This window comes from Paraburkholderia sp. EB58 (assembly GCF_050436665.1).
Taxonomy (GTDB): Bacteria; Pseudomonadota; Gammaproteobacteria; order Burkholderiales; family Burkholderiaceae; genus Paraburkholderia.
In genome coordinates this window covers 224861-281909 of sequence record NZ_JBNDMQ010000009.1, presented here as the reverse complement: position 1 = coordinate 281909, position 57049 = coordinate 224861, and the positions used below count along the sequence as shown (strand labels likewise).

The window sequence follows — 57049 nt, the reverse complement described above, 5'->3', positions numbered from 1 at the left end:
AGACCCGGCGAGGTAATGCCCGGGCGGATCGCAACGAGGAATTTGAGGCGCCGGGTTGCCGCAATCAGACTCGAGGCGACCACCCATGCGTCTTCGCAGGAGCGGCCGGTCGGCAGCAGCACGCCCTCATAGCCGAGCGTATCGGCGGCGACGGCGATCTGCTGGAAATAGTCGTAATCGGCTGCGCGTGCGCCTTGGGACGTACCGAGGTACCGGCTGTCGCCGTGAGTCGGGATGAACCAGAACACATTCATTTGCTGCTCCTGCTTGTTCGAGACTGGATTAATGAAGGGCGAGATGGCCGGCGCGCGCACAACGACGGCTCGGCGGCACAAGGCCCGCAACGCGGCCTCAGTCAAATGGCACGGCCACGCGGCAAAACAGATCGGAAAAACGCTGATTCAAGACGCCCTGCCTCGCGAAACGGCGAGTGAGCAGGCGGCGGAACGCTGCGCTGCCCCTTGCCTTGGGCTGGCAACCGGCAGCCGGCCTGCCGGCGACCCAGGCAGCGCGACTAACAGCAGAGCCGACAGCGCTCTAGCACCGTAGCGGAGAGGGCGAAGATCGGCTTCAGACAGGACATCGCGACGGCTTCCCTTGACGAAACGCACGCCTTCCCGGCGCGCGGTAAGTGGACGACGGCGGCTATGCCGTCTACATGGAGAAACAGTCTATGGATCGGACCCAGGCTTTTGAACGATTTTTTTTAGCTTAGGTTTTCCACTTTCGTGATTAGCCCGACGCTTAAGCATACAGACGGCCCCTGAAACCCGGCGCGGCGTCTATATAATGACGCGTCTTTCGATAATCCGGCCCGGGCCGCACTGTAGCCGCCACCCGGACCCTTGGCGCTGCACCGCATGCAAAAAATTATCCTGCCGTTCGTGTCCGGCTTTCTCGCTTCACTGTTTTTCCACGAATCGACACTCGGGCTGCTGCACGCCGCGGGGCTCATCGACGCGGCAGGCTTCTCGACCGCGCCATTCCTGCCGCTGGGACTGCCGGAATTCATCGCGAATGCAGTCTGGAGCGCGGTGTGGGCCGTGTTGATGGCATGGCTATTGCGCGTGGCGCCCGAGCGCCGCGCGCCGTGGATTGAGGCGTTTGTGTTCGGCGGCATCGCGCTGACGGCGGCAAGCGTGTTCGTGGTCGATCCGCTGCGCGGCATCTGGCCGAGCGGCAACATGCTGCCGCGCCTCGCCGAGGGTTTTGCGGCAAACGCCATGTGGGGCTGGGGCGCGCTCGTATTCATGCGCGCCTTTATGGCGTTTGACGATGAGGAATGAGGGACGGTTGCGCCTGGTTCCTACGCTGGGTCCCTCGATCTAATCTCTGTGTATAGTCCCTGCGTTTAGTGCTCTAACCCTGCAGATCGGCTAGCGGGTGCTCCCCCGCCGGCCACGGGCTCTCGAACATCTGTGCGACGTCGGCGGCGCGGACGTCTTCAATCCGGGCGAAGCGCCAGCGCGGCGCGTTGTCCTTGTCGATGATGCGCGCGCGGATGCCTTCCACCACATCGCCGTGCGCAAAGCTCGTGCGAGTCAGGTCCAGATCGCGGCGGAGAACCTCCGCCATCGCCCCCTCCGCACGCGTCACCACCTCCAGCGACACCGCCATCGACAGCGGCGAACGTTCACGCATCACACCGACGACCTGCTCAGCCCATTCGGCCTCCTCGCAGCCGCTTTCCGCGTCGAGCGAAGCCAGAATCTGCGTCACGTCCGGCAGCGCAAAATGCCGGTCGATAAACGCCCGCGTGTCCGCCAGCGGCGAGGTATCGGGCGTCGGCACCACCTTGTGCGCGGCCGTCTCGCGCTCGACGCACGCAACCACATCCGCGCCGCGCTCAAATACCTCGCTACGCAATGTGTCGACGAGCGCGGGCAATGCCGCGTCATCGATGTAGGCGTCTGCCAGCCCGGCGTACAGTGCGTCGGCCGCGGCGATCGTCTCGCCAGTCACGGCCAGATAGCGGCCGAGCGCGCCCGGCGTGCGGGCCAGAAACCAGCCGGCGCCGACATCAGGAAAGAGTCCAATGCGCGTCTCCGGCATGGCCATGCGGGTCGAGTTGGTTACCACCCGCAAGCCGCCCGTGCGATGCGCGCCTTGCGAAATACCCATGCCGCCGCCCATTACTACGCCATTCATCAAGGCAATGTAGGGCTTCGGATAAGTGAAAATGGCGTGATTGAGGCGGTATTCCTCGATAAAGAACGTGTCGCGGGCCGCCTCGTCACCGCGCTGAAACGTCTCATACAGGAAGCGGATATCGCCGCCCGCGCAGAACGCGCGCGGATGCTGGCTGCGCACGACCACCGCCAGCACACCCGGATCCTCGCGCCAGGCATCGAGCGCGGCATGCATCGCGCGGATCATGCCCGTCGAGAGCGCGTTCAGCGCTTTCGGGCGCTCCAGTTCGATAAAGCCGATGCGGTTGGCAATGTAGGTCGAGACTTCGTCGCTCGAGGCGAGTGTTTCAGCAGTGGACATGGCGTAGCAGATGAAGAGGCGTGTTCGAGTGGAAGGCTGAACGTTATCACGCGTCCACAACTTTCGGCTTCCCAGCCGGACCGCGCGCGCGCGCGGATCTGGCTGCTGCTACTGGCTCGGCCGCAGCCATGGCGGCTTGCTCCCGCGTACCAAACCAGGCGTCCAGTGCGGCGTCGAGGACGGTGTCGAGCGGCACAGTCGGAAAGACCGGACAGGTCAGATTGAGCGCCACGATGCCGTGCATGGTGGCCCACAACGCCTGGGATAAAACCGCGCCATCCGCTGACGCCGGCAGGCGCCCCGCCGCTCTCAGCTCGTCGAGCGCGTCCACCATCAGACGCATCGACGCGTCGCCGGAATCGTGGCCCGCTGCGGGGTTGATCACGCGGGTGTCGGCCTGAGTGTTGGCCTGGTTGTCGGCCGGCCTGTCCGTCAGGTGACCCGCCTGGCGATCCGCCTTATGTTCTGCCGGGCTATTCGCCTGATGATTCGCCTCGCTGCCTGACGCCTTCTCCGCTTCGCTGGCGCCGCCAAGCGCCGCTCCCAGATAGGTCGGATCTTCCATGAAGATCAGCCGGTAGGTCTGCGGATGGGCGACGCCGAAGGCCACGTACGCACGGGCCAGCGCCTTGAGCCGCTCGGCCGGATCCGCGATCTGTGCGAGCGGCTCGAAGCTGGCAAGAAGTTGCGCATAACCCTGCGCGCACAGCGCCCGCGCAATCTCGTCGCGGCTCGCAAAGTACAGGTATAGCGTTGCCGGTGAGTATTCGATGGCGTCGGCAATCTTGCGCATCGATAGCGCCGCGAACCCTTCGCGTATCACGATGCGCTGCGCCGCCTCGAGGATGCGGTCGCGCAGCGCCTGCTTCTCGCGAGTCTTTCGTTCATTGATTCCCATGCCACGCATTTTCCGGTTGACAAACTGAAAAGTCAAATTAAACTGAACACTGTTCACTGAACGATGTTCATAAAAAGTTATGCTGTCATTTTGATGACGTACTGGTCAATCGCGCAGTCAAATCACCTGTTCAAGGAGTGGGCATGGAAAACGCAGGAAAAGTCGGCCTGTTCGGCGCCGCCGGGGCGATCGGGCAAAGCATTGCTACCGCGCTCGGCGCCGCCGGCCGGGACTATCGGGTCATCGGACGCTCACGTGGCTCGCTGGAAGCGGCTTTCGGCCAGGATCCGCATGCTGAGATCGCCACGTGGGATCCGGACGAGCCGGCGTCGATCGCCGCTGCGGCCCAAGGCTTGCAAACGGCCATTTATCTGGTCGGCGTGCCCTACCACCAGTTCGAAATGCACCCGCCGCTAATGGAAAAGACCCTGGTCGGCCTAAGCGCAGCAGGCGTCCAACGCCTGATCCTGATCGGCACGGTCTATCCGTACGGACGCGCGCGCAGCCAGCCGGTGACGGAAGATCATCCGCGTGAACCGCATACGTTTAAAGGCCAGATGCGGCTCGCCCAGGAGAATCTGGTGCTCGAAGCGCACGGCCGTCACGGACTCTCGACGCTCGTACTGAGGCTGCCTGACTTCTACGGCCCTGGCGTCGAACGAAGCTTTCTGAATGGTGTGTTTGAAAGCGCGGTGCGCGGCACGCGTGCGCAGATGATCGGCCCTATCGATGTGCCGCATGAGTTCGTGTTCGTACCGGATGTGGGCCCCGTCGTCGAGACGCTCACGCGCACCCCCGAGGCCTACGGCCGCTGGTGGCACCTAGCAGGCGCCGGCACGATCACCCAGCGCGAGGTCGCCGCCAAAGCTTATGCGCTGGCCGGACGCGAACCCAAGCTGATGGTCGTCGGCAAGCCAATGCTGCGTGTGCTCGGCCTGTTCAATCCGCTGCTGCGGGAAATGGTGGAGATGAGTTACCTGATGAGCGAGCCAGTCGTGCTCGACGACAGCGCGTTGCAGGCGTTGATTGGGCCGATCAAAAAGACCTCGTACGACGAGGGTATCCGCCTTGCGTTTGCGGCCGCGCAAGACACGCTGAAGGTCGCGGCCTGAGGTGGCGCAGCACGGCATGCGCCGACATTAGCCGCACATCGCCCCTTGTTGACCAACCGGCTACATCACAAGCCGGCCACGTTGCCTGGCGGAAAATGTCCGCTCTTCAGCAGCACCGGGGTGCCGTTGCTGATCTGCAGATGCTCGCGTGCCACCTCTTCGATACGTCCACGCCCCGCGTCGAAGGCACGCATCCAGCCTTCGCGGTCTTCGGAGCACGCGCCGAAATGATCTTCGAGCGCTTCGACCGAGATCGCGCACGGCACGGTCTCGCCGTCCACCAGCGCGCGGAACACGACAGTCAGATTGGAATCGCGGTAAGCGGGCGCATCCGCGGGAAACCGAATTTCCATGGTCGCCTCATCAGAAGAATCCGTCGGGAAGTCAGACGCCGGAGCAACAGACCCAGCGAAATCGGACATCGCGCTTATGGTACTCGCCGGACTGCACCGCGGTCCACCCTCGGACACGCTTGACGAGGAGCCAAGGTGCAATCGGACCACCGCGCGGCCAGGTCGCGGCCACCAGGCAGCCACCGCGCAGCCACCGTGCGGTAGCTGATCGGCCGTGGCCCGAAAACACAATAAAGCGCTTCCTTCAATCACGTTCGACCAACCGGTCGATGTAAGCCCTCGCGGCCTGTTCGACATGTTCGAGGGCCTGCGTTTCGGTGGCGAAGCGATGTTCGTCCCCGAGGTCAAGCAAGCTTTCGAAGCAGTGCGGATCGTCCGGACCGCGTTGCGACAGGCTCACCGAACCGACATAAATTCCGTCGGGCTCGCCTGCCTGCGGCGCCGTTTCATGCGTGGCGACAAGGCGCGCGGCAGCACTGATGTAATACCCGCGGTACGGACCGCTCACACGTTCTGCCATATACGTTCTCCTCTTTGGATTACACGAACCGCCTCCGGCACGGGGCCGCCGGTCAAGCGCACCAATGCCAATCGCGTGCGCCCAACAGATATAAGTCACGTTTGGAGGCGATAAGTTCTCGGTGAAAAAAAAGCATTGCGCCGCACTTGCGCGGCGCGATGTTGTCGAACGAGGTGGCCGGCACGATCCGTGCGTAGGCCTTTCTCGGTCCAGGAATCCGCAATATGGGAAAATACTTTTTAGAGCAAGCTGAAATCCCCGAGCCCGATGCGGCCAACACATGGTTCGCTTACGCCGGCGCGCACGGCATCGAGATTCCGAAGGCCATCAGCATCTGGGAAGATGCTGCCACTGAGACCGGTGCCGGGAGCCGCCGCATCGTCAGGAGCGCGGGCATCACAATCGACCCGTGCCTCGACTGAACCACGCCTTACCGCCTTCAGTTGCCGCTCGCGCTGCTGCCGCGAAGCGGTCGCAACAACATCATTTTCGCAATCCGTCTAAAGAGGACACACCATGAAGCAACTTACGCGGCGCTTTCGCCCGTCCGCCCGACGCCGTACCGCCATGGCAGCTCACGGCTTGAACCGTGGTGCGTTGGCGCGCATCGGCGCCCTGCCCGTTGCGGTGCTGGTCGCTTTGGCCCTAAGCGCGTGTGCATCGTCGAATACGACTTCGCTGATCAATCTGCCAAACGGCCAGACCGGCTTTGCAGTGAACTGCAGCGGCGCAGACGCCGGCTCGAGCTGGGCATCGTGCTACGTGCAAGCGGGGCAAGCTTGTGGCGCCACAGGCTACGACGTCATTTCCAAAGACAACGATGAAGGCGGCGCTGCCGGCGGCAGCGTCACCAACGTCGTCTCAGCCAACGTGAAAAACCGTTCGATGATCATCCGCTGCAAATAGAGCGCAACGGATCAGTGTGCCTGCATCTTCGAGAACAGGTTGAGCACGACGACACCTGAGATGATCAACCCTAGCCCGATGATGGCCGGCAAATCGGGCACCTGCCGGTACAGCACGACAGCGACCAGACTGATCAGGACGATGCCGGCTCCCGACCAGATCGCATAGACGATACCGACCGGAATGCTCCTGAGCGTCAAGGAAAGACAGTAGAACGCCACGCCATAGCCGAGCACCACGACGACGGCGGGCAACCAGCGCGAGAAGCCCTCCGACGCGCGCAGCGCGGAGGTGGCAATCACTTCGGCAACGATGGCGATGCCAAGGAGCGCATACGGCGGCACACGCATGGGCTCAGGCCTTTGCAAGCGCGAGCTTGCTGTAGTCCTGACCGAGGTGCGCACATAGCGCTTCTACAACCAGCTCGTGGTCGGCTCGTTGCGGTAAGCCGGACACCGTCACCGAACCGATCACACCGGCGCCTGTAACCGTCAACGGAAACGCGCCGCCATGCGATGCGTATTCGCTGAGCGGCAAGCCGTGCTTTTCGGCAAGCGTGCTGCCCGCCTGCTGCATGCGTAGACCGAGCGCATACGAACTGCGCCGGAAATGCGCCACCGTGTTGCCCTTGCGGCGCGCCCAGTCGACGTTGTCCGGCGTCGCGCCCGCGAGCAAGCTGAAGAACAATGGCTGGCCGAAGGTGCGGATGTCGATGGCGAGCGCGAGTCCGCGCGCCTTGGCTATCTCGTGCAGATAGGCGCCGAGCTGCCACGCACGGTCGGCATCGAAATGAGGGAACACGAGGGCGTTTTCCTGAGCAACAATCGACTGCAGATCGTGAGCGATGTCCATGGGCGGAAGAAGAACGAGAGCGAGAGAGGGATACGCCACCGCTACTAACCGGATACCAGTGCATATCCTCGGAAAGAAACGGAGTTACGACGCAGATGGAAAGCGGATTCTAGCGCAGCGCCTCTGATGACTCGTTCCGATATCCGCGCAACATCAGTGGCAATACGACATCGAGACGCTTCGCCTTCCTTACTGCAAACACTGCGGGGAGCGCATATCAGCACCGCCCTCACGCTGATGTTGAAGTCTGTTCTTAAAAAGGTATTGCGCGGGCATGCCGTTTGTCCTATAATCTTTTCTTCGACGGACGCGGGGTGGAGCAGTCTGGCAGCTCGTCGGGCTCATAACCCGAAGGTCGTAGGTTCAAATCCTACCCCCGCAACCAAGTACTTCGTCGCATCGAATAGCTGACGTCGAAAACATCAAGGGCTTGCCTAACCGGCAGGCCTTTTTTGTTTGCACCTCCTGTTTCTGCGTTCCTCGTCCTCTTCGTTCCTTCTACCCCACAGCTTTTTTTCGCGGTCTCGCTAAAAATTCTCCAGCATCGAATACAGCGCGATGACCCCGGCCGCACTCAGAACCAAACGGTTACCCGATAGCAGTGCGTGCAGCAACGGGTCCGAGAACAGCGATACGGCCAGTACGCACAGCGGGAAAAGACTGAGACCGCTGAAGAAATCCGCCGCAGTGATCGTGCAGAAAAACGCCCGCATTGGATGCACTCGCCTTGCCGAGCGCCGCACCGGCATACGCAGGCGTTTAACACAGCGGCCCCACGCCCATGCAACCGCCATCAAGTAGAAAAAGTCATCAACCCAACTTGCATCAATCTGTAGTCCGAAGAGATGCATGCCAACTTGAAGCGACTCAAACGCGAGTAAATTCTGTAAGCGTTGCCGCGCCTGCGCCGATCACAATGCCTATGGTCTGCATGTCAACCGACCGGTCGATCCAGCCGAAGAACATGCTGGCCGTGACCCCGCCGATCACCCCGCAACCGTAGATAAACCGAAGCCGATCGAAGTATTTTTTCTTAAACATAATGCCCTTCTCCTACCGCATTGCAAATGCCCTCACCGGGCCGCCAAATAGAGTAGCAATCCTAACGCAATCGCCAACCGCTTGCTAAGCGATTCTTCCGAAATGGCCGTCCGGCCAGGGCCGCCGACACCGCTCCCCACCCCAGCTTCATTGCCTCGCAATGGCCGCCATCTTCAAAGCTCGCCCTGGTGATAAACTCCTATCACCAATCTTCGTCCCCTTCCTATGAAATTCTGTTCTGTCTGCGGTCACCCGGTCAGCCTGAGCATTCCACCGGGCGACAATCGCGAGCGCTTCGTCTGCGCCAGTTGCGGTACCGTGCACTATCAGAATCCGCGCAACGTGGTCGGCACCGTTCCGGTCTGGGACGACAAGGTGCTGCTATGCCGCCGCGCCATCGAACCGCGCTACGGCTACTGGACGCTGCCCGCAGGTTTCATGGAAATGGGCGAGACCACGGCCGAAGGCGCCTCCCGCGAAACCCTCGAGGAAGCCGGCGCGCGCGTCGAGGTGCAGAGCCTGTTCTCGCTGCTCAACGTGCCGCATGTGCATCAGGTGCATCTGTTCTACCTCGCGCGGCTACTCGATCTCGATGTCGACGCCGGTGAGGAAAGCCTGGAAGTGCGGCTCTTCGAGGAGCACGAGATTCCGTGGGACGACATCGCATTTCCGACCGTCGGCCAGACCCTGCGCTTCTTCTTTGCTGACCGTAAGTCCGGCAGCTACGGGCTGCATACCGGCGACATCTTTCGCTCGCTGCGCGAAGGCTGAGCGGCACACGCATGGTTCCCTGGCTCGGACCCGACGATCCGTTCCCCGCTGTGGAGCGCGCGCTCGGCGCGTCGAGCGGCGCGCCGGGCCTGCTCGCCGCCAGCGCCGACCTGCTGCCGTCGCGTCTCATCGAGGCCTACCGGCGCGGCATCTTCCCCTGGTATTCCGACGGCCAGCCGGTGCTCTGGTGGAGCCCCGATCCGCGCATGATCCTGCGTCCGGCTGAATTCAAGGTCTCGCCCTCGCTGCGCAAGACGCTCAAGCGCGTGCTGCGCGACGACGCGTGGGAAATCCGCGTCGATCACGATTTCGCCGCCGTGATGCGTGCCTGCGCGCTCGCGCCGCGCCATGGGCAGCGCGGCACCTGGATTACCGCCGACGTCGTGGAAGCCTATTCGTCGTTGCATCGCGCGGGCGAAGCGCACAGCATCGAGACCTGGTTCGAAGGCGAGCGCGTGGGCGGCCTGTATGGCGTGTCGTTCGGCCGGATGTTCTTTGGCGAATCGATGTTCGCCGAGGTGACCGATGCGTCGAAAATGGCGCTCTCCGCGCTTGTCGGACACTTGCGACGTCACAAAATAGAAATGATAGACTGCCAGCAGAACACGTCGCATCTGGCGTCGCTGGGCGGTCGCGAGATAGCGCGCAAGGCGTTCATCGCGCATGTCCGCGCGTCTGTCGATGCCGCGCCCATCCCCTGGCGCTTCGACAAGACGGTCCTGCTCGATGTCGTCGCGCCCGCGGCGTAACGAGCAAAGCCGGGCCCGCTGATACTACGGCGGGTGTGAAATACCAGAGACGCTTCGAGAGCTGCCAACGTGACGCACCCCAACGAGCTGCCGCTTTCACCCCTTTCCGCGCTGCAATTCTATGCAACGGCGCCGTACCCCTGCAGCTATCTGGAGGGGCGTGTGGCACGCTCGCAGGTTGCCACGCCAAGCCACCTGATCAACTCTGATGTTTACACCGACCTTGTCAAGGCTGGCTTCCGGCGCTCGGGCGTGTTCACCTACCGCCCCTATTGCGACGGCTGCCGCGCGTGCGTGCCGGTGCGCGTACCGGTAGACCGGTTCGAGCCAAGCCGCACGCAGCGCAAGGTGTGGAAAAAGCACGGCGGCCTCATCGCCACGGTCGCCCCGCTGCACTACGACGAAGAACACTATGCGCTCTACATGCGCTATCAGTCGGCGCGGCACGCGGGCGGCGGCATGGATCGCGACAGCCGCGACCAGTACGAACAGTTCTTGCTGCAAAGCCGGATCAACTCTCGGCTCGTCGAATTCCGTGAGCCGCTGGCCGGCTATCCGGATGCGCCAGGCATCCTGCGCATGATCAGCATGATCGACATCCTCGGCGACGGGCTGTCGTCGGTCTATACCTTCTTCGAGCCGGATCTGCCCCACAGCAGCTTCGGCACCTACAACATCTACTGGCAGATCGAACAGGCGCGTAGCCTGCGCCTGCCCTACGTTTATCTGGGCTACTGGATCCGCGAGAGCCAGAAGATGGCGTACAAGGCCAACTTCCGTCCGCTCGAGGGCCTCGTCGACAGCAGCTGGAAGACACTCGATCCGCACAGCCTCGAGCTGGCGCCGGTCGACGCCGCGATCCAGGGCCGGCGCGGCCCGGTACGGTTGTGACATCGAAGGCGCCGACACGCTCCGGCCTACGCCCCCTGTCGTCTCGTTAAAGCCGGTAAAATGCTGGGTTCCCATTTTTAGCCGCCCGGCTCTGCCCCGTGTTCAGTTCCCTCTACCCGCTCGTACGCGCCCAACTCTTTCGCATGGACGCGGAAGACGCTCATCACCTGACCTTGCGCCTGCTCGGCGCGGCCGGCCGCACCGGCATCGCAGGCGCGCTTGCGCCGCATGTGCCGGACGCGCCGCGCACCGTGATGGGGCTCACCTTCCGCAACCCGGTGGGGCTCGCTGCCGGGCTGGACAAGGATGGCGCATGCATCGACGGACTGGCGGCCCTCGGCTTCGGCTTTATCGAAGTGGGCACCGTCACGCCGCGGCCGCAGCCGGGCAATCCGCGGCCGCGCATGTTCCGGCTGCCGGAGGCGAACGCCGTGATCAACCGGATGGGCTTTAACAACGCCGGGGTCGACCAGTTCGTGAGGAACGTGCAGGCCGCGCGCTATCGCGGCACGCTCGGCCTGAACATCGGCAAGAACGCCGACACGCCGATCGAGCGCGCCGCGGAAGACTATCTGTATTGTCTCGAACGCGTGTATCCGTTTGCGAGCTATGTGACGGTCAACATCTCCTCGCCGAACACGAAGAACCTGCGCCAGTTGCAAGGCGCGGGCGAACTCGATGCCCTGCTCGCCGCGCTTAAGGACAAACAGCAGCGCCTCGCCGACCTGCATGGCAAGCTGGTGCCGCTCGCCCTGAAGATCGCCCCGGACCTCGACGACGAGCAGATCAAGTCGATCGCCGATACGCTGCTGCGCCACCGCTTCGAAGGCGTGATCGCCACCAATACGACGCTCTCGCGCGCCGCCGTCACGGGCCTGCCGCACGCTGATGAAACCGGCGGCCTGTCGGGCAAGCCGGTGTTCGATGCGTCCAACGAAGTGATCCGCAAGCTGCGCGCCGAAGTCGGCGACACGGTGCCGATCATCGGCGTCGGCGGCATCTTCTCCGGCGAGGACGCGCGCGCCAAGCTCGCTGCGGGCGCGGCCCTGGTGCAGCTCTACACGGGCTTCATCTACCGCGGCCCCGCGCTGGTGGCAGAATGCGCGCAGGCGCTCGCCTGAACTGAGGCATGCAGGCCGCGAGGCGAAGCAGGGTCCGACCAGGTTATATAGGCATAAACAAACAGTATTTAAGTATTAATAGTCTGCTTTGTTATGCTTTCAGCTGTTCAAACGCCCCAAACGGGCAACAAGCACGAATAAAGGAACACGATGAAGTTTGGCTTGCTGAAAAACATTCTGGTGGCCGGCCTGATTGGCGCCTCGTTCACCGCCGTCGCGGCCCACGCGGACGACCTGCTCGATCAGGTCAAGCAACGCGGCACGCTGCGCATCGGCCTCGAAGGCACGTTCCCGCCGTTCGACTCAAAGGCGCCGTCGGGTGAGCTGGTCGGCTTCGACGTGGACATCGCCAAGGCGGTCGCCGCCAAGCTCGGCGTGAAGCCCGAGTTCGTCACGACGGAATGGAGCGGCATCATCGCGGGCCTGCAGGCCGGCAAGTTCGATGTGATCGTCAACCAGGTCGGTATCACCGACGCCCGCAAGCAGGTGCTCGACTTCTCGCCCGGCTACACCTTCTCGGCTGCGCAACTGATCCAGCGTAAAGACGATACGCGCCAGTTCAAATCGCTGGATGATCTGAAGGGCAAGAAGCTCGGCGTCGGTCTGGGCACAAACTATATGGACATGGCGAAGTCGGTGCCGGGCATCGACGTCAAGACCTATCCGGGCGCGCCTGAGTATCTGGCCGATCTGGCGGCCGGGCGTCTAGATGCGGCACTCAACGACCGCCTCATGCTCGCCTACCTGCTGAAGACCTCGCCGCTGCCGCTGCGCACCGGCTCGCTGGTTGGTACCGCCACGCCGTCGGGCATTCCGTTCAAGAAGGGCAATCCGAAGTTCGCCAAGGCGATCGACGACGCGATGAGCCAGCTCGAAGCGGATGGCACCTTTGCGAAGATCTCCGACAAATGGTTCGGCATCGACGTGACCAAGCCCATCGCGAACTGATCGCGCCAACTGCAAGACGCAACGCGGAACACAAGGCGGCATCCTGGCGATGCCGCCTTTTTCTTTGTCAGGACGCCAACGCGCGCGGCCTTTGCGAGCGTGCGTATACGTCCCGCGCCACGACCCGTTTATGATGTGCGCTTTGCTGCATACAACACTCACCGCCCATGTCCACCACTTCCCTGCTCGTCCAATCGCTTCCGGTGCTCGCTCAGGGCGCCGTCCTGACGGTCAAGTTCGCGGTCCTGTCGATGATTTTCGGGCTGCTGGCCGCCAGCGTGCTCGCCGTGATGGGAATCAGCCACAACCGGGCGTTGAACTGGATCGCGCGGGTCTATGTGAGCCTGATGCGCGGCACGCCGCTGCTGGTGCAGATCTTCGTGATCTATTACGGCCTGCCGAGCCTCGGTATCTCGCTCGATCCGACGCCCGCAGGCGTGATCGCGCTGTCAGCCAATGTAGCCGCCTATCTGTCCGAGAGCATGCGCGGCGCGATCCTCGGCATTCCGAGCGGCCAGTGGCTGGCTGCGTATAGCCTCGGCCTGTCGCGGCGCCAGACCCTGCGCTATGTGATTGCACCACAGGCGCTGCGCATCGCCGTGCCGAGCCTGTCGAACAGTCTGATCAGCCTGATCAAGGACACTTCGCTGGTCTCGGTGATCACAGTGACCGAGCTCTTGAGAAGCGCGCAGGAAGTCATCGCGTCGACCTATCAGCCGCTGCCGCTTTACCTCGCGGCCGCCGCGATTTACTGGGTCCTCTGCCAGGCGCTCGAGTGGGTGCAGCGCTGGTACGAGCAGCGCCTCGCGCTGCCCACGCGGCACTGAACCGGTCGGGCTGCCGCGGCCGCTGAAGCCACCTAAGCTGCCCGCGTCACCGGGTCACTGGTGCCCGGGCCGCCTGCTCAGCGCGAAGCGAGCGGCGCGTCGAGCCGCGCGCCGAAGCGGCTGAAGCGCGGCTCATAGTAATGGTCGGGGTCGAGCGAGAACGCCACGCGGCGTGTGCGGCCCATCAACTCCCCGCGCGGGAAAAAGCCGAAGTAGCGCGAATCCGCGCTGTTGTCGCGATTGTCGCCAAGCATCAGGTATTGACCCGGCGGCACGATCACCGGCCCGAACGAATTGCGCGGGCTCGGCGACTCGGGTGAGAGCCGCACCGTATGCGTCACGCCGTCGAAACGCTCGGTCAGATAGTCGCCCGGCGATGACACGTCGCCCGGCAGCGGACCGAACTTCAGCGGCTGATAGGCGGCACGCACCCCGTTCACATACAGCACGTTGTCGCGCATCGCCACGCTGTCGCCCGGCAGGCCGATCAGCCGCTTGACGATCAGTTCGTGCGCCGCCGACGAATCGATCGTTACAATGTCGCCGCGCTGCGGGTCGTGCAAATGCGCGATCGCGATATGCGTGAGCGGCACGCGCAGATCGTAGGCCATCTTGTCGACAAGGATGCGGTCGCCTTCGCGGATGGTCGGCAGCATCGAGCCGCTCGGCACCACGTTCCAGTCGGCAATCGCGCTGCGAAACAGGACCATCAGGACGAGAAAGGCGACGAGACTCTTGTTGTCGCGCCACAATTTTCCAAGCATGCGCATCGAGGACAGCTCCTGCGGAAGGTAATCGAAAGCTTTTGGCGGCACCCGGGCACCGCGCCGACGCAAATCGTACCACTGCGAGCTGCGGTCAACGTGGCGGCGGGTTGAGGCGTATCTCTACCGCTACGGCGCTCAGCGCGTCGTGTCTGCGCCAACGCGGCGCCGTCCCGCCGCCCGCTCACTCCCCCGCGAACCGAAGTCCGAGCGCGGCGCGCGCCGCATCGGCCATCGCAATCATCTGCAACGATTTGGCATGCGGCATCAACGGACTCTCCAGCTGGCCCGCGCGGATCAGCTCGCAGAAATGCGCGGTCTCATAGTTGAGGCCGCCGCCTTCGAACGGCACATCCAGTTCGACGACGCGGCCGTCGCCATAGCGGATCGTCGCGCGCGCCGGGTTCCACCAGTTCTCGTGAATCGTCACGTGGCCACCGGGCGCAAGCAGTAGTGCGTCGCCCTTGCCGTACAGATCGAGCCCGCAGAACAGTTGCGCGATGCCGCGCTCATGCTGGCTATTGAGGCTCGCGAAAGTGTCGACGCCGGTTGGCCCGAGCCGCCCCAGCGTCTGCACTTCGAGCGGTGCGCCGAGCCAGTCGACGGCCAGAAACATCTCGTAGATGCCGATATCGAGCAGCGCCCCGCCGGCATGCTCGAAGGAGAACGAAGGATGATCGGGCGGCACGTTCGCGGCCGAACAACCGGCCCGCACGAGACCGATGTCGCCGATCGGGTCGGCGGCCAGATGGGCGCGCAGCGCCCTGTAGAGCGGGTAGAACGGCGGCTTCATCGCCTCCATGAAGAGCCGTTGTGCTTTACGCGCCGCCGCGAGCACGCGTTCGAGTTGCGGCGCGTTGATGGTCGCCGGTTTTTCGCACAGCACATGCAGGCCCGCTTCGAGCGCGGCGACGGCGTAGTCGACGTGGCTGTCCTGCAGGGTGGCGATGTAGAGGGCGTCAATGCCGCTTGCAAGCAATGCCTCGAAGCGGGCGCAGACGGTGCCGCCGTATTCCTCGGCAAAAACTGCGGCGGGTTCGGGACGGCGCGACCAGAGCGCCGTGAGTTGTGCCGCCGGCACATGTGCGAGACCTTGCGCGAAGCGGCGGGCAATGCGGCCCGTGCCGACGATGCCCCAGCGAATTACGGCAGTGTCGCCGACGGGGACGTCGAAGAGCGGCTTCGTTGCAGGCGCAACGTTCATGGGGCCCGTTGCGGGGGCGGCTTCCAGCGCGTCCCCTGCGGGGACGGCCTCCAGAGCATTCTTCATTGGGCGTTCGAGTTCCGGTGCAGTTGAGACCAGACATCATTGTCGCTCAGGTCGACCCACCCGTCGTATGCCCTGCCGCTACGATGCCTGCCCCACCCGCCCAGCCGCCGACCCCGCACACGAAGGCGCGGCGCCAGCCCCATCACCCATGAACGGGCGGTTCGACCGAAAACATGTTGCCCATCTCCTCCGCGGTGTAGTCGATCAACGCCAGCGAAGCCGCTTCCGCAGCCTTCGGATCGCGGCGCTCGATAGCATCCACCACGCGTCCGTGGTTCGCCACCACGGCCTCCCAGGCACCCGCCTTGTTCATCACGAGCGGATTGACCGCCGCCAGCGCGCCGCGGATGATCGCCGCCATCTGCTGGAAGAACTGATTGCCGCTCGCCACCACGACGCGCGTATGCAGCAGCTCGTCGGCGGCCTGATAGCCGGGTTCGTCCGGCCGGATAGTGCGGAAGGCGTCGTAGGCATCGCGAATCCCTGCGATGTCCGCCGCACTGCCCCGCGCCGCCGCCTGAGCACACGCGCGCGGCTCGATCAGAACGCGGAATTCGATCACGTCGCGCAAGAACAGCGGATCGGGCTTCGCACGAAAGCGCCAGTTCACGACATCCTCATCGATCATCCGCCAGTCGCGCATCGGCCTGATGCGCGTGCCTATCTTCGGCCGCACATCGAGCATATCGCGCGCGAGCAGCATCGACAGCGCTTCGCGCATCACCGTTCGACTGACGTCGAAATCCTTGGACAGCACATCCTGCGGTGGCAGCACAGCGCCATATTTTTCTTCGACGATGCCCGTGACGAGCCCGTCCATGACCTTGCTGACCAACGAACGATCCTTGTTTCCCTGTTCCATGACACTCTCCCCGAAGCGGGTGATCCCCCCCGCGTAGCCTGTTAGTCAAGCGGCCCTCGTGTGTCGTTTTGTGTTGTTTTTTGTTGTATTAATCGATACGTTGCTAGCTTCAACCCAGATGCGCCAGTTGGGAAACGTCCTGACAGGGTTATCCCTCTGAAGAATTGTTTCGTTCATGTAACGCGCGGCCCGGTCACGAGCCGCAAGCTTGCGCCATAAGCATGCGTGAGCCTCGCAAATTGCATCGTGCGACGACACACGTACTCGAGTTGATTGGACGATCGGCCACCCGTCGTGATCACGACGATACCGCTAGCAGAGAGGCCGGGCACGTGCTGTACGCGCTCGTGGAAGTTCGACGGGGCGGCTGGGTCCTGAGCCGCCCCCTGAGTTCGTCTCATTGGCCGGAAGCGTCCTTAGACTCATTGCCCGTAGCGGTAACACGGCCGTATCGATCATCGAAGCGCACGATGTCGTCCTCGCCGAGGTAGCCACCCGATTGCACCTCGATGAGTTCAAGCGGCGTCTTACCGGGATTCTCGAGCCGGTGCGTCACACCGAGAGGAATGTAGGTCGACTGGTTTTCGGACAGTAAGAACACTTCATCGCCACGTGTGACGCGCGCTGTGCCGCGCACAACCACCCAGTGTTCGGCGCGATGGTGATGCATCTGCAGCGACAGACGGCCCCCCGGTTTCACGACGATGCGTTTGACCTGGAAGCGCTCGCCATGATCAAGCGAGTCGTAGAAGCCCCAGGGCCGCTGCACCTTGCGGTGCTCCTGTGCTTCCGCCCCGTGCTCGGCCTTGAGCCTGCCGACTATGGCCTTCACATCCTGCACCCGGTCTTTCGCCGCAACGAGCACCGCATCGGCCGTTTCGACAATCACCACACCCGTCAGGCCGACACACGCCACGAGGCGCCCTTCCGAATGGACAAAGCTGTCCGACGCGCCTTCGAACAGCACACGTCCTCGTGCGACGTTGCCATCGGCGTTCTTCTCCGAGACCTGCCACACCGCATCCCATGCCCCCACGTCGGACCAGCCCGCGACGAGCGGCACGACGACACCCGTGAGGCGGGCATCCGAGCCAATGCGTTCCATTACTGCGTAGTCGATCGAGTCGGACGGACAAGCGGCAAACGCGGCACGATCCAGATGGACGGTACCATCAGCGTCCAGCCGTGCTTTCTTAAATGCGTTCTCGCATGCGGTGGCAATCTCCGGGTGGCAATGTGCAATCGCCGCCTGCCAAACCGATGCGCGCACGACGAAAATGCCACTGTTCCACCAGTATTCGCCTGAGACGACGTAGTGCTCGGCCAGTTCCTGATCCGGCTTTTCGACGAAGCGATCGATAGAACGCGCACCGTTCGCTCCGAGCGCCGCGCCGGTGCGGATATAACCGTAACCAGTTTCGGCACGTTCGGGCGGGACGCCGAGCGTGACAATCGCGCCGTGCGCCGCATGAATTGCGGCCTCCCCCAGTGCTGCGGCAAAGGCGGCGTGATCGACGATCAAATGATCGGCGGGCATGACAATCAGCACCGGGTCGACCCCTTGTGCGGTGCCCGTCTGTGCCGCCAGTGCGGCCAGTGCGGCCACAGTCAGCGCCGGGGCCGTGTTGCGCGGCACCGGCTCGAGCATCATTCGAGTAGTCGTGGCGCTTCGTTCGAGGCAGTCCAATGTCAGCAGCCGCAGATCCTCGCAGCACACGACAAGCGGTTCTGCCTTTGTCACCGCAAGCGCTGGCGATGTGCCTGGCACGAAGGCGCTATCGATCCGCCGCAACGTCCCTTCGAGCAGTGACTTATCGTCGATCAGACCAATCAGCTGTTTCGGACAATGCTCACGCGAAAGTGGCCAGAGCCGCGTGCCGGAACCGCCCGCGAGGATCACGGGCTGCACGGTCACTTCCAAGGCCGCCGCCGTTGCATGCGCAGCCATTTCATTTGCGTGCGTCTCATAGCCTTCGACCGCACACGGCTCGGCGATTCGATTCATCTTGCCCCCTGTTGTCACGTTAGCGACGCCCCGACACACTGCGGCCAGAAGCGAGGCTAACGTTAAGCTCATTTAACCAAACGTGATCGTGCTTATCTGTACGACGTCGCACACATTACAAGGCAGCAAGCCGCACCGCCGACCACGACACCGGATACATCGCGTGCGTCACAACAGCTCGTACGTGTTCACGAAGGCGAGACCGGCGCGTTCGCGGCGAAAACCGCCAAAGCGCGGAACGCCGACGCGCGAATTCCACGTCAAACCGATAAACGGAATGCCATATTCGAGAAACGGTCCTTCCGTCTGACGGAAACCAAACTGCGCGTAGAAGCCACGCAGCTCGACCGGCGCCGTCGCCCGTACGCGACGCCCTGGCCAGCGCTCCGCAATCGCCTGCAGCACGCGTTCTATCAACAGCTCCGCTGTGCCATCGCCACGCCGCGCAGGGCTCGTTAGCACCCTGTCAATCAACACGTCCGGATCTTCCGCATCGCCCGGCTGGATACGCGCGTAAGCGATCACCGGCATCGGGCGCTGCATGTCTTCGACCGCAAAGACATGCAGCGCGGTCTCGTCGTGTCCATCTGCGTCGAGATATACGTGCGACTGTTCGACCACGAACACCGCACTGCGTGCACGCAGGATCAAATACATCTCCCGCGCAGTGAGCTGTTCGAACTCCAGAGTTTTCCAATTCATCACGGCTCTCTCCTGCGGTTCACATTCAAGACATGCGTATCAGTACTACGACACGTTACGTCTCCAAACCGCGTATTACCGTGCGGAATCACACCGTCCTGTCGCGACGTAATTCGCCAAACGCGATCGACCGTCCTCGATGCGGTCGAATCTACTGATCGTATGAAGACAGAGGCGTGCCTAATACCGTGTTTTACCCATCGTCGTTGGAACGCAGGACATCGCGCCGATGGACCTTACCAAAGACGATACATATTCGGAACGTGAAGATGATGGGTGTTCGCGCAATGCAAACACGTCAGGTTTCTTCGTGGGTCACCCGCCAACACGAACGCCAACGCGTTACAACGCAGACAGCGTCTCGCGGATGTCGCGCTTTCCCTTGTGGGTCGAGCCCCGGCGCTCGCAGTCTCATCGTGCCAACGAGCCGAGGCGCGGATTCACATGGGCAATCCGATGACCACTTCTGAATCACTGCGGTCGATCTGCCCCCTTCCTTCTAAACGCCAGCCCAGCAAGTGTTTCGGGCGTGCACAGGTAGATCAGCGATATCCCGCCCCGCAGCGTCAAGTCAATCAAATCATAGGCTTACATCAGAAAAAAAATTTGGACCACGTGCGTACTACGCGGATCCCGATGTACAGATTTGAAACAAAAACCCTCGTTTTGCAGCGCATCGAGCCAACGTATCTTCACTGAGCCGCATCAGTGTTCGCTTGAGCGCGTCTGGCACATTTGTCGCTTAACTGGCAGTGCAGCGAAACGACCGCGAACTATCAAAAGCCTGCGGCCAGCGAGGTCATACGAAGCAGCAACTGCTCAGCAATAGCTGCGACAAGATATGCAGTGACCCAATCTAAAACAGAAGGTCGCGTCACGCGACCTCTACGAGGACCAATCATGTTGACCATTCAATCAGATTTGCACGGAAATCATTTGCTGGGCGCTCTGCCCTCGCATGAATGGCAGGCTCTGGCTCCCCACCTCGAACTCGTTCATCTGCGCAACGAACAATTACTGTGCGACTCGGGGCAGCGCATCCACCACGTCTACTTTCCAACTTCCGCGATCATCTCCATGCTCTCGACGATGGAAGACGGCAGTTCGGTCGAGATCGCTGCAATCGGGCGCGAGGGCATGACGGGAGTGCCGATCCTGACCGGCGGTGAAACGATGCCCAATCGCGTACAGGTACAAAGCGCGGGTTTCGCGTACCGGATGAGCGCGCAGCAACTGAAACAGCAACTCGTGCGCTCCGACTTACTGCGTCGCCTGATGCTCCTTTACATGCACGCACTGCTCACCCAGGTCGCGCAGACCGCCGCGTGTAACCGGCACCACGCCCTCAGCAAGCAATTGTGCCGCTGGCTGCTCATCGCAGTCGACCGCGTCGCGTCCGACGAACTGACTGTTACGCAGCAATTGATCGCCGACATGCTTGGTGTACGCCGCGAGGGCATTACCGAAGCGGCGGGCAAACTGCATAGCGAAGGCCTGATTCATCATAGTCGCGGCCACATCAAGGTGCTCGACCGCAAGGGTCTCGAAGCGCGCGCTTGCGAGTGCTACGGCCTCGTCAAACGTGAGTTCGATCGGCTTCTGCCACTTTTTCTGCAGTCCGAAACGGTAGATTAAGAAGATCGAAAACGCGGAATAGACAACATGTTCAGAAATACTGCGCGTTGCATAGATGCAATATGCGTGATCGCGGGCGCACTGATCGCTCATGAGATTCGTTTCTCGGCGCCCTTCGAGCTTGGGGGCACCGAGCGAATCCTTATCGCCTTCAATTGCGTGCTTATGCTGCTGCTCTTTCCCGCATTTGGCGTGTATGACACCTGGCGCGGCAAGTCGCTGCCGATGATGCTTGCACGGGTCGCGACAGCATGGATCGTCGTCGCGGCAACCGGGCCCGTGCTGGTCTTCACCCTGCACAGGATGGATGCGGTATCGCGGTTATGGTTCGGCTATTCGACGCTGATCTCCGGGATGTTAATCGTCACATCCAAGCTCGCCATACATCTGCTTGTGCGTACGGCACGGCGACGCGGCCTGAATCACAAGACCGTCGCGATCGTCGGTGCGCCTGGCTTCTCGCGCACACTCCTCGCCCATATGGAACACGCATCGCACGCGGGCTACAAACCAGTTTGCGTATTCGACACCACGGCTGAAACAACCAGCCCGTTCAGCCCGCGGCTGGGCTCTCTACCGGTGCTAACCGATATCGACACGTTCGCCGCCAAGGTTCGAACTGAGCACATCAACGAAGTATGGCTTGCGTTGTCACTGTCGGAAGAACACACGATTTATCAATTCACACGCGCCTTCCGGCACGACTTCGTTAACCTACGCCTCATCCCCGATGTACGCAGCCTCGCGCTATTCAATAGTTCATTTACCGACGTGCTCGGCCTGCCGACGCTCAATCTGACAGCAACGCCGACCTCTCCGTTACAAATGTGGCCGAAGCTGATCTTCGACCGGCTGTTCGCAATGACCGCACTCACACTGCTCGCGCCGCTGTTCGCCGTGCTCGGCATCGCAATCAAGCTGACTTCGCCGGGACCGGTATTTTTCACGCAGGAACGCAAGGGTATCGACGGCCGCACGTTCCGTATCTACAAGTTTCGCTCGATGAAACTGCATCGCGAAGCAGCCGGACACCTGACACAGGCGAAGCGCGGAGATTCACGCGTGACGAAACTGGGCGCGTTCATGCGCCGCACGAGCCTCGACGAACTGCCACAGTTCTTCAATGTGCTTCTCGGACACATGTCAGTCGTGGGGCCTCGCCCGCACGCGCTCGAGCACGACGACTTCTACAAGGACCTCGTGTACGGCTATATGTATCGATATCGGATCAAGCCGGGGATCACAGGCTGGGCGCAAGTGAATGGTTATCGCGGCGCCACCACGAAAGTCGAGAAGATGGAAGCGCGCGTGAAATTCGACCTCTTCTATATTCATAACTGGTCGTTCTGGTTCGACATCAGAATCGTGTTCATCACGATCTTCAAGGGCATTCTCGGGCCCAACGCATATTGATTGAAATCGGGAGTCGATCGTGCAAGCGTCGTCTGCACCGATTGCACAACCACTTCTCAAATTCGAGAACTTCCTCTAAAAGCCTTTAGTGGACCGGACCCTCAATATCCGCTAATACAGCGAACTTCCAACTCACGACGTCGGATGTATCGTTTCGCGCTGCCCTCTTTAGTAAACGTAAACCGCCGGTTGTCCAAGCCAGGTGGGCGCGTGCCAGAAAATTCCATCTGGTTTGCCGGCGTGCGCGCCGGTCTTCGGTTGCCGCTCGAGCACGCAAAAAAGAACTCACGAGGGACGCTGCTGCAACAGACTGTTGCTTCCAGTAGGGTTAATCCGCGACCCCAAAGCCGGTAGAGTTCCCCCCGCGTCAGGCACAGGGCTCTCTGTTGCGCGTGACGCTGGTTCGCAAGAGCAAGCGTAAGGACTAGGAGCATAGGGTTTTTACGCGATCTTCATATAGTATTTCTTTTTGTGTGCTATAGTTCTTACCTTGAATTACGTTGCACTCCGTTGACAGAGGCGGGCTTAGCCTGCGGGCAGTGGTTGTTTAGCTGAACCTGTCGCCTATCGGATGCGCAAGTGGACCCAGTTGCTGAATCAAGGCGTCACGGAATATTCCGGCGGCGTCTTGGGGACATGCCGTGATCGCGAGAACACTCTGAATAGTCAGTGATTCCTCGCGCATGCGTATCGGACCATATATCAGCACGCTACTTGGATGTTGACGCACGCCTCTGGCGGTGCAACGTGTTCAGTGCGGTTGCCTCAACTGGCGTATCTGCCAGCTTTTCAGGTGTGACAAAGCGTCGTGTCTCCTTAAGAAATTCGGGGGCAGGGATCAATTCGTCCATTTGATTCGTGGTTTTCGCTAAGCCAAGTCTGTTCCGGTTACTCGCGATCCGCAAAATTTTTCTAGCGTACTTGTCGTGGCGACGCCTGCTTACAAACAGTAAGCACTACTACATATTGGTGCGTCGCTGTGCCTCAATCACCTTCATCTAGCTGGAGCTAAGTTTTGAAAATTCGACTTACGGCGTTCACAATGCTGCTTGTATCAGCAAGCGTTATCCTGACTGCATGCGGCGGCGGATCGTCATCGAACCCGGCGGACGCTGTCGCGGACCGTCAACATCCTGGCCACGGGCAACAACCGACAGGTCCGTCATCCTCCGGTTCGTCGAGCGGTTCATCGTCGAGCGGTTCAGCGTCGAGCGGCTCGTCGCCCTCTACACCAACGACCTCTACCGTCCCGTTCTACGGTGTCAATGGGCACTACACGCAAGGGGGCATCTACTCGACGAACATCGCGCAACAGGTTGCCGACATGAAGGCAATGGGCGTCCAGTCGATCCGTCAGGACTGCTACAGCACCTCCGACACGGCGAAAATGGCCAGTCTGGTGAGCTCGTTCGCGCCGATCAAAATCCAGCCGATTTTCAACGTCTATCCGGCTGCAAATGCCACTGAGACCTCGGCGTACAACCAGTTTTACGCTTACGGCCAGACGGTGGCCGGACAGCTCGCCGGCAAGGTTGCCGTCATCGAGTTGATGAACGAACCGGAGAACCAGTTCTTCAACAGCCCACCGAGCGGCAATGGTCAGTCTGTCACCAACTGGTCGGCGTCCAATGCCCAGTGGCCCGCGTTCCGCGGCGCAGTGCGTGGTTTCTATGCAGGGTTCCGTTCTGTAGATACGACCAAGCAAACCCTCATCGCTAGCCCAAGTGTCGGTTGGCTGCACTACGGATTGCTCGAAGGCCTGTGGACAGGCGAAGCGCCGAATGGTTCGACTGGGAATGCTACGGCGACGTGGGATATCACGAACTATCACTGGTACTACGACATGGGCGACATCGAGAACGCAGGGGGCGTAAATACCCTTTCGGTCCTCCAGTCCACGTTCAAGCTTCCGATCCTGCTGAGCGAAGTCGGCGTGCAAACCAGTGTTTCGGGTTCGGTATACGACTCATACGTTTCCTCGGCCCTCGCCGAATTCGCTAGCAGCGCCAAGACCTACAACGTCGTCGGCATTGACTGGTACGAGCTTTACAACTTCGACAACAACGGTGGCTTCTACATGGGCCTGTATAACTCGCCTGGCGTAGTCAACGCCGGCCGCGAGGCTGCGATGGCTACCGCCATTGCATCGAATCCTTCGCCATGACAGCCCAGTTTCAGGGAATCATGAATCTTCCCTGATGGCACTGGCGTAGGAAATGCGGGTGCGAGATAGTAATGGCAGTCATAGCTATCTCGCATCTCGCGGCATGAACCGTTGCACGACGAAGCCCGTTTCGACGGGCTTTCGTCAGTGGTGCGCGGGGCATGTGCAACATGCGTGGCCTTCGTTTTGCGACTGGTCGTCCCCATTAAGCTGCATGCCGTCGCGAATGCCATGCACGACACGCATGCGTGTCTGGATTGCTACAGCAGCTCGTAGGTATTCACCAGGGCGAGACCGGTGCGTTCGTGCCGCACACTCTCCCGAGGACGCCTCGTCACAACGATGAAGGCTGTACCATGATCCAGAAATGGTCCCTCGGATTTGCGGAAGCCAAACCGCTCATAGAAGGCTCGCAAGCCAACGGGTGCTGTCACGCGAACGGCGCATGCCGGCCAGCGCTCAGCAATAGCCTGCAGAACACGTTCCATTAACATCTCTGCGGTGCCATCGCCGCGCCGCTCGGGGCTCGTCAGCACGCGGTCGATCAGTACCTCCGGATCTTCCGAGTCGCCCAATTGGATGCGCGCGTACGCCATGACCGGCATTGGTAGCGACATGTCCTCAACAGCGAAGACATGTAGCGCGGTTTCGTCATGACCGTCTGCGTCGAGATAGACACACGAGCGCTCGACCACAAACACCGCGCTCCGCGCACGCAGGATCAGATAAATTTCCCGAGCGCTCATTTGCTCGAATCCCAGCGCTTTCCAGTTCGTCACTTCGCCCCCTACGGTTTACATTTCGACTTCGATTTCTGTATACAGGGCAAGATTAAATGCTCAGGCATGCCGCTTCAGTTCGGCATCGCACCTAGTGCACCGCACAACACCCGGTTGGAAGTGACCCGACGCGAAGGCCTGGCGCGCCGTTCGTCCCAACGCCTTGACTACGTTCGCGTCTGCAACGCCCTGACGCTTTCCGAATCGCTTTCCGAATCGTCCTCCTGTTCGACCTTGGAAGTGGACGTCCCATGGTTCAAAAGATCGCTCAACAGCCAACGCTCTACATCGGTCATACAGACCTGCCGGGATTGACGCGCAAACAGCGCATGATCGAGCTTGGGCAAAATCGAGATGCGGATGGACGGATAACGGCGCAACGCTGAAAAATCCGCCCCGAACCGCGCTTTCGCCTCAGCGAGCCCGATATCAAACTCGCTATAAACCATTCGCACATGTGCGTGTTTCATGCGAAGCTCGCGCAACAGCATACGCAGCTCGCTGTCCGCAAAAGCCATGCCAGTCAATTGTTCAGCATACCGAATTGCGTTGAGCCAGGTATGACGAGCCAGCCGCCGAGAGAGCCTTTTGGCGATGTACAGAGGATAAGCTTGCCGGCGAAAAACCTTCAGCCACTTCTGGGCGCTGAGCAGCGAGCGTCGATATTCTTTCCAGAGTCCCAAATCCGGCGTTACATGTCCGTGGGATGTGGGATACACGATGAATCTGGGCAGATTGACAGCGTAAGCGCCAACGACCGCAGGATGACTCGCACTGATACGCAGTGAAACATAGGCCCCGCTGCATACGCCGAGCGCGGCGACACGTTGGTGCCCCTGCGATGCAAGCCAGTCAGCCCCTGCTTCCCCGTCGTTGCACGCCTGCTTCGAATACATCGTTTCCTCAGTGATAACATCGGCCGGCGTCATCGCATCGCCTAGCCCTCCCAGATCCATCCGCAGTGACGCGATGCCAAGCACCGCGAGTCTTCGTGCGAGCAGAACGGAGAAGCGTCCGTCGCCGATATGATGACCACCTCCCGTATTGAGGATCAACACCGCCGGTGCGCCTCGAAGCGGTTGGTCGGGATCGCAATAGACGCCGAAATACCGCTCAAACACAACCGCGCGCTCGGTAGCCTGCGAGCGAGGCAGATGCAATGTGACATCACGCCCCCGGCGCTTCATCGGATCGGAAAACTTGCCTGGCAAAGCGGCGCTGTCCTGGAGCCATTCCGCCACGCGAGCGAACGCATCTGTCGGAATGCAACTCATGTGCGGCTCATTCACAAAGCGATCGAATTCGTCGAACTGCCCCTTAATGACGGACACGCCGTGTGAAGCGTAGAGTTCCGCAAGCGCGCCTGAGCGGGTGCGATCGCTGGAATCGAGCAAAAGTACGCGTCGCGCGGGTGAAAGGTTGTCGCTCCGCAGATCAACAGCGTCCAACTGTGCGAGGTCGTCCCCATGCAGCCCAAAGCCGTACACTTCCAGACACGATTCGGTGTCGCTGACTGACTCCGAATGCATGCCCAACAGCGTGCCACACCATTTCCGCCGGCAGGCACGCAACTCTCGCAGGTAACTCCGACCGGTAATTACAGGCGCAAGCAACACAAGACCGTCAATATTGCCAATGCGCGCAGCAGCAAGCGCCGCAAGCGTGGCTCCAAGACGCAATCCGACTAGCGAAACCTGCTCGACCCCCGTGTATTCGCGCAGCCACTCAACGCCCGCAGCAATACTTCCGAGCCACGCATCGAATCTCTTCGGATCTTCCTCCAGACCCGCCGAATCGCCGGTGCCGGGATAATCAAAACGCAGTGTCGGCATTCCGGCAGCTGCGACGCTTTCCGCCAGCTTGCGCCAGCCGCGGTGCGTACAGTAGGCGTCGTATCCGAACGGATTGCATAGGACAACACCGTGGCGGCCCCGCGCCTCATGCAGCCATCCGAAACATTCGTTGAAAACAACCGGTTCCATAAAATCTCCCCTTCACTCTCAACGCGTTTCGCGGTTGACGCGGTGCGATATCGCCCTGCGAGATTCGCCCGCACCGCCCTTTTGTGAGGAAACACGGTTAGTGTCGACCTACTCTAACTAGCCCGGCAATGCCGCATCTGTGCGAACGCATACATAGTGCCTCCCGCAGTACTCTATTGGCGAGAAATACTTCATGCATGCATCGTCGTCCGAGGCTCCTGTCCACTCCGGATGGCCAGCATTGTCGGGAAAAAGAAAGACGAGCGACGAAGTGCATTTTTAAATGCTTCCCATGAAATTTCCCGTTGCACAGCGCGACCAGCATCTACGTGCGGACGACCTCCTTGAACGCATATCACTTCCGCGGCGTGAGTGTGCTACGTCACACAGAACAGACGCGTTTTATCGCGCAAGCTCATACGCGATGTCGTCGGTAAACCGAAGGGGGTGATTATGCAACTGAGATATCGAACGCAAAGTGTCTGATTTCCTGCGAGCCGCAAGTAATCATGCATTTACGCCATCGAGATTATTAAAGGAGCTGGAGATGAATGTAGTGACCGAGAGTGCGAATCTCGAGCCGACCGCGAACGTCATGGGCGTCGAGCACGCGAGCGCGAATGACTCCGCGAACGTCCAGACATTTTTAGAGCAGCTGTTTGAGCAGGGTTTGCTGATTCCGAGCGACGTCGACGGTTTATATGGACGCGGTGCGAAATTCGAACGGCTGGTGGATGCCATCAGCGATTTGATAGGTGCATGGGGCATCGAGCACGGTGCAGAAGTGATGCGCTTTCCGCCTGCGATGAGCCGCACGTTGCTTGAACAGAGCGGCTACCTGCAAAATTTCCCGCAGCTCGCGGGTACGGTCTTCAGCTTTTGCGGCGAAGACATCGACCACCGCCGTCTGCTCAAATGTCTCGACAATGGCACGGACTGGACGGAGGATCAGAAACCTACGCGGATCATGATGACGCCGGTTGCGTGCTATCCGGTTTACTCCGTGATGGCCAAGCGCGGAAAAGTACCGGAACGCGGGTACCTGATCGATATCCTCTCGTACGTGTTCCGACAGGAGCCATCAATCCAGCCCGAGCGGATGCAGCTCTTCAGACAGCGCGAGTTCGTGAGGATGGGTACCCCGGAGCAGGCTCAGGCATTTCGCGAAGAGTGGATCCTGCATGCGCGATGGATGTTCGAGGCGTTGCAGTTACCGATGACAATCGCACTCGCAAACGATCCGTTTTTCGGTCGAGGGGGAACCATCGCGGCCGACAGCCAGCGTGCGCTTCAATTGAAATTCGAGGCCCTGGTGTCCGTAATTAATCCCGATAGACCGACCGCGTGCGGCAGCTTCAACTATCACGTGGACAAGTTCGGCAAGATATGGACCATCCGAACAGAATCCGGTGACGTTGCCCATACGGCGTGCTGCGGGTTCGGACTCGAACGCATTGCTCTGTCGCTCTTCAAGCATCACGGATTCGACATCGATGCGTGGCCAACGGAAGTGCGTACGACGCTATGGCCATAAACGTTCTCCGATAACAACGAGCGGCCCATAATGAAACCGGTGCCAGCCCATCCAGATCATATGCGTGCAGGGTGAATCGCGTGAGTGATTCACCCGTGGGGCTCCCGCCCCTGTTCCTTTCACGTGACGCGTCTGTCCGGCTACCGTATACACTACCCCTTACCTTCCCTTGCGTGCGAAAGAGAACGGACAAGACGTCCCAGAATCCGATTCAATATCTGCAACTGCAGCCCTCTTTCTCGCCTGCATGGCGGCACAGGAGTATGCCAACCTCAACTAGCCGGCTTCTTCATAGTTAAGCACCAGAGGACCCTAAACCGTGAAATTCATCTTGCGCCGCATTCTGTCCGAATCCGCATGCCTCGATGTCCCGATTGATCAGTTGTCCGACAGCGACGATCTATACGCCGCCGGTCTACAGTCCCTCACGACTTTACGTCTGATGATCGCCATTGAAGACGAGTTTGGTATTCAAATTCCTGATCAAAAACTGACGCGACACCTCTTCTCCTCAATCGACTCGCTCGCTGAGGCGGTCGGTGAAGCGCTATAAAGGCCTGAGCCGTTCCTCCGTCGCTTGAACAGCGAGGTTCGACCACCAGGCCGGGCGTCTGACTTGTGGCAGAACTGAATCACTTCCGGCGGTCCGTCAAAGCGCGCATGACACTGTTCGCCCATGCTCCCGACCCTGTGTTGCAAGCGCGGCTCGCGCAACGAATCAATAAAGACAATAGATTGCGAGCTCAATTGAAACGCTTGCGCACCATGTCACCGGTATCAGGCATCGTGCAGATCTGAAACAAAAGCGCGAGTTCCCACGAATACACCTCGCTCATCAATCTGCATTGCCGCGCCAGGCCCCGTTATGCGCGCCCTGGCATACTCCTCGCTTATACCGAAGCAGCGCAAGCCGCCTCGTCGTACCGAACCCGACGCGCAGGTGACGCGCAGACAGGCACTCCCGCCGGTGACAATGCCGACATCAGTGCCCTGGAGCAGGCGCCCGGATCATAAAACGGACGTCGTAGTTTTAGATCGGAAAACTAAACATGTTCACAACACAGTCCGACCTACGGGGAAACGATCTTCTGGGCGCGCTTCCTGCACGGGAGTGGCAAAGGCTCGCGCCGCATCTGGAACTCGTTGGTCTGCGCGCCGACCAGTTGCTCTGTGACTCGGGTCAGCCCATACATCACGTCTACTTCCCCACCACTGCCATCGTCTCAGTGCTCTTGACGATGGAGGATGGAGGATCAGTCGAAGTAGCGGCGATCGGCTACGAAGGAATGACCGGAGTACCGATCGTCACGGGTGGGGAAACGATGCCCAACCGGGTACAGGTGCAGTCGCCCGGCTTCGCCTATCGGATCAGCGCCCAATGCCTCCGACAGCAGATTGCCCAGTCCAGCTTCCTCCGACAGCTGACGTTGCTGTATGCGCATGCACTGCTCACCCAGATAGCGCAGACGGCCGCCTGCAACCGCTACCATTCGTTACCGCGGCAGCTGTGCCGCTGGTTGCTGATCGAAATGGATCGGGTCGGGTCGGACGAACTCGTCGTCACGCAGCAGATGATCGCGGACATGCTGGGTGTGCGCCGCGAAGGCGTCACGGAGGCCGCCGGAAAATTGCATGACGAAGGTGTGATCCGCCATAGCCGTGGCCATATCAAGGTGCTCGACCGCAGAGGTCTGGAGTCGCGTGCATGTGAGTGCTATGGGGCCGTCAAGCGCGAGTTCGACCGCTTGCTGCCGAGCCTTCGACAGTCGCAGGCGGTGGAGAATTAATGAGAAGAGCTGCTTCGTTCGCACTGCGACGCACCGGCTACCGCTGCGTCACTCGTCCGGGACAGAAACCGGCATGATACGGGGTTTAGCCTCGGAAGGCGGTTTGATCGACCGATAAAAAGCCACCACGAATGCAAGCGTATTGCACGACTCCGTCAAAATCAGTGCAATGATAGTGCCTTCCGCTCCGAAGTGGGCTGTCAATGGCACCAGATACAAGATGTGAAGCAATGTGGAAGCAAGGTATATGTTTTTGATCGCCCGTGTTCGCCCTTGTACGAGCAGGCCCAGATCGCTGAATGCAAATCCGATCGCCGTGATAGGCAACAACACCGCAGCGAGCCTCAGCAGATAAATCGCGTCATGAAACTTCGTGCCGAGCCACACGTCAATTCCCCAGCCCGCCAACACCTGTATCGCAAGGCAGATCGCCAGAGCGATGCCAACCACCGCCAAGGTCGCCGTGCGCATCAGATGCCTGGCGGCTACCCGGTCCTTTACATACGCCTGGCTGATGCGCGGATAGAACGCCTGTCCCATCAATACGAACACAGCAGAGGCGGCCGTTCTGATTTTGTCGGCGATAGCAAATTGCGCCACGACGTTCGGCCCATGTATATGATTCAATACGACCGTGTTCAACGTTGAATAGCAGCCGAGGAGAGCCAGCGAAAGAAAAACCGGGAAACCATCTGTAAGTGTCCGCACAACCGCACTGAGCGGGACCGCGATCAGATGTACGAGCCTGTCGCGGTGAACAATCCAGCCCATGATGAGGGCAAGCGATATTTGACCGACGCTGATTCCGAGCGCTGCGAGCGCCGCATCGCCTTCTCCCCTGACGGTAATTACCACGAACGCTAAACTCACAAGCCGTGAGATGAGCACGGGCATAACCATCGATCGCATTCGCTCAAGTCCCTGAAACAGCCACACCGGTGTCATTGCGTTGCCCACCACCCCTATAAACGCAGCCGCCATGATCGTCCAGTTTTTCGCGAGTGCGGGTATCGATGTCACGATGATGACTGCCGTCACGAGCGAAATGAACACCAGCGCGAGGCGCGCACCTGTCGTGCTCGAATAGACTCCCCGAAGGGCCTGCGGGTCGTCGCGATGTATGGATATGAGGCGCGTCGCGGTAACGTTGTAGCCGTAGTCGCTCAGAAGAAGAAAATATTGCGTCACGGCCTGGCAAAATACCAGCACGCCAAACTCCGTGACGCCAAGCACGCGCGCCAGATACGGCAGGAACAATAAGGGAACGATGTAGCTCCCCCCCTGAATCAGCAGCAGATAGAAAAACGTCTTGTGGATTTTCGTCGTCATAGTGCTCTGCCCGCCAGCTCACGCCGACGCTTGATCGCGCGATCGTACGGCACCCGGACCCGCGTCGCATAACCGGGGCGCGGGTGCAAGTCACCATTGGATGTCTGTCTATTGCGGGCCATTGTGTCGGAATGTACTGCGTCGAACAGGCTAACGCGTACTTCTAAAATAGCGGATACCACACTCTCCGAAGTATAGAGAGTGCTTCCGTGGAGAAAAAGCGACGTGACGTGTGCCTGCTGACCGCGATGGGAGCGTCAAGGCAAGAGGCTGGGCAGTGGGTCTTTGGTCTGCCCGATCTCGAGTTCATACGCGCACGGCTCATCCTGTGATCAAATTCCCGAAGCGTCTGAAGGAGCAGCAAATGCTCGTGGCTGCATGCGCACAACCACGTTGTCGTTTGCGGATGAGAGTCCGCATACTCGCTCCACGAGTTCGAGGAACTCCCGCCTGAAACGCTCAGGTGAATATTGCAGGGCGTTCGCGCGGCAGACCTCAGGATCAAACGGCTCGCTTGCCTCAAAGCGGTGCACTGCGTCGACGATATCCGCTACAGTCTGCCGCTTAAAGAAGATTCCCGTCCGTTTCGCCGGATCCGGGGAGTCGATCACCGTCTCGAGAGCGCCGCCCTTGCCGAACGCGATAACGGGCGTTCCGCAGGCCTGTGCCTCAACCGGCGTAATTCCGAAGTCCTCTTCTGCGGCGAAGACGAGTGCTTTCGCTCTTTGCATATGGTCAGTCAGCACCTCAATTGGCTGATAGCCCAAAAGGGCGACGTTCGGCGTAAGCTTCGATTTCACCTTCGCGAAATCGGGGCCGTCGCCGATTACGACGAGCCTGCGGTCCGGCATCGAGGCGAACGCCTCGACGATCAAGGCCATCTTTTTATAGGGCACAAGGCGCGACGCTGCAAGGTAGAAATCGTCACGTTGTGTTCCTATCGTGAAGTGGGTCACGTCCACCGGCGGGAATACCACCTTTGAGGGATACCCATATACCTTCCGGATTCGACGCGCTATGTAAGCCGAATTGGCAACGAACAGGTCCACACCATTCGATGTGCGCTGATCCCACATACGTACGTAGTGCAGTAGCGCCCGCGCAGCCCAGCTCTTCGCGCCGGACTGCAGACCCGCTTCCTTCAGATACTGATGCTGCAGATCCCACGCGTAGCGAATCGGCGAGTGCAGATAGCTCACATGATACTGATCCGGACCCGTGATGACGCCCTTTGCCACCGCATGACTCGACGAGATCACAAGGTCATAGCCTGACAGGTCGAACTGTTCGACGGCAATAGGCATAAGCGGTAGATACGACCGATACGCGGTCTTCGCTCGCGGCATTCGCTGAATGAATGATGTCGTGGCATGCTTGCCCAGCAACGCTGGGCGATCCTCTTCCGGAAGAAAGTCAACGATACTGAACAGATCCGCCTCCGGCCATATCCGAAGGATCTGCGCAAGCACACGCTCTGCGCCTGCATAAGTGGTCAACCAGTCATGAACCACTGCTACGCGACCGAACCGTCCAACGGCGGCCGGACTGGTCACTGGAACGGATGTTATGCGCGTGCTAGCCATGGCGAAATCTCGTGGAGTAACGTGATGGCGCTGTTACGCCAGGATGAGCGGCCAGCCTGTTCAAGACCGAGCAGACACATGCGATTGCGAAGTTCGTCACTTCCCATGACCTCAGTGATGGTGGCGGCGAGTTCAGACGCGCTTTTCGGGGAGACATAGCGTGCTGCGTCCCCGCATGCCTCCCGGATCGACGGAAGGTTCGAGGCAATCACCGGGCAGCCCAGTGTCATAGCCTCGACAGGCGGCAGGCCGTACCCCTCGTAAAGCGACGGGCAAACGAAGCAAGCCGCTTGCCTGAACAGACTTTTCAGATCCGTATCCGAGACATACCCCAAATGCTTCACGCCGTTCGGCAACTTCAACCCAACCGTCTGAAAGACCGACATACTTCCGCCGACGATGACGAATTCGAAATCTGCGGATCCGATCAACTCGATCGCTTCCAGAAGAAGGGCAAAGTTCTTGTGTCGACTCGCGCTGCCCACCGCGAGTACGTACGGTTTGGCGCCGATTTGATGCCGGCGGTGGACATCGCTGATCAGTTCGTCCCGCAGCATGTGTTCGCCACTTTCCGGAATGACGCCGATCTTCGATGGAGGAATCCGGTACGCCTGTTCAATCTCCCGGCGCGAGAATTCCGACACTGTCAGCACCCGCCGCGCAACGCGCCCGATACACGGAGCCATGATCGAGTACCACGCCCTGAAGGCGCGTTTGTAGGCCTCTGGAACCCGGACTGGAGCCGCATCATGCAACACCGTCACCTGCTCGCGAACGAAGAGCGGACCCGTGTTGCAAAGGTTGAGCAGCAAGGTCCCACGCGCAGCAAATGGCAGCACGAACTGTTCCCACAACTGCCCTCCGCCCGGTAGACTCCGCACCGTTATGCGAGAGAAAGCGTCGCGTTCGAGTTTCACGCCCCCCGGCACGAGCAGCTCCACCTGCAAGCCCGCTGCGGCAGCGTCATCCGACTCGAGCAACTGATCGATACTGCGCACCAGTTCATAAGCGAAGCGATCCACGCCCGTGGGGCGGCGCGCCAGGAACCTGCCGTTAATTGAAATTCTCGAAGACTGCCGTTGCGTTAAGGCAATCTCCGCGGGCGCGGTCATTAAGTGTTTCATCGATTCCCCACCTGCAAAACGACTTTCGTTAAGAGAGGCTACGTTTCACGAGTTCCCAGACAGCTTTTAACTTTTCCGCGCGCCCCTCGCCGCCGGATTGACGATGTAACGCACTGCCAGGTCGCTTATCGAAGAAAGCGGAACGACGCAAAGCGCAGTCAGAAACCCAACGATCATTTTTTTAGAAGGACTCCAAAATGGATTGGCAAAAACAACGTGGAAATACCGCCCTGAATCGCGCGTGAACCACCCCCACCTGCGAGCAAAAGGCGCCCGATAGACAGAGTGCCCAAACCGCGCCTTTTCAAGCGCGAAATCGTTGCATCCCACAGGCAGTGCGATGCCAAGATTGGCTTGCACCAGTTCCCGAAGAATCGCCCAGCGCTCTTCTGTTTTCTCCACCGCCACGAGCGTGCTTTCCGAATTCCCGAAGCTCAGCTCAGCGTCGAGCTGATCACGCCCGCTGGCGACGATCGGCTCTTGTGAGTGAACCCGGTACGCACCGAGCGACTCTCCCAAGGCGATGATCTTTCCAGTCAACGCGACGCCGTAAATCGCATAAAAGTCTGCCCCGTGTCGATTGGTGCTACGTATCGGCACAGGGAAAATGCGGCGCAACGCTGAAACCCGGTAGGCGTTTCCCGAACCTGGCGGCGATGGATAGAGCCACCCGGCTCGTACCTGGGCCCCACAGTCACCCGCCACCACTGTCTGCGGTATGGATACGCCGGTTGGTACGCCATCTCCCGATACGACATCGAGTTTGAATTGCACCTTCACACACGATTCATTGCGAAATTCGGACATGACCTTATCCATTGCATCGGGGTACAGAAAATCGTCCGCATCGAGGAACATCACATAGGGACTATCGACCTGCTCGAGTGCAACGCCATACGCGCTTACCTGCCCTCCGTTCTGCTTCAGGATCGCCCCGATGCGGGCACCGTATGCCTGGATAATCTGTCGCGAATCATCAGTCGAGCCGTCGTCGACTACCAGCACCCGGCACGGCTGGAACCTCTGGGCCAATGCCGAGTCGATTGCGACGGACAAAAACCGTCCATGGTTGTAGTTACAGATCACCACCGTCATGGCAGACACGTTCATCTCCTGCTATCGCGCGCGAAGACAGTCAGATTTCGGATCTGTCCCATTTCGCGACTCGCATGCGCGCGCCGTCTTTCGGCCGTCCTTCGACCGCGCACTCGAAGCAATTCAGGAAAGCTCACGCGTGCGCGGAGGTCTGTCATGTCTGAGCCGTACCCTCACCCGTTCCCGGAGTCCAGGGCGCCGAGTAGTAGCCGGCATACGGATAGCCATATCTGCCTGGACCCGGCGTGAAGTCGTTGAGGACCACACCGCGAATCGGCACGTCGGCAAGCGCCATCCTGCGCGCGCTTTCGCGGATCTCCTGCATTGTCGACACCCCATGTCGTGCAACCAGGAACACCACATCCGCGACTTTCCCCAAAGCAATGGCATCTGCCACTAGCAACACAGGCGGTCCATCCATCACCACCATGTCGTAGCGTTCGCTCAGCGACTTGATCAGAAAATCGAACCCGGAGCGCAGGAATATCTCGCTGGGAATCGCCAACTGCGTGCCTGCAGTGAGCAGATCGACACCAGGCGTGACCTCACGGTGGATCACGTCCTCGACGCGGTGTGAGCCGAGGATCGCGTCCGCCAGACCAGGTCCGCGGGACACTCTGAAATGATTGTGCAGAACACCTTTACGCAGATCTGCGTCGATCAGCAAGATGCGCTTTTCGGACACTCTTGAAAGGATCGCCAGGTTCGCCGACAAGAACGACTTTCCTACGCCCGCAGTAGGTCCGGTAAGCAACACGACGCTGCCCGGCGCATCAGACAACGCGAATTGCAGCGTTGTCCTGAACGTACGTAGACTTTCGACCGATGCTTCGTTGCGCGGAGTCGATGGGGCGAGTACAAGCTGAGCCCCTTCCGATGTCTTGCGCAATTTCTCGAAGCTGAGCTGACTGCGCAGCACCGTCGCAAAGACCGGAAGCCCCGTATCCCACTCGATGTCCACCGGCTCCTCGACTCCGGCCATGAGCCGTCGCCGCAAGAATGCCAGCAGAATACCGATGAGCACGCCCGATATCCCCGCTCCCGCTATCACGAGACCACGCAGAGGCTTGATGGGATATTCCGCCGGCGCGGCCTGATCGAGAATCCGCACGTTAGGTACCCGCGCCGCCCGAACGAGCGTCAATTGCTGGCGTGCATTCAGCAGACTGGTGTAGAGGCCGGAGTCGACCTGTACATCGCGTTGCAGTTGAATGACGTTTTGCTCGATCAGCGGCAACTCACGCGTTCTTGCGGTAATCGCGGCGAGCGCACCTTGCGCTTCGGCAATTTCGCCATCCACCGCCTTGATCGCCGGATGCCCTTCGACAAATCGGGTCAACAGATCGTCACGCCTCTCCTTCAACTCCACAATCCTCGTTTGATCAGCGACAGTCTGCTGCAACAAGGTGGTGCCCTCTTCGGTCGTGTTGACCGCACCATGCTTGGCGCGAAACGCGTTATACCGGCTCTCGGCGTCCTCGAGCTGCGCCTTGCGCTGCGGAAGTTGCTCGTCGAGGAACTTGATCGACTTGTCGGCGGCCTCCGATTTCCGCTTCGCATTTTGCTCGACGTAGGCGGTGCCAATCTCGTTGAGGATGCGACTGACCAGCAATGGGTTCAGGCCGTCTAGCGTCGCCGCGATAACGCCTGAGTCCTTGCCCTGCTCGATGATGCTAACCAGTTTTTGCAGCGATTCGGTGGTCGCCACCTTGGGCCGGCGCGTCAGCGTAAAGCTGGCGCCAGGTTCCCCGACCGCACGCGCGACCATCAACTGCAGCGGCCCATCAGGCGTGTCGCTGCGCAGCAGCGTCCCCACCTTGCCCTCCAGCTCAACCGCCGCGGTGGTCGAAGAGCCGGAATGCTTCAGCGTATACGTACCGTCAGTGCCCAGCGTCAGCTGGAACTCCTTGTCTTCAAGTACACCCGGCACATCGAAAAGCGGAACATCGATGCGCTCGTTGCCGTACACGTACCCGCCGGGAAGCGGGCTCGACGGCGAAGTTGAATGGGCTCCCATAAACCAGCCAACGATGGGGATATAGCGCGGCGTCGCCTTGATATAGAGCTTGAGGTTTTCGACCGCGTTCGACATGACCATCCGCGAGCGCAACACCTCGATTTCAGTCGACGCACTCGCACTCGGAGGATTCCCCGCTGATGCAGCCGGTGTCTGAGGTGAGCCGATCGAATCCTTGAATGCATCCTGATTCGGCTCAACCTGTATCAGCAGCCCGGAGCGATAAACCGGCTGCGTGAAAGTCGCATACGCAATCCCAATCAGGAGAAAAAACGCCGTCGATCCGAGGATAATCCAACGTCCTCTATAAAGCGTACTAAGCAATTGCGACGGCTGCGCCACTTCCTGGGCTGCGGCAGCAGCGCGCGGCATTGCGAAGTGACCCATCGGACGAGGCTGGCCGAGCGGCTCGATAGCGCCTATCGATGCGGCGGGTATCTCGGCGGGCAAGTGTCTATCGTTCATATCAAGTCTTCCCTTTAACAGGCGGCCAGGCAAAGGTGAATCCGATCACGAGTGCCATTACGGTATGAAAGTTGAGAGCGCACCGGGCGGCCCGGTCGGCAGCAGCAAGCTGAAGACCCGGCTCCACCGAACGAGCGATGACGCGTCCACGAAAACTACGTCGTTGGGCTTTAACTCGAAGTTGTCCGCGAGCGCCATTGCGGCCGGCGTACTTGCATCGAGGTGATAGACAGTCGGCTTGGGCTGGCCTTTGCCGCGCACGACATAGACCTGCTTGGCGTCGCCGGAATTCTGATTGATGCCGCCGGCGTCGCCGAGCGCTTCGTTAAGCGTCAGCCTGCCGTTGTTGAGCGAGATCGTGGAGGCGTGGACGACTTCGCCGAGGACGAACACCTTGCTGTCAGACGCCGCAAAGACGCGAACCATATCGCCGTCGCGCAAAAGGATCTGCGACGGATTTATGCCCTTCGCAATCAGGTCTGGGATGTTGACCTTCACGGTCAGATCGCCACGTGTCACGCCGATCGTCGAACGGTCTGCGGTGGTCGTGAACCCCCCTGCACGGTTGATTGCTTCCGGCAAAGTCATAGGCGAGTCGTTGAGCATTTGCAGGCCCGGCGTGCGCACCTCTCCGTCGACGTACACCCGCTTGCTGCGATAAACCTGTATCCGCAACGTAACCTGAGGATCTCGCAAGTACTTCCCAAGCTTTGTCGCCAGCGCCTCGCGAGCTTCGGATTCCGTCAGTCCTTGTACCGGTAGCATTCCTACATATGCGAACTGGATCTTTCCGTTATTGTCGACGGTGTACCCAGAAGACACCGACCCGGCTCCGATCGCGTCGGCGCTATTCGCTCCTGCGACTGCGGGCATAGTCAGTTCGGGATGGTCCCAGACGACAATACTCAATACATCGCCTGGCCCGAGCACATAGGGGTGTGGTGTGCCAAACAGATTTTTGACCTCGGGCGAGATAGTCGTGGGAAGGGCAGCCTGCTGCTTCGCGACAAGATCATCGGTGATCTCCACCGTGTTGCCTGCCGGTACAGTCTGCGATCCGGAGGCATTGGCTCCGCCCCCTCCTGCAGTGGTCCGATCCGAGGCACCGGTATTGCCGGTACTGTCTCGAAAGCTCATCCCCGGGGCCATCGAGCAAGCGGCCAGCGAACATATCGCGAGGACGCTCACCACTTGCCGGACAGACACCAGGGCGGCGCCGGTGGATGACAATGAAGTACGCGGGCGATCAACGCTGCTCAGCCAGGTACGCAAACTCCTCCACATACTGGCGAGACCTGCTAGGTAATTTGACATTTACTGCCCCCCAATCTGCTTGATTTCGAGTCGTCCCTTCACTCGTTCGGCTTGCCTGCTGTCGGTCCTCGAACAGGCAACGTCCCACCAGCGACTCAAGCTCGATAACGAGCCGCCCACTCAGGGTCACGGAAATCGCATTGACGAAATCCGCAGTGACCTTTCGTGGATTGATTTGATACCGATTGAAATCACGCGTCTGTGTCCGAAGACACACTGCCCACCATCGGCAATCGGTGAGTTGTTTGTGAGGCAAGGGGCTCACACGCAGTGTGTGCGTTGCCGCACACAACGTCCGCTTAGTGCAGACGAATCGCTGCGCCTGTCAGTTGCAACGCTGAGGGGTGTTCCAACGCACATACGCCAGGCCGAAAGAGTCGAATCATTGGCTGCATCGCCCGAAGCATCTGGTGTGGGCGTACGCCTTTTGAACCACGGGAATCGCACCGCCCAACCTGGGTCCATCATGCCGCCCCGTTCCAGCCATACGATGAAGACATTTCACTCCATAGCCGACAAGTACTATTTCGTCTGGGCATTTGCCATGCCCGTCACCTCGTATTCGCTTTTTCCATCGATTCAGGGGACGACCGTCGGCTATATGATGTGTTTTCTCTCTTTGCCGGTCGTCCTGCTGTACGGCGGCACCGACCGCAGGCGATATATCAACTTCATGCTCGCCGCGCTTCTGATCTGGGTTTTCATGCTGTTCACCACCCAGCTCTCCGATGCGGCGACCTCATTCGAACCTGACCTGACGAAAGTAACGTTGGTCGACTACCTCGACGTGCGTACCTTTGTGATGCGCAGCAGCCTGTTCACACAATCTCTCTATCTGGCTGCCGTTGTTCTTTACGTCGGCTACGTCTATATCTTTTACAAGCCCACGTGGGACCGATGGCTGCTCGCCGCCGCAACGCTATTCGCGCTGTACGGTATATACGAGGTGGTCTACTTCCTTTTAACCGGACAGGCTGGTGACTTTGTCTCGAACCGGCGCTTCGGCCAAAACCTGGGCGCGGATATCTCTGACACATTCAGCGGCAGCGCCTTCCAGACGATCGATATCAAGGGCATCACGGTGCAGCGGCTCAAAAGTCTTACCGGAGAGCCGTCCATGTATGCGCTCTCGATGTTCCCGTTCTGGGTGTATTTCAACGCTCGGGCAAAGAGTCGGCTGCCGGTCTGGATCATTGGCGCGTCGCTCATCATGAGTACATCTTCAACCGCGCTCATCGGCTATCTGTGTTACCTCGCGATCCGCGTGCGCAAGCTGGGCTTTGATCCAATCAAGGCGACTATCACGGTGCTGGTGCTTTTGGTAATCGCATTCCTCGCGCGCGACTATATCGCCGACATGTATCGCTTCATGGTGTCCGACAAGGTCGATAGCAATTCGGCAATGGAGCGCTCAGACAACTTTACGGCGGCGATCAACATGTGGCTGGACGGAACCGTTCCCAACCAGTTGTTCGGCGTAGGGTTCGGCTATATTCGCTCTACCGATCTGTTCTCGACCCTGCTCGTGAACACGGGCGTGGTAGGCACGGCTTTCGTCGCATTCGTCGTACTGTATCCCGCGTTCAGACTGGACTGGGAGCCGCAAGGCATGGCTTTGCGCCAATGTTGCGTCGCGACTGGCGTCATGATGATGGTGTCGGTGCCGGAGTTCGCCTATCTGGCGCCCTGGACCTTCATCGCCATGGCGTACGCGCGGCTGTATCACCAGAATCTTGCGGCTCGGCTCGGCTCGGTGGCCAATTTGACGAGCGCTAACGTCCAGGCGGATTTGCGCAGATCGTCGGCGCGCTCTCGACGTTAGCGGTCGAGGCTACTTTGCGTTTCCACGTTGGCGCTGAACGAGCACATGTTACGAACGTACATGAGCAACCAGCGGGAAGCGGACGAGCGCTACGATGAGATGGAACGGATCATGGATCAAGCCGCCCAGGGCGGCTTGAATTTTATGGATTCCAACGATCTACAACGAAATCGCCTGGGCCGCTTAACCACTCCACGGATCCGGGTGTGCCCGGATGAACTCCCTGACCTGGTCATAACGCCCCTTGCGGGTTGTACCGTTATTAGTGATCACGCCGTAGTTGCCGTCCCCGCCGTTGTCCTGGTCGTCATATAGTTCGTAGAGCTCAACGCTCTGAATATCGTACTTTTGGGCGTTTTCCACGAAGCCACCCAGTGCATTCTTCCCCACCAGAAAGGTACCCGCGTCATCTTCGGTATTATCGGGCCGCACACCGAATTCAGTGATCCAGATCGGCTTGCCGTATGTGCTCTTCAGGTGTTGCAACACGTCGACTCCGAGGCAAACTCCACCTGGGGCCCTTACGCCGACACAGGTGATATCGCGCATGTCCGAATACCAATGCCACGCAGTGATATTCCACTGTGGAATGGGGTGACCACCGCTGCCGTCCGGCTGCGTGCCCGTGTGCAGCATGTCCGAGAACCCAAAGTGCAACCAGCTAAGGCCGCAAAGAATGATCTTCGCGGACGGATCGGCACTCCTGACGCCGTCGATCATCCCGCGGATCGCGCCCCGTGCCTTGACGAATCTGGCATTGTCGTAGTCCGACGGCTGGTCACCACTTCTGCTGTCCAGAATCGCGTCGTTGTCGTATTCGTTGCCGACCTCGTAATACTGCACAAGACCTTTCAGGGTCATTGCAGAATCATGGCCGAGCCGGTAGCCCTGCTGATAGGCTGCCGATTCGTCCGGGTTGCCCTGGGCATCCGGGGTCAGGACGACGAACACGCCAACGCACTGTGCCTTGGCGGCCTGCGCAAGGCGCGCAACCATTTGGGCTTCCCCCTCGTCCGAGACGTCTTGCCGATACAGTGCAATGCCCAAGTCACGCAGCTGAGACAATTGCACGGCGTAGCTGGTGTTTGTGTAGACACCCGGCAATCGGACATGCCCATTGATTCCGTAGAAAATCCCGGTCGTACCGGTGCCGCACGGAATTCGCGGCGCCGCGCCGGAGGGCTTATCGGCATGAGCTGAGACAGGGATTGTATGCATGCCCAGGTTCGATATCTGGGCCGTAGCGCTGGTCAACGCCTGAACCGACCTGTGGACTGGCGCGTCGTCACCAGCAAAGGTGAGTGCGCCAATGCTCGCCACGGCTACCGCCAGAAGCGCGATTACGAGAGATTTTTTCAAGTTGCCCCCAGCATGCGTCTGAATTACCGGTCGAAACCTGACGGAGCCGGACCCGTTTACGTGCCGCCTGCCACATTTCTGCCGCGCCACATTGAAAGCAGCCCGGCAATCCCCCTTCCGACCGGTCGCGCTCAGCCCGTCCTGGCGCCGCAAATTCCCGCCTACGGAAAAGCAGAACGAAGGTCGAGCAAGTGGATTTGATACCGGCTCTTCCGAAACGTCTGTGGCCGAGGACACAGATTCGCGACTGCATTTCACGATATTGTGCGAAAGCCCACTGAGTAAAACAGGCGCGGCCTGCTCAAATGGAGAAGACCGAACGAGCATGCACGGCCCGCTTCGCGTTTCCCTTGAGACAAAGGAGTGAAATGGCAAACCATGCTCTGGTGGATCTACCGCTCGCCCGCGAGCCTGCAGAATTTGCCCACGAAGTGGTGACCGTACGGTCGGTCAGCGAGTTCAGGGCATTGCGCCAGATGTGGCTCGCGCTCACCCGGGATGCGGAAGATGCCTCGCTGTGTGATTCATATGAATACTGCGAACTGGCTGCATCCATCGCCATGCAGCAAGGTGCGGCGATCAACGTCGTCCTTGTCCGCTCAGGCACCCGCCTCGATGCACTGTGGCCGTTTGCGATCAAGCGTCGCGGACTGCTGCGTGTCGCCGGGGGGCTGACAAGCGGCACAAGAGAAGAGTAACACACGGCGCTTCTTGCCGTGCGGCGTCAGATCGCACGAAAAGCTCTGGCAGTCGTCGCGCAACGCCTCGATCGCCGCAAACTTGAACACATCAGCAACGCGCCCGATCTCGTAACGCGAATCCTGCTTCGAGAGCCCGGATTCGAGCGAGATCAGATCCGAAGCCGCCTCGGCACGCTCGCGCAGCAAGCCGGCCGCGCGTTCGAGAATCTGCGAGCGCTCGTAGCGCGTGAGTTTCGCCTGGTAAGCTCCGGCGTACTCGAACGCGGCGCGCACATCATCGATGCTTGCCAACGGTACCGTGCCGACGCGCAATCCGGTATACGGATCGAACACGTCGAGCGTGCGTTCGCGCGACGCCCGCTCGCCCTTCAGGCGCAGGGCTTCGGCGCGAAACGCCGGGTGGTCCGTCAGCACGGCATTCATGATGCCGCCACGTGGTTCAAGGCAAGATCGAACACGTCGAAATTGCGCAAGCGCTTGCCTTCGACCAGGCCATCAAGATGCCGATTGAAGATCAACGGCACCACCTGCTCGGAGATGCCGCCATGCGAACGCAGCGGCACCGTCAGTCCCGAGAGATCATGTTCTTCGCGCCGCGTGCCGAGCACCACGTCGCGCGTGCTGACCACCACAATGTCTCCGACGCGGTCATTCGGCAGTTCGAAGCGTTCGCACGCTGCGCGGTTGTCCAGTACGACTTCGACACCCTCAAGACCGCGAATCCTTTCGATCACCTGCCCCACATTCACATCATGCGGCAGATAGACCGTGGCAAACGAGCCGAGCGCGCCGTGATGGACCACATACGGATCCGTGATGGGCAGGATCACGCGAGCCTTGCGCGCGCCGAGCCACTCATCCATCACGTCCTGCAGATAGATCACGTTCGGCTCGCCGGTCAGCGGATCGTGCTTCGCATTCATGCCATGATCGGCGGTCAGGCCGATCACCCAGCCGAGTTCGTCGAGCTGCGCGAGATAGCCGTCCATCATCGCGTAGAAGTCGTTCGCGCCCTGCGTGCCCGGCGCCCACTTGTGCTGGATATAGTCCGTGGTGGACAGGTACATCAGATCGAGCTTGCGCGTTTGCGCGAGGCGCACGCCGGCTGCAAAAACGAACTCGGACAACCCCGCGCTATACACATCCGGCACCGGCAAGCCAACCAGATCGAGCACGTCCGCGACGCCGTTTTCTTCCAGCGTCACCGTGTCCGCCTTCTCCGCCGAGAAACAGATGCCCTTCAATTGCCAGCCGAGCAAACGGCGCAGCTTGTCTTTCGCCGTTACCACGGCGACCGCCGCACCTTGCTCGGCAGCGGCTGCCAGCAGCGTTCCCGCGCGCAGGTAGGCGGGATCGTTCATCATGACTTCCGCGCCCTCGCCGCCCTTGGCTTGCGGATCCCAGAAGTAGTTGCCGCAAATGCCATGCACCGAAGGCGGCACGCCGCACACGATCGAAAGGTTGTTCGGGTTGGTGAATGAGGGAATCACGCAATCGCCTTTGAGCGCCGTGCCCTCTGTCAGCATCTTGCCGATGAACGGGGCAACGCCCGCCGCGATCGCCGCTTCAAGATAGTCGTACTCACAACCGTCGACGCAGACAACGACCGTGGGCTTCGGCGACAGCCGGTAACTCCGGCCATTCACTTCAACGCTATGCTCGTTCTGCTCGGACTGGATAGACATCGTTCTCTTCCCTGCGCGTCGGTTACGCGCGTTCTTCGTCGATCGGGGCTGACAACGGCGACATGCTCCGCTGTCCAGCCGGTTCAAGCGGGTCGGCCGCTTGATAAGCCTCGCGCGCCCGCTGCAAGCCGCCGTTCACGTGCGCATGCATCAGCGCGGCGGCATGGTCCGCATCGCGCGACGCGAGCGCCGTCAGGATGGCGCGGTGCTCGGCTAGCGAGCGCTCCATCGCGTCGGCGTGTACGACCAGCGCCGCGCGCCGGAACAGACTCAACTCGCCCACGAGACGCCGGTACGTCTCATACAGCTTGCCGTTGCCCGCCGCCGCCACGATGCCGTCGTGGAATGCCACATTGGCGCGCGCGTAGGCGTCATGGTCATGCGTGTCGAGCGCGCGGCGCATCGCGTCGAGCTGCTTGCGCAGACCCGCCAGTTGCGCTGCGTCGATGCTCGACGCCAGCATCCGGCACGCCGCCTCTTCCAGCACGGCCCGCACGGCGTAAATCTCGTTAGCCTCCGCGAGCGATACGACCCGCACAAACACACCGCGGTTCTTTTCGGTCCTCACGAGGCCTGCCTGTTCGAGCGCGCGGAACGCTTCGCGCACCGGCCCGCGCGACACCTGCAGACGCGCGGCCCAGTCCGCCTCATTGAGCTTGGCGCCCGGAACCAATGCGCCCTCAATGATGTTTCGCTCAATCTCGTCACGAACCAGCGCCGTGAGTGAATGCCGGCGTACGACGTCAATCGGATCGGCTGAGGCTGTTTCCATATTTTCGGTCATTTCGACATTTTTTGCCACATCTACGTGTGTTGAATTCCAACTTGGCACTCAACACCGGAAGTCAGGGCAATGCGCCGGTCAGTCGACCCGGCGACGCGGAACCCGTGCGGCGATCAGAAGCAGCGCAGCGAGTGAGACAAGCAGCAGGATCAGCGAGAGAGCGGAGGCCGGCAGGTAGTAGCCGCGCTCCACCTGGCCGACCACGACGATCGGCACCGTCGCGAATCCTGGCGGATAGACGGTGAGCGTCGCGCCCAGTTCGCCGAGCGAGAGCGCAAAGCCGAGCGCAAGACTCGCGCGGATGGCCGGCACCAGTTGCGGCAGAACGACACGGCGCAGCACCATCGCAGGCGGCGCGCCGAGGCTCGCGGCAGCCTCGCGCAGGATCGTCAGTTCCGGGCGCAACGCTGCGGCCGCGCAGCGGTAGCAAAACGGGAGCACCAGCGCAAGCTGCACGAACACGACAATCGCCGCCGAGCTCGATAGATCGAGCGGACGCTTGTGGTACGCAATCAGCACGGCCAGCCCAAGCACGACACTCGGCACGCCATTGGGCATCATCGCGATCGTGTCGACGAACGCGCCCAGCCCGCGACGGTCGCGCCCTTCGAGCGCCAGCGCCAGCCAAAGCCCGACGATGGTGCCGAGCACTGCCACTCCGAAGCCGATCTCGAGGCTCGTGCTGAGCGCATCGAAATCGCTTGAACCGAGCCGCTCGAACCAGCGCATGCTGACACCGTCGGGCAAGATCGTGCCCGACCAATGGGAGGCCACGCTTGACAGCGCCACCACCACCACAGGCAAGACGAACAGCCAGAAGCACAGCAATGCGGCGAACGCCATGAACACGCCACCCGCGAGGCGCGTGAGGAAACTGCGCTGCACCGGACGCGCACGCTTGTGCATGACCGGCAATACAGTGGGATCCAGTTCGACGGCCATTACCGTGCTCCTCTAACCTTGCGTCGGTTGACCTGGCGGTACAACGCATACAGCGACAAAGACATCATCAGCATCACGACCGCACCGGCGGCCGCGGTCGGCAAATCCAGATCGACGGTCGCGGAGCTGTAGATCGCCACCGGCAGCGTAATCAGATGCGCACTGCCGAGCACCAGCAAAATGCCGAACTCGTTCAAGGTCAGCAGGAAGCAAAGGATCGTGCCGGCCGCGATGCCTGGCCACGCCAGTGGCAGGATCACCTTGAACGCCACCATCAAGCCGTTCGCGCCGAGACTGCGGGCGGCTTCGATCAGCCGCATGTCGAGCGTCGCGAACGAAGCGAGCGTCGGACGGACGACGAACGGCGCGTAGAACACCACTTCAGCGAGAATCACCCCGCCCGCGCCGAACAGGAAGTCGAGTGGCGGCGTCTGCAGGTGGAACAGGCGCTGCAGTCCGATACTGACCGAACCTTGCGAGCCGTACAGAAAGATCAGCGTGAAGGCCACGAGAAACGACGGAAACGCGACGAACAATTCAAGAAAACGCGTCACGAGCCGCGCGCCGGGAAACGGCTTGAAAAACAGCAGCGAGGCGAGCGCCACGCCGAGCAGTGACGCGAGACCTGCGCTCGCAAACAGGATCCACAGCGTGGTGCCGACCACGCCGCGCGTTTCGGGATTGCCGAAGAACGCGCCGTAGGCTTGAAAACCGAATCCCCCATGCGGGCCGGTCAAGCTCAGCAACACAAGGCGCACCAGTGGATAGATCACCAGCGGTCCGAGCACCATCACGGCGAGGAAAAGCAAATGCCATTGCGCCGCGCGTTCGCGGCGGCGCACAGCGGCCGCATGCGAAGCGAAGGTGGCGGCGCGCTGCGCGTCGCCGAGCGCGTCGGGGCTATCAGGGGTTGATAAGGACGACATCGTCTGCCTCATAGCGCAAGGAGATACGCGCGCCCTTCTCGGGCGACATGCCGTGGCCGCGCTGCATCGTGACGAGCACGGGCTCGTTGGGCATCGCATCGAGGACGACCGATACCGACAGCACCGCGCCATACCATTCGACCGACGTAATCACGCCATGCAAGTGCCCTTCGCCGAGCGGGACGATCCGCAGCGCCTCGGGACGCAGACACGCGACGCGACCACGTTCGTTATAGCGCGAATCGCCCATCGAAAACGCGACCTGCGGCGGCAGCAGATTGGCCGCGCCGAGATAACGCGCGACGAAGCCGTCGTTCGGCTGGTCGTATAGTTGCTGCGGCGTACCGAGTTGCGCTATACGCCCCTCGCGCATCAGCAACGTGCGGTCGGACAGGACCAGCGCGTCGTCCTGATCGTGCGTCACGCAGACGATCGTCAGATTCGGCAGGCGCTCATGCAACGCCTTCAGTTCGGAGCGCACCGACGCGCGCAGATTGGCGTCGAGTGCAGAAAGAGGTTCGTCGAGCAGTAGCACATCCGGCTCGATCACAAGCGCACGCGCGAGCGCCACGCGCTGCTGCATGCCACCCGACAATTGCGCGGGCATGACATGACCAGCGTCACCCAGTTGCACCAGCTTAAGGACCTCCGCCACGCGGCGGGCGATCTCTTTGGACGACTCGCGGCGCGCGCGCAAACCGAACGCCACATTCTCGAACACCGAGAGATGCGGAAACAGCGCATAGCTCTGAAACAGCAGACCCAGATTGCGCTTGTGCGGCGGCACGTGCGTGAGGTCGTGACCGGCCACCGTTAAGGTGCCGGCCAGTCCGTCCGCTTCGATGAATCCGGCGATAAAACGCAACAAGGTCGTCTTGCCGCAACCGCTGCGTCCGAGCACCGTCAACAATTCGCCGCGCTCGATGTTCAACGACAGGTCGTCGAGCACCGTGCGCGTACCGAAGCGCACAGTCAGATGCTCGATCTGCACGCCGCCCGGCGTGCCCGGCTGCGCCGCAGCGAGCGCCTCCGGTGAGGCGCCGAGCGCGCCAGGGGCAAGAGTTGCGGTATTCACCGGATTCATCCTCCAACTAAGGTATTGCGGGTAAAAGCCTCGCCCGGACGGCCAGCGAGTCAGCTCTGCATCGAGCCAACCCACCGGCAGCGGCGCGGCGAGGCGTGCTGCGAGACTTACTGCGCCGGCTTGACGACTTCCACCTGCTTGCCGGAATTGCCGATCACGTCGTTCTTCCAGCGTGCAGCCCAGTCAGCTTTCTTCGCCATGACCTGGTTCCAGTCCACCGGAATCAGCTTCACGCCGGCAATCGCCTGCTTCACCGCTTCGCCGTTCTTGCCGGCGAGCGGCACGTCGGTGCGGCCCGGGATACCGAAGATGTCCGGCACCTTGGCTTGCACTTCTTTCGACATCAGGTAGTCGATCAGCTTCTTGCCTTCAGCCTGGTTCGGGCCGCCCTTGATCAGACCGATCGCGTACGGCAACTGGAACGTCGTCGGCTTGCCGCCCGGCGCTGCGGCCAGGAAAATCGGCTTGAGCGACAGGCCGCCATTGGCTGCGTCGTCCAGATCCATCTGCAGGTCGCCGTTGGCGACCGAGATTTCGTTGCGCGAAAGCAGCACGTCGAGGTAGCCCGTGCCCTTGGTGTGGAACTTGGCGCTCTGTTCCAGCTTCTTCAGATAGTCGAACGCCTTGTCTTCACCCATCAGCGAGGTCGTGAGGATGATCACAGCCATGCCGTCGCCGGCGGTTGCCGGGTTCGAGTACGCGACCTTGCCGGTGTAATCCGGTTGCAGCAGGTCAGCGAACGTCTTCGGCTGGGTCTTTACGACGTCCGGGTTGATCGCGAACGAGAAGTAGTTGTTCACGAAGGTCGCCCACGTACCGTTGGAGGCCTTGGCGATGGTCGGCACATTCTTGTAGTTGGCGCTCTGATAGGCCTGCAGCAGGCCGGCCTGATCTGCCTGCTGGATGAACGGCGGCAGCGTAACGATCACGTCGGCCTTCGGAGCGTCCTTTTCGATGGTCGCGCGGTTCACCACTTCACCACTACCGCCGATTACAAGGTTGACCTTGACGCCTTCCTGCTTTTCAAAGCCCGGCAGCACGTCTTTGTAGAGGTTCTCGAGGCCGTCGGCCGAGTACAGCACCACCGCGTCGGCGGCCTGTGCGGGCAGCGCCGCGCCACCGAATGCAGCAGCCACCACGAGTGCCGGCAAGGTTTTGCGGACAATGCTGGCAGTCGCGCGAAGGTGATTCGTCTTTTTCATGTCGTTCTCTCCGAAAGGCAAAAACCAGACGGTCGGGGAAACCCGATACCTGTTTTGATTTGACGGCGGTAGCGCCGCGCCGATTTACGTTTGCCCACAGCAGATTGCCAGGTTCGTGCGATTGCAGATTGCTGACAACCTTGCTGCTTCCTCTCCAGCCAGACTTACAGCAAACCTACCACTTCGGCGCTGCCTGCCTTGCCTGAACGGGCACGGCAAGGATTGCAGATTTCCGTGACAGCGCCGTGACCATTCTGTCGAATTCCAACAAATGACACAATTCGCCAATAATATGCAAACCTAACGGCTGATAAAAAACTTTGTTCATCTGACAACGGAGGCTGTGTGATCACTGGAAACGACCCGATCCTGCTCACCCCGGGACCGCTGACAACCTCACCCGCCACCCGCCAGGCCATGTTGCGCGACTGGGGTTCGTGGGATGCCGCCTTCAACCGGATGACCCAGACCGTGTGCGCCGACCTGGTCGAGATCGTACACGGCGAAAATGATTATGTTTGTGTGCCTTTGCAGGGCAGCGGCACGTTTGCAGTCGAAGCGGCCATCGGCACGCTGGTACCGCGCCAAGGCTGCGTGCTGGTGCCGAACAACGGCGCTTATTGCGTGCGCCTCATCCGCATCCTGCAGCGGATGGGCATTTCGTATGTGGAATTGCCGCTGCGCGAGGATGAGCCGGTCAGCGCGGCGGCGATCGAGGACGCCTTCAACCGCGACTCGCGCATTACCCATGTCGCCCAGGTGCATCTGGAGACGAGCGCGGGCCTGCTCAATCCCCTCGACGATATCGTCGCAGTGTGTCAGCGGCACGGCAAGAGCCTGATTGTCGACGCCATGAGCTCGTTCGGCGCCCTGCCAATCGACCTGCGCAAAGGTGGTATCGACGCGCTGGTGTCGGCCAGCGGCAAATGTCTGGAGGGCGTGCCGGGTATGGGCTTTGTGATTGTGCGCCGCAGCGTGCTGGAAGCCGCCGCGGGCCGTTCGCCGTCGCTCGCGCTCGATCTGCAGGACCAATGCGCGTACATGCAGAAGACCACGCAGTGGCGTTTCACGCCGCCCACACACGTTGTCGCCGCGCTGCGCAGCGCGCTCGACCAGTTCCTCGCGCAAGGCGGCCAGCCCGCCCGCGGCGCGCGCTACATGCGCAACTGTGCGGCACTGATCGAGGACATGAGGGCGCTCGGTTTCGAGCCGTTTCTGAAGCCGGAAGTGCAGGCGCCGGTCATCGTGACCTTCCACGCGCCGCGCGATCCGGCGTGGAATTTTGCGGATTTCTATGCGGCCGTGCGCGAGGCAGGTTATGTGTTGTATCCAGGCAAGCTGACCCAGGTGGAGACCTTCCGGGTGGGCTGTATCGGCGCGATCGACGCCAACGAAATGCACAACGCGGTCGCTGCGATTGGCCGCACGCTGGCCTGCCTCGGGCTGAGCGTTAAATGAGACTGCCGCGCGCAGGGGCACCCAGGAATCGATCAAGCGATCAGAAGTTCCGGCCCACGCGCGGCGATCGCCTTGGCGAGCGTGCGGTCCGGCGCCAGCTCGGTCACCAGATAACGCGCGCTTTCGAAGCCGTTGATACGGACCGGCGTGACCCGTCCAAACTTAGAGTTGTCCGCGACGACTACCACCAGGTTTGCAGCCGAAATCATCCGGCTACGCACCTCGGCGGCCATGCGCGTGTAATCGGTGAGACAGGCATCCGGTGAAATACCGCCCGCGCCGACGAAGGAGAAATCCGCGTGGTACTGCGTCAATTGATGCACCGTGTCGAGGCCGAACGTAGCGTCCTCGTTCTCGGAGAGCTCGCCGCCCAGCAAGGTGACGCGATTGTCGTTCCGGCGGCCCAGTAACAGCGCGATGCGCCAGTCATTCGTATACACGGTAAGGCGGTGCCGCCCGGTCAGTGCCCGCGCCACAGCTTGCGTGGTGCTACCCGAGTCGATGATGAGCGAAGCGCCGTCCGGTACCAGTTCGGCCGCGCGTTCGCCGATAGCCCGCTTGGCACCGGCATTGGCCGCTTCGCGAACGTCCAGATCCGGCTCGCGGCGGTCGCCCGACAGCGCGCCGCCGTGAGTCGTCACGATCAGGCCGCGGCCGGCCAGGGTATTCAGATCGCGCCGGATCGTTTCGCGCGACACGTTGAGTTCGCGCACCAGCTCAGCCACCGACAACGCGCCGTTCTTGGTGACTTGCGCGAGAATGTATTGATGACGTTGTTCAGCGAGCATCGGTAGACGGCCGGCAAGCGGCGCACTTAGGTTCAGGAGTGCGCCGTATTGTAGTACGGTAGTAGAAGCCGCGCGAGGATGCGCCTGTTGCGGCGCTTCCCTGCTAACCTCACGGCTCAGGCTGCTTCGCATTGTCCGATGCGCGCTGCGTCACACGATCTGCCCATGCCACCACTGTTTCGCCGATTACTACTGCTTTACCATGCGCTGCGCTTCGGCGCGCGTCTGATCTGGCTCGCGGCGCCACGCGAGCACAAGCTGCACTGGATGATCACGCTCGTGAAGCGTGTGCATGCCACCGAAGGCGGCCGCAACAGCCTGCATAGCATGCTGCCCGCACTGGGGCCGCTCGCCAGCAACTTTGTCCAGACCCTGGCGGAACGCCCGGAACTCGCCACCGGCACCCTGCATGACACTTTCGATGCGATTGGCCGCATGGAAGAGCCGCTGCCTCCGGAGCAGGTCGAGGCCGCGCTCGCGGGCGCGCTCGGGCGCCCGCTGACGGGACTCTTCGCGCAGATCGACCTGATCCCGGCGAAGAGCGGTTTCGCCGAACAGACCCACGTCGCCCGCCTTGCCGTGCCGGTGAACGGCCACCGTGACATTGCGATCAAGTTCGTCCGGGCGGCCCAGATCCAGCAGATCGGCGACGAACTCGCATTGCTGCGCTGGGTGGCGCGCTGGCTGGAAAAACTCTCCGGCAGCGCGCGCCGCCTGCAGGTCCGCGCGCTCGCGCAGTCTTTCACCGAGGACGTGCTGCGGCGCTTCGACCTGCGTGCCGAGGCCGCCAATCTGAGTCAGACGGGCCATCACTTCGAAGGCGACAAGCGCCTTGCCGTGCCGGAGGTGATCTGGGAGTTATGCAGCACGCATACGCTGGCGGTGCAGCACATCGAGACGCTGGCGGCTACCGACCTCCCCGGCCTGCTCGAGCATCGCGTCAAGCTCGCGGCACTGGCGACGCACCTTGTCGAGGTTGTCACCGAGCAGGCCTTCGAGCACGGCTTCTTTCACGCGACGTTCGACTCCGCGCATGTACGCGTGAGCATCGAACCCGACACGCTCGGCCGCATCGTGCTAGCCGAATTTGCCGCGATGTCGAGTCTCTCCTCGCACGAACGCGAATTCTTCGTGCATGGCGCCACGGCCCTGTTCGATCAGGACTACGCGCGCCTCGCCGAGCTGCATCACGACGCCGGCCACGTCGACCAAACAACCCGCACGGAGGTGCTGGAAGCCGAGCTGCGCCGACGCAGCGAAGCGCATTTCGCGGCCGAGCCCGAGGACCGCACGGCGGGCGCGCTGTTTCATCATCTGCTGCATGCGGTGCAGCCCTTCGAAGGCACCGTATCGCCGCGGCTCGCGACCGCCCAGCGCTCGTTTGAACAGGCGGAGATGCTGGCGCGCGCCCTGCATCCGGGCGTCGATACATGGAATGTGGCACGCACGGTGCTGGCCGGCATCGCGCAGCGTGATATCGACCATCGCGGCTGGATCAAACGCATCGCCCAGGAGTTGCCGCACCTGGCGCATATGTTGCCGCGCGTGCCGCAACTCGCGGTGCGCTACCTGCAGCACCAGCATGACACGGGCGGCTCGCGGCAGCAGGCGCATCTGATGCGCGAGCTCGGGGTTGAATACCGGCGCACGCGGATCCTGCTGTGGGCCTGCGCTGTGTGCGGAGGTCTGCTGGGCGCAGGGGTCGTGCTGTTGTCACACTGAGTTTCAGCAGGCGTTGCGCTCAGACCCGCAGGCGTCTTGCCGGAGCTGCGCCGCCAAGACCGACCGCGGTGGCACCTTGGGCGCCGCATCTACCGCACGGCGCGACGCCGTGATCATTCTGTAAGAAATCTTTTTTGCCCTCCACGGAATAACGCCGGGAAGACGGTGTTCGCCCTCTGATACCGCGCTGGGAGCGGTGCGTGCATGGCCGTGCTTCCGGATCGCAGCACGCGCTTTGGCGCCCCCTCCAGCGTGAATTGCCACCAACGATGAGATTGCTTTGAGTCACACCACGATTCAACCCGTCTGGGTTCGCGTCACACACTGGATTAATGCGCTAGCCGTCGTTCTGATGGTGATGAGCGGCTGGCAGGTCTACGACGCCTCGCCCATCTTTCCGGCCGTGCAGTTTCCACCGGCCATCACGTTGGGCGGCTGGCTAGGCGGTGCATTGCTGTGGCACTTCGCGGTCATGTGGCTGCTGGTGGCGAATTTCCTCGTCTACCTCGCGCTCAATATTGCTTCAGGACGGCTGCGCCGGAAACTGCTGCCGCTCAGTATCAAATCGCTCGCCGCCGATACGCTCGCGGCCCTGCGCGGCCGCCTCACTCATGGCGACCTGAGCCGTTACAACGCTATCCAGAAGCTGGCCTATCTGATTGTCATCGTCGATATCGTCATGTTGGTGCTGTCGGGACTGGCTGTCTGGAAGTCCGTGCAGTTTCCGCTGCTGCGCACCTTGATGGACGGATATGACAACGCGCGCGTCGTGCATTTCGTCTGTATGAGCGTGCTTGTGGCCTTCTTTGCCGTGCACGTCGTGATGGTCGCGCTGGTGCCGCGCTCCCTGCTTCTGATGATTCGGGGACGGTAGCCATGGCGATTCGCAAACGCAACGGCGAACCCGGCGCGACGCTATCGTCCCATGCCGACTCCATCATCAAGGATGCCCACAAGGAATTGAAGGACCCGGCGCGCCGTCTGCTCGGCAAGCGGATTCTCTCGCTCGGAGGACTCGCCTTGTTGTCCGGCTGCGATCTGAGCAGCGACAAGTCGGTCAATACGATGTTGCGCAGGATCTCGTTCTTCAACGACGACGTGCAGGCCCTGCTGTTCGACCCGAACAAGATGGCGCCGACCTATCCGGAATCGATGATCACGCGGCCGTTTCCATTTAACGCGTTCTATGACATCGACGATGTGCCCGAGGTCGACGCGGCCACGTACCGGCTTCAGGTAGGCGGTCGTGCAAACGGCAAACGGGTGTGGACGCTCGACGAGCTGCACGCCCTGCCGCAGCAGGACCAGATCACCCGGCACATCTGCATTGAAGGATGGAGCGCGATCGGCCGCTGGGGCGGCGTGCGCTTTGCCGATTTCCTCAAACGCGCCGGCGCGGACACGACGGCACGCTATGTGTCATTGCATTGCGCGGACAACTACTGGACGAGCATCGACATGCCCACTGCCCTGCACGCGCAGACGCTGCTCACGCTCACCTACGACGGCCAGGTGCTGCCGCCGAAATACGGCTTTCCGATGAAGCTGCGCATGCCCACCAAGCTCGGCTACAAGAATCCCAAACATATCGTCGCGATCACCGTGACGAACGATTACCCCGGTGGTTACTGGGAGAACCAGGGCTACAACTGGTTCGGCGGTTCCTGAGCAGCATCCCTTTCTTCAACTGACAACACTGCACGGAGATTCCATGTCTATCCGCCTGAAACTCGGCGTTTCGCTTGCTGCGCTCGCTTTCGCGAGCGTCGCGCTTGCCCAGACGCCTGCTGTCAAACCCTCGCGCATTCGCGGCGAAATCGTCTCGCTCAACGGCGACGTCCTGCAGGTGCATCGTCGCAGCGGCGATACGGTTTCTATCAACGTGGCGCCCACTGTCGGCATCTCGGCGGTCAAGGCGATGCAACTTGCCGACATCAAGCAAGGCTCGTTCATCGGCACGGCCGCCACCACGGGGACCGACGGCAAGCTGACCGCCACCGAAGTGGTGGTGTTTCCGGAATCGGCGCGCGGCACCGGCGAAGGCCACTATGCATGGGACCTGGGTCCCAACAGCTCGATGACAAACGCGAACGTCGATACGGTTGTTGAAGGCACCAGCGGCCGCGATCTGAAGCTGTCGTACAAAGGTGGCAACAATGTGGTGACGGTACCGGAGAACGTGCCTATCGTGACGTTCACGCCGGCAGCACGCACGGACCTGACGCCGGGCAAAAAGGTGTTCGTGGTCGCGACACCTGCGGCGCAGGGCGCATTTGTGGCGCAACGGGTAGTGGTCGAAAAGGATGGCGTCGCGCCGCCGATGTAATAGCCGGCAGTATGCTGTTTGGCAAATGAATGGCCCGGAGCATTCCGGGCCATTCTTGTTTCCGCTTCAGGCGGCGATGCTAATGATCCGCCAGCATGGCGATGCTTCGCTCAGATGACGCTCAGGTTTCGAGCGTCGCATCCATGGTGATGGTGGCTTTCAGCACTTTCGACACCGGGCAACCCGCTTTGGCATCCGCCGTGGCTTTTTCGAACGCAGCCCGGTCGCCACCGGGGATTTTCACTTTGACGTCCAGATGGACGGCGGTAATCGCGAAGCCACCGTCGGCCTTGTCGAGCGTCAGGGTTGCCGTGGTGCCGATGCGTTCCGGCTTGATGCCCACCTTGCCCAGTTCAGCCGACAGCGCCATCGAGAAGCACCCAGCATGGGCAGCCGCGATGAGCTCTTCCGGGTTGGTGCCGATACCGTCCTCGAAACGCGTCGCAAACGAATACTGGGTGTCCTTCAGAACCCCGCTATCAGTAGAAATCGTACCCTTACCGTCCTGCAGGCCGCCTTGCCAGACCGCTGATGCCTTGCGCTTCATCGCTCTCTCCAATTTGTGCCCTGCCGGTGTTGCCGTGCATTCGACCATGACGCCCGCCGCAACGGTCCAGCCCGGGTTTCTTGCGGCATCGGCATCGATCGAGAGTGCTACGCAGCGCGACAGGCGCGGGCGTAGACCGGACTTCATGATAGGCGCTTCTTGGAGTCGACGTCGGCCAATGTGAGGCTCGAAGCTGGGCCGAGTGGAGTGGCTTGGCGGTGGGAGTGGGACTGGTTGAGAAGGGGGTTCACCGTCTAGACCCAAGGTAGAACGCGTCGGGCGAATTATCCCTTCTGATTAGATCGTGAGGTATAAATTTGACCAAGCCCTGCTTATACCCTACCATTTAATCCTAAGGTATAAGGAACGGATCGCCATGGTCGATTTCCACAACGACGCA

At 60.9% G+C, this 57049-nt stretch carries 54 protein-coding genes, 1 tRNA gene and 2 pseudogenes (2 of these 57 cut by a window edge); 24 read left to right on the top strand and 33 right to left on the bottom strand.

The genetic code is table 11. The features are described from left to right. Positions 1–254 carry the 5' end (the start) of an FMNH2-dependent alkanesulfonate monooxygenase gene (ssuD, locus tag P3T40_RS16165; protein ID WP_429268708.1) on the bottom strand. The gene continues 904 nt to the left of window position 1, outside the view, so 254 of the gene's 1158 nt are visible here — the first part of the coding sequence; it begins with the start codon at positions 252–254; its stop codon lies beyond the left edge, outside the window. A 606-nt stretch (positions 255–860) separates the two neighbouring features. Between ssuD and P3T40_RS16160 the strand changes: the two genes are divergently transcribed. Beyond that, positions 861–1286, top strand: a complete 426-nt coding sequence (locus tag P3T40_RS16160; RefSeq protein WP_429268707.1) for a hypothetical protein — start codon at positions 861–863, stop codon at positions 1284–1286. A gap of 73 nt (positions 1287–1359) precedes the next feature. Here P3T40_RS16160 and P3T40_RS16155 read toward each other — a convergent pair whose 3' ends face one another. Both P3T40_RS16155 and P3T40_RS16150 read right to left on the bottom strand, forming a co-directional pair. Next, a complete protein-coding gene (locus P3T40_RS16155; protein WP_429268706.1) occupies positions 1360–2490 on the bottom strand; it encodes an enoyl-CoA hydratase/isomerase family protein in 1131 nt (376 codons plus the stop codon). Between the two features lie 46 nt (positions 2491–2536). Further along, entirely contained in the window at positions 2537–3388 is an 852-nt protein-coding gene (locus tag P3T40_RS16150) for a TetR/AcrR family transcriptional regulator (protein ID WP_429268705.1), read from the bottom strand. A gap of 143 nt (positions 3389–3531) precedes the next feature. On the opposite strand from P3T40_RS16150, the gene P3T40_RS16145 reads away from it, so the two are divergent. Next, positions 3532–4500 (top strand): NAD-dependent epimerase/dehydratase family protein, encoded by a 969-nt coding sequence (locus P3T40_RS16145; RefSeq protein WP_429268704.1) that lies wholly within the window; start codon positions 3532–3534, stop codon positions 4498–4500. A 65-nt stretch (positions 4501–4565) separates the two neighbouring features. Here the strand turns inward: P3T40_RS16145 and P3T40_RS16140 are convergent, their stop codons facing one another. Together P3T40_RS16140 and P3T40_RS16135 are read right to left on the bottom strand one after the other, a co-directional pair. Continuing rightward, a complete protein-coding gene (locus P3T40_RS16140; protein WP_429268703.1) occupies positions 4566–4853 on the bottom strand; it encodes a DUF1488 domain-containing protein in 288 nt (95 codons plus the stop codon). 244 nt (positions 4854–5097) lie between these two features. After that, the gene (locus P3T40_RS16135) at positions 5098–5373 is read right to left on the bottom strand and encodes a hypothetical protein (protein ID WP_429268702.1); all 276 of its coding nucleotides are present in this window, start codon (positions 5371–5373) and stop codon (positions 5098–5100) included. A 224-nt stretch (positions 5374–5597) separates the two neighbouring features. Between P3T40_RS16135 and P3T40_RS16130 the strand changes: the two genes are divergently transcribed. Together P3T40_RS16130 and P3T40_RS16125 are read left to right on the top strand one after the other, a co-directional pair. Continuing rightward, entirely contained in the window at positions 5598–5795 is a 198-nt protein-coding gene (locus P3T40_RS16130) for a hypothetical protein (RefSeq protein WP_429268701.1), read from the top strand. Positions 5796–5940: 145 nt separating this feature from the next. Then, entirely contained in the window at positions 5941–6279 is a 339-nt protein-coding gene (locus P3T40_RS16125) for a hypothetical protein (RefSeq protein WP_429268739.1), read from the top strand. Between the two features lie 11 nt (positions 6280–6290). On the opposite strand, the gene P3T40_RS16120 is transcribed toward P3T40_RS16125, so the two are convergent. Together P3T40_RS16120 and P3T40_RS16115 are read right to left on the bottom strand one after the other, a co-directional pair. Continuing rightward, positions 6291–6623, bottom strand: coding sequence for a DMT family transporter (locus tag P3T40_RS16120; protein WP_429268738.1), 333 nt, complete (start codon positions 6621–6623; stop codon positions 6291–6293). Positions 6624–6633: 10 nt separating this feature from the next. Continuing rightward, positions 6634–7131, bottom strand: a complete 498-nt coding sequence (locus tag P3T40_RS16115; RefSeq protein ID WP_429268700.1) for a heme-degrading domain-containing protein — start codon at positions 7129–7131, stop codon at positions 6634–6636. A 308-nt stretch (positions 7132–7439) separates the two neighbouring features. On the opposite strand from P3T40_RS16115, the gene P3T40_RS16110 reads away from it, so the two are divergent. Next, positions 7440–7516: transfer RNA gene (locus tag P3T40_RS16110), tRNA-Met, on the top strand. 142 nt (positions 7517–7658) lie between these two features. Here P3T40_RS16110 and P3T40_RS16105 read toward each other — a convergent pair. Next, entirely contained in the window at positions 7659–7982 is a 324-nt protein-coding gene (locus P3T40_RS16105) for a hypothetical protein (protein WP_429268699.1), read from the bottom strand. Between the two features lie 16 nt (positions 7983–7998). Then, positions 7999–8172 (bottom strand): hypothetical protein, encoded by a 174-nt coding sequence (locus P3T40_RS16100; RefSeq protein ID WP_429268698.1) that lies wholly within the window; start codon positions 8170–8172, stop codon positions 7999–8001. A gap of 225 nt (positions 8173–8397) precedes the next feature. Here P3T40_RS16100 and P3T40_RS16095 point away from each other — a divergent pair, with 225 nt between their 5' ends. From P3T40_RS16095 to P3T40_RS16070, 6 genes are all read left to right on the top strand, one after another. After that, complete coding sequence (locus P3T40_RS16095) at positions 8398–8943, top strand: NUDIX hydrolase (protein WP_429268697.1); 546 nt, start codon at positions 8398–8400, stop codon at positions 8941–8943. An 11-nt stretch (positions 8944–8954) separates the two neighbouring features. Beyond that, positions 8955–9692 (top strand): leucyl/phenylalanyl-tRNA--protein transferase, encoded by a 738-nt coding sequence (gene aat, locus P3T40_RS16090; protein WP_429268696.1) that lies wholly within the window; start codon positions 8955–8957, stop codon positions 9690–9692. A 69-nt stretch (positions 9693–9761) separates the two neighbouring features. Then, positions 9762–10583 (top strand): arginyltransferase, encoded by an 822-nt coding sequence (locus tag P3T40_RS16085; protein WP_429268695.1) that lies wholly within the window; start codon positions 9762–9764, stop codon positions 10581–10583. A 98-nt stretch (positions 10584–10681) separates the two neighbouring features. After that, on the top strand, positions 10682–11704 hold the full coding sequence (locus P3T40_RS16080; protein WP_429268694.1) for a quinone-dependent dihydroorotate dehydrogenase: 1023 nt from the start codon (positions 10682–10684) through the stop codon (positions 11702–11704). Positions 11705–11854: 150 nt separating this feature from the next. After that, the gene (locus P3T40_RS16075; protein WP_429268693.1) at positions 11855–12652 is read left to right on the top strand and encodes a cystine ABC transporter substrate-binding protein; all 798 of its coding nucleotides are present in this window, start codon (positions 11855–11857) and stop codon (positions 12650–12652) included. Positions 12653–12819: 167 nt separating this feature from the next. Further along, positions 12820–13479 carry an amino acid ABC transporter permease gene (locus P3T40_RS16070; protein ID WP_429268692.1) on the top strand — a complete coding sequence of 220 codons (660 nt, stop codon included), beginning with the start codon at positions 12820–12822 and terminating at the stop codon, positions 13477–13479. A gap of 77 nt (positions 13480–13556) precedes the next feature. Here the strand turns inward: P3T40_RS16070 and lepB are convergent, their stop codons facing one another. The 6 genes from lepB to P3T40_RS16040 form a co-directional block, all read right to left on the bottom strand. Continuing rightward, entirely contained in the window at positions 13557–14249 is a 693-nt protein-coding gene (gene lepB / locus P3T40_RS16065) for a signal peptidase I (RefSeq protein WP_429268691.1), read from the bottom strand. A 178-nt stretch (positions 14250–14427) separates the two neighbouring features. Further along, positions 14428–15447 (bottom strand): Gfo/Idh/MocA family protein, encoded by a 1020-nt coding sequence (locus tag P3T40_RS16060; protein ID WP_429268737.1) that lies wholly within the window; start codon positions 15445–15447, stop codon positions 14428–14430. 208 nt (positions 15448–15655) lie between these two features. After that, on the bottom strand, positions 15656–16375 hold the full coding sequence (locus P3T40_RS16055) for a FadR/GntR family transcriptional regulator (RefSeq protein WP_429268690.1): 720 nt from the start codon (positions 16373–16375) through the stop codon (positions 15656–15658). 173 nt (positions 16376–16548) lie between these two features. Then, entirely contained in the window at positions 16549–16776 is a 228-nt protein-coding gene (locus P3T40_RS16050) for a hypothetical protein (protein ID WP_429268689.1), read from the bottom strand. Next, the gene (locus tag P3T40_RS16045) at positions 16773–18380 is read right to left on the bottom strand and encodes a mannose-1-phosphate guanylyltransferase/mannose-6-phosphate isomerase (RefSeq protein WP_429268688.1); all 1608 of its coding nucleotides are present in this window, start codon (positions 18378–18380) and stop codon (positions 16773–16775) included. The genes P3T40_RS16050 and P3T40_RS16045 overlap by 4 nt, the downstream gene beginning before the upstream one ends. A 168-nt stretch (positions 18381–18548) precedes the next feature. Continuing rightward, positions 18549–19082 carry a GNAT family N-acetyltransferase gene (locus P3T40_RS16040; RefSeq protein ID WP_429268687.1) on the bottom strand — a complete coding sequence of 178 codons (534 nt, stop codon included), beginning with the start codon at positions 19080–19082 and terminating at the stop codon, positions 18549–18551. A 900-nt stretch (positions 19083–19982) separates the two neighbouring features. Between P3T40_RS16040 and P3T40_RS16035 the strand changes: the two genes are divergently transcribed. The 3 genes from P3T40_RS16035 to P3T40_RS16025 all read left to right on the top strand — a co-directional run bounded on the left by P3T40_RS16035 (position 19983) and on the right by P3T40_RS16025 (position 24294). Continuing rightward, positions 19983–20717, top strand: a complete 735-nt coding sequence (locus P3T40_RS16035) for a Crp/Fnr family transcriptional regulator (RefSeq protein ID WP_429268686.1) — start codon at positions 19983–19985, stop codon at positions 20715–20717. A gap of 27 nt (positions 20718–20744) precedes the next feature. Continuing rightward, positions 20745–22130, top strand: a complete 1386-nt coding sequence (locus tag P3T40_RS16030) for an undecaprenyl-phosphate glucose phosphotransferase (RefSeq protein WP_429268685.1) — start codon at positions 20745–20747, stop codon at positions 22128–22130. A gap of 1042 nt (positions 22131–23172) precedes the next feature. Beyond that, positions 23173–24294 (top strand): hypothetical protein, encoded by a 1122-nt coding sequence (locus tag P3T40_RS16025; protein WP_429268684.1) that lies wholly within the window; start codon positions 23173–23175, stop codon positions 24292–24294. Between the two features lie 260 nt (positions 24295–24554). Here P3T40_RS16025 and P3T40_RS16020 read toward each other — a convergent pair whose 3' ends face one another. Both P3T40_RS16020 and P3T40_RS16015 read right to left on the bottom strand, forming a co-directional pair. Further along, entirely contained in the window at positions 24555–25040 is a 486-nt protein-coding gene (locus tag P3T40_RS16020) for a GNAT family N-acetyltransferase (RefSeq protein ID WP_429268683.1), read from the bottom strand. Between the two features lie 200 nt (positions 25041–25240). Then, positions 25241–27055, bottom strand: a complete 1815-nt coding sequence (locus tag P3T40_RS16015; protein WP_429268682.1) for an alpha/beta fold hydrolase — start codon at positions 27053–27055, stop codon at positions 25241–25243. 595 nt (positions 27056–27650) lie between these two features. Here P3T40_RS16015 and P3T40_RS16010 point away from each other — a divergent pair. From P3T40_RS16010 to P3T40_RS16000, 3 genes are all read left to right on the top strand, one after another. After that, the gene (locus tag P3T40_RS16010) at positions 27651–28589 is read left to right on the top strand and encodes an amino acid--[acyl-carrier-protein] ligase (RefSeq protein WP_429268736.1); all 939 of its coding nucleotides are present in this window, start codon (positions 27651–27653) and stop codon (positions 28587–28589) included. 319 nt (positions 28590–28908) lie between these two features. Continuing rightward, complete coding sequence (locus tag P3T40_RS16005; RefSeq protein ID WP_429268681.1) at positions 28909–29142, top strand: acyl carrier protein; 234 nt, start codon at positions 28909–28911, stop codon at positions 29140–29142. 496 nt (positions 29143–29638) lie between these two features. After that, positions 29639–30376 carry a Crp/Fnr family transcriptional regulator gene (locus tag P3T40_RS16000; RefSeq protein ID WP_429268680.1) on the top strand — a complete coding sequence of 246 codons (738 nt, stop codon included), beginning with the start codon at positions 29639–29641 and terminating at the stop codon, positions 30374–30376. A gap of 48 nt (positions 30377–30424) precedes the next feature. On the opposite strand, the gene P3T40_RS15995 is transcribed toward P3T40_RS16000, so the two are convergent. From P3T40_RS15995 to P3T40_RS15970, 6 genes and pseudogenes are all read right to left on the bottom strand, one after another. Then, complete coding sequence (locus P3T40_RS15995) at positions 30425–31705, bottom strand: flippase (RefSeq protein WP_429268679.1); 1281 nt, start codon at positions 31703–31705, stop codon at positions 30425–30427. Positions 31706–32040: 335 nt separating this feature from the next. Next, positions 32041–33288 (bottom strand): annotated as a pseudogene (locus P3T40_RS15990) (glycosyltransferase family 4 protein); the annotation flags it as partial. Further along, positions 33270–34412 (bottom strand): glycosyltransferase family 4 protein, encoded by a 1143-nt coding sequence (locus P3T40_RS15985; RefSeq protein WP_429268678.1) that lies wholly within the window; start codon positions 34410–34412, stop codon positions 33270–33272. The gene P3T40_RS15985 and the pseudogene P3T40_RS15990, both read right to left, overlap by 19 nt. Before the next feature lie 66 nt (positions 34413–34478). Next, positions 34479–35516: a glycosyltransferase family 2 protein gene (locus P3T40_RS15980; protein WP_429268677.1), complete on the bottom strand. Its 1038-nt coding sequence runs from the start codon at positions 35514–35516 to the stop codon at positions 34479–34481. Between the two features lie 145 nt (positions 35517–35661). Further along, positions 35662–37989, bottom strand: a complete 2328-nt coding sequence (locus P3T40_RS15975) for a GNVR domain-containing protein (protein ID WP_429268676.1) — start codon at positions 37987–37989, stop codon at positions 35662–35664. A 57-nt stretch (positions 37990–38046) separates the two neighbouring features. Further along, positions 38047–39273 (bottom strand): polysaccharide biosynthesis/export family protein, encoded by a 1227-nt coding sequence (locus P3T40_RS15970; RefSeq protein WP_429268735.1) that lies wholly within the window; start codon positions 39271–39273, stop codon positions 38047–38049. Between the two features lie 520 nt (positions 39274–39793). On the opposite strand from P3T40_RS15970, the gene P3T40_RS15965 reads away from it, so the two are divergent. Beyond that, positions 39794–41125 carry a hypothetical protein gene (locus P3T40_RS15965; protein WP_429268675.1) on the top strand — a complete coding sequence of 444 codons (1332 nt, stop codon included), beginning with the start codon at positions 39794–39796 and terminating at the stop codon, positions 41123–41125. A 183-nt stretch (positions 41126–41308) separates the two neighbouring features. On the opposite strand, the gene P3T40_RS15960 is transcribed toward P3T40_RS15965, so the two are convergent. The 8 genes and pseudogenes from P3T40_RS15960 to phnS all read right to left on the bottom strand — a co-directional run bounded on the left by P3T40_RS15960 (position 41309) and on the right by phnS (position 49808). Further along, complete coding sequence (locus tag P3T40_RS15960; protein WP_429268674.1) at positions 41309–42445, bottom strand: glycosyl hydrolase; 1137 nt, start codon at positions 42443–42445, stop codon at positions 41309–41311. Positions 42446–43182: 737 nt separating this feature from the next. Next, positions 43183–43608: pseudogene (locus P3T40_RS15955) on the bottom strand (aldehyde dehydrogenase family protein); the annotation flags it as partial. Continuing rightward, a complete protein-coding gene (gene phnA / locus P3T40_RS15950; RefSeq protein ID WP_429268673.1) occupies positions 43605–44870 on the bottom strand; it encodes a phosphonoacetate hydrolase in 1266 nt (421 codons plus the stop codon). The pseudogene P3T40_RS15955 and the gene phnA, both read right to left, overlap by 4 nt. A gap of 22 nt (positions 44871–44892) precedes the next feature. Then, entirely contained in the window at positions 44893–45654 is a 762-nt protein-coding gene (locus P3T40_RS15945; protein ID WP_429268672.1) for a phosphonate utilization associated transcriptional regulator, read from the bottom strand. Positions 45655–45732: 78 nt separating this feature from the next. Then, positions 45733–46596: a 2-aminoethylphosphonate ABC transport system, membrane component PhnV gene (gene phnV, locus P3T40_RS15940; RefSeq protein ID WP_429268671.1), complete on the bottom strand. Its 864-nt coding sequence runs from the start codon at positions 46594–46596 to the stop codon at positions 45733–45735. After that, complete coding sequence (locus P3T40_RS15935) at positions 46596–47522, bottom strand: 2-aminoethylphosphonate ABC transporter permease subunit (RefSeq protein ID WP_429268670.1); 927 nt, start codon at positions 47520–47522, stop codon at positions 46596–46598. Before P3T40_RS15935 ends, phnV begins: the two co-directional genes overlap by 1 nt. After that, positions 47500–48597, bottom strand: a complete 1098-nt coding sequence (gene phnT, locus P3T40_RS15930; RefSeq protein WP_429268669.1) for a 2-aminoethylphosphonate ABC transport system ATP-binding subunit PhnT — start codon at positions 48595–48597, stop codon at positions 47500–47502. The genes P3T40_RS15935 and phnT overlap by 23 nt, the downstream gene beginning before the upstream one ends. Before the next feature lie 116 nt (positions 48598–48713). After that, positions 48714–49808 carry a 2-aminoethylphosphonate ABC transporter substrate-binding protein gene (gene phnS, locus P3T40_RS15925; protein ID WP_429268668.1) on the bottom strand — a complete coding sequence of 365 codons (1095 nt, stop codon included), beginning with the start codon at positions 49806–49808 and terminating at the stop codon, positions 48714–48716. 348 nt (positions 49809–50156) lie between these two features. Between phnS and P3T40_RS15920 the strand changes: the two genes are divergently transcribed. Then, on the top strand, positions 50157–51266 hold the full coding sequence (locus P3T40_RS15920; protein WP_429268734.1) for a 2-aminoethylphosphonate--pyruvate transaminase: 1110 nt from the start codon (positions 50157–50159) through the stop codon (positions 51264–51266). 32 nt (positions 51267–51298) lie between these two features. Here P3T40_RS15920 and P3T40_RS15915 read toward each other — a convergent pair whose 3' ends face one another. Then, positions 51299–52054, bottom strand: coding sequence for a DeoR/GlpR family DNA-binding transcription regulator (locus P3T40_RS15915; protein WP_429268733.1), 756 nt, complete (start codon positions 52052–52054; stop codon positions 51299–51301). 165 nt (positions 52055–52219) lie between these two features. Here P3T40_RS15915 and P3T40_RS15910 point away from each other — a divergent pair, with 165 nt between their 5' ends. From P3T40_RS15910 to P3T40_RS15895, 4 genes are all read left to right on the top strand, one after another. Next, positions 52220–53776, top strand: a complete 1557-nt coding sequence (locus P3T40_RS15910) for an ABC1 kinase family protein (RefSeq protein WP_429268667.1) — start codon at positions 52220–52222, stop codon at positions 53774–53776. Positions 53777–54056: 280 nt separating this feature from the next. After that, the gene (locus P3T40_RS15905) at positions 54057–54650 is read left to right on the top strand and encodes a cytochrome b/b6 domain-containing protein (RefSeq protein ID WP_429268666.1); all 594 of its coding nucleotides are present in this window, start codon (positions 54057–54059) and stop codon (positions 54648–54650) included. A gap of 2 nt (positions 54651–54652) precedes the next feature. After that, complete coding sequence (locus P3T40_RS15900) at positions 54653–55444, top strand: molybdopterin-dependent oxidoreductase (RefSeq protein ID WP_429268665.1); 792 nt, start codon at positions 54653–54655, stop codon at positions 55442–55444. 43 nt (positions 55445–55487) lie between these two features. Continuing rightward, positions 55488–56102, top strand: coding sequence for a hypothetical protein (locus P3T40_RS15895; protein WP_429268664.1), 615 nt, complete (start codon positions 55488–55490; stop codon positions 56100–56102). A 121-nt stretch (positions 56103–56223) separates the two neighbouring features. Here the strand turns inward: P3T40_RS15895 and P3T40_RS15890 are convergent, their stop codons facing one another. Further along, positions 56224–56649 (bottom strand): OsmC family protein, encoded by a 426-nt coding sequence (locus tag P3T40_RS15890; RefSeq protein WP_074295191.1) that lies wholly within the window; start codon positions 56647–56649, stop codon positions 56224–56226. Between the two features lie 376 nt (positions 56650–57025). Between P3T40_RS15890 and P3T40_RS15885 the strand changes: the two genes are divergently transcribed. After that, on the top strand, positions 57026–57049 hold the beginning of the coding sequence (locus P3T40_RS15885; RefSeq protein ID WP_429268663.1) for a GSU2403 family nucleotidyltransferase fold protein. The gene runs 1014 nt beyond the window's last position; only the first 24 of its 1038 coding nucleotides appear in the window; its start codon is at positions 57026–57028; its stop codon lies off the right edge, out of view.

Bases quoted from the DNA above. Each gene is read 5' to 3' on its own strand.
- P3T40_RS16160 (WP_429268707.1), top strand. From the start codon at position 861: ATGCAAAAAATTATCCTGCCGTTCGTGTCCGGCTTTCTCGCTTCACTG.
- P3T40_RS16155 (WP_429268706.1), bottom strand. From the start codon at position 2,490: ATGTCCACTGCTGAAACACTCGCCTCGAGCGACGAAGTCTCGACCTAC.
- P3T40_RS16150 (WP_429268705.1), bottom strand. From the start codon at position 3,388: ATGGGAATCAATGAACGAAAGACTCGCGAGAAGCAGGCGCTGCGCGAC.
- P3T40_RS16145 (WP_429268704.1), top strand. From the start codon at position 3,532: ATGGAAAACGCAGGAAAAGTCGGCCTGTTCGGCGCCGCCGGGGCGATC.
- P3T40_RS16140 (WP_429268703.1), bottom strand. From the start codon at position 4,853: ATGGAAATTCGGTTTCCCGCGGATGCGCCCGCTTACCGCGATTCCAAT.
- P3T40_RS16135 (WP_429268702.1), bottom strand. From the start codon at position 5,373: ATGGCAGAACGTGTGAGCGGTCCGTACCGCGGGTATTACATCAGTGCT.
- P3T40_RS16130 (WP_429268701.1), top strand. From the start codon at position 5,598: ATGGGAAAATACTTTTTAGAGCAAGCTGAAATCCCCGAGCCCGATGCG.
- P3T40_RS16125 (WP_429268739.1), top strand. From the start codon at position 5,941: ATGGCAGCTCACGGCTTGAACCGTGGTGCGTTGGCGCGCATCGGCGCC.
- P3T40_RS16115 (WP_429268700.1), bottom strand. From the start codon at position 7,131: ATGGACATCGCTCACGATCTGCAGTCGATTGTTGCTCAGGAAAACGCC.
- P3T40_RS16105 (WP_429268699.1), bottom strand. From the start codon at position 7,982: ATGCATCTCTTCGGACTACAGATTGATGCAAGTTGGGTTGATGACTTT.
- P3T40_RS16100 (WP_429268698.1), bottom strand. From the start codon at position 8,172: ATGTTTAAGAAAAAATACTTCGATCGGCTTCGGTTTATCTACGGTTGC.
- P3T40_RS16095 (WP_429268697.1), top strand. From the start codon at position 8,398: ATGAAATTCTGTTCTGTCTGCGGTCACCCGGTCAGCCTGAGCATTCCA.
- aat (WP_429268696.1), top strand. From the start codon at position 8,955: ATGGTTCCCTGGCTCGGACCCGACGATCCGTTCCCCGCTGTGGAGCGC.
- P3T40_RS16075 (WP_429268693.1), top strand. From the start codon at position 11,855: ATGAAGTTTGGCTTGCTGAAAAACATTCTGGTGGCCGGCCTGATTGGC.
- P3T40_RS16070 (WP_429268692.1), top strand. From the start codon at position 12,820: ATGTCCACCACTTCCCTGCTCGTCCAATCGCTTCCGGTGCTCGCTCAG.
- lepB (WP_429268691.1), bottom strand. From the start codon at position 14,249: ATGCGCATGCTTGGAAAATTGTGGCGCGACAACAAGAGTCTCGTCGCC.
- P3T40_RS16060 (WP_429268737.1), bottom strand. From the start codon at position 15,447: ATGAACGTTGCGCCTGCAACGAAGCCGCTCTTCGACGTCCCCGTCGGC.
- P3T40_RS16055 (WP_429268690.1), bottom strand. From the start codon at position 16,375: ATGGAACAGGGAAACAAGGATCGTTCGTTGGTCAGCAAGGTCATGGAC.
- P3T40_RS16050 (WP_429268689.1), bottom strand. From the start codon at position 16,776: ATGAGACGAACTCAGGGGGCGGCTCAGGACCCAGCCGCCCCGTCGAAC.
- P3T40_RS16045 (WP_429268688.1), bottom strand. From the start codon at position 18,380: ATGAATCGAATCGCCGAGCCGTGTGCGGTCGAAGGCTATGAGACGCAC.
- P3T40_RS16040 (WP_429268687.1), bottom strand. From the start codon at position 19,082: ATGAATTGGAAAACTCTGGAGTTCGAACAGCTCACTGCGCGGGAGATG.
- P3T40_RS16035 (WP_429268686.1), top strand. From the start codon at position 19,983: ATGTTGACCATTCAATCAGATTTGCACGGAAATCATTTGCTGGGCGCT.
- P3T40_RS16030 (WP_429268685.1), top strand. From the start codon at position 20,745: ATGTTCAGAAATACTGCGCGTTGCATAGATGCAATATGCGTGATCGCG.
- P3T40_RS16025 (WP_429268684.1), top strand. From the start codon at position 23,173: ATGCTGCTTGTATCAGCAAGCGTTATCCTGACTGCATGCGGCGGCGGA.
- P3T40_RS16020 (WP_429268683.1), bottom strand. From the start codon at position 25,040: ATGAGCGCTCGGGAAATTTATCTGATCCTGCGTGCGCGGAGCGCGGTG.
- P3T40_RS16015 (WP_429268682.1), bottom strand. From the start codon at position 27,055: ATGGAACCGGTTGTTTTCAACGAATGTTTCGGATGGCTGCATGAGGCG.
- P3T40_RS16010 (WP_429268736.1), top strand. From the start codon at position 27,651: ATGGGCGTCGAGCACGCGAGCGCGAATGACTCCGCGAACGTCCAGACA.
- P3T40_RS16000 (WP_429268680.1), top strand. From the start codon at position 29,639: ATGTTCACAACACAGTCCGACCTACGGGGAAACGATCTTCTGGGCGCG.
- P3T40_RS15995 (WP_429268679.1), bottom strand. From the start codon at position 31,705: ATGACGACGAAAATCCACAAGACGTTTTTCTATCTGCTGCTGATTCAG.
- P3T40_RS15985 (WP_429268678.1), bottom strand. From the start codon at position 34,412: ATGAAACACTTAATGACCGCGCCCGCGGAGATTGCCTTAACGCAACGG.
- P3T40_RS15975 (WP_429268676.1), bottom strand. From the start codon at position 37,989: ATGAACGATAGACACTTGCCCGCCGAGATACCCGCCGCATCGATAGGC.
- P3T40_RS15970 (WP_429268735.1), bottom strand. From the start codon at position 39,273: ATGTGGAGGAGTTTGCGTACCTGGCTGAGCAGCGTTGATCGCCCGCGT.
- P3T40_RS15965 (WP_429268675.1), top strand. From the start codon at position 39,794: ATGAAGACATTTCACTCCATAGCCGACAAGTACTATTTCGTCTGGGCA.
- phnA (WP_429268673.1), bottom strand. From the start codon at position 44,870: ATGTCTATCCAGTCCGAGCAGAACGAGCATAGCGTTGAAGTGAATGGC.
- P3T40_RS15945 (WP_429268672.1), bottom strand. From the start codon at position 45,654: ATGACCGAAAATATGGAAACAGCCTCAGCCGATCCGATTGACGTCGTA.
- phnV (WP_429268671.1), bottom strand. From the start codon at position 46,596: ATGGCCGTCGAACTGGATCCCACTGTATTGCCGGTCATGCACAAGCGT.
- P3T40_RS15935 (WP_429268670.1), bottom strand. From the start codon at position 47,522: ATGTCGTCCTTATCAACCCCTGATAGCCCCGACGCGCTCGGCGACGCG.
- phnS (WP_429268668.1), bottom strand. From the start codon at position 49,808: ATGAAAAAGACGAATCACCTTCGCGCGACTGCCAGCATTGTCCGCAAA.
- P3T40_RS15915 (WP_429268733.1), bottom strand. From the start codon at position 52,054: ATGCTCGCTGAACAACGTCATCAATACATTCTCGCGCAAGTCACCAAG.
- P3T40_RS15910 (WP_429268667.1), top strand. From the start codon at position 52,220: ATGCCACCACTGTTTCGCCGATTACTACTGCTTTACCATGCGCTGCGC.
- P3T40_RS15900 (WP_429268665.1), top strand. From the start codon at position 54,653: ATGGCGATTCGCAAACGCAACGGCGAACCCGGCGCGACGCTATCGTCC.
- P3T40_RS15895 (WP_429268664.1), top strand. From the start codon at position 55,488: ATGTCTATCCGCCTGAAACTCGGCGTTTCGCTTGCTGCGCTCGCTTTC.
- P3T40_RS15890 (WP_074295191.1), bottom strand. From the start codon at position 56,649: ATGAAGCGCAAGGCATCAGCGGTCTGGCAAGGCGGCCTGCAGGACGGT.